General features: G+C 65.0%; 55 protein-coding genes and 1 tRNA gene (2 of these 56 only partly in view). 18 read left to right on the forward strand and 38 right to left on the reverse strand.

Annotation, left to right across the window (positions count from 1 at the left end; genetic code table 11):
• Positions 1 to 114: the 3' end of a 2-isopropylmalate synthase gene (gene leuA, locus HMPREF2886_RS26930; protein ID WP_033974425.1), read on the forward strand. It extends 1,557 nt beyond the left edge of the window; the window shows 114 of its 1,671 coding nt (coding positions 1,558-1,671); its start codon lies off the left edge, out of view; the stop codon is at positions 112 to 114.
• 68 nt (positions 115 to 182) lie between these two features.
• On the opposite strand, the gene HMPREF2886_RS26935 is transcribed toward leuA, so the two are convergent.
• Positions 183 to 515: a DUF5629 family protein gene (locus HMPREF2886_RS26935; protein WP_023105990.1), complete on the reverse strand. Its 333-nt coding sequence runs from the start codon at positions 513 to 515 to the stop codon at positions 183 to 185.
• A gap of 53 nt (positions 516 to 568) precedes the next feature.
• Positions 569 to 1,024 (reverse strand): hypothetical protein, encoded by a 456-nt coding sequence (locus tag HMPREF2886_RS26940; RefSeq protein ID WP_057388914.1) that lies wholly within the window; start codon positions 1,022 to 1,024, stop codon positions 569 to 571.
• A 180-nt stretch (positions 1,025 to 1,204) separates the two neighbouring features.
• Here HMPREF2886_RS26940 and HMPREF2886_RS26945 point away from each other — a divergent pair, with 180 nt between their 5' ends.
• Positions 1,205 to 2,155: an aldo/keto reductase gene (locus tag HMPREF2886_RS26945; RefSeq protein WP_070748716.1), complete on the forward strand. Its 951-nt coding sequence runs from the start codon at positions 1,205 to 1,207 to the stop codon at positions 2,153 to 2,155.
• Between the two features lie 87 nt (positions 2,156 to 2,242).
• Here HMPREF2886_RS26945 and HMPREF2886_RS26950 read toward each other — a convergent pair whose 3' ends face one another.
• The 22 genes from HMPREF2886_RS26950 to trmJ all read right to left on the reverse strand — a co-directional run bounded on the left by HMPREF2886_RS26950 (position 2,243) and on the right by trmJ (position 21,856).
• The gene (locus tag HMPREF2886_RS26950; RefSeq protein WP_033975780.1) at positions 2,243 to 2,830 is read right to left on the reverse strand and encodes a YidB family protein; all 588 of its coding nucleotides are present in this window, start codon (positions 2,828 to 2,830) and stop codon (positions 2,243 to 2,245) included.
• Positions 2,831 to 2,963: 133 nt separating this feature from the next.
• Complete coding sequence (locus tag HMPREF2886_RS26955) at positions 2,964 to 3,758, reverse strand: amidohydrolase (RefSeq protein ID WP_033975782.1); 795 nt, start codon at positions 3,756 to 3,758, stop codon at positions 2,964 to 2,966.
• Positions 3,746 to 4,894 (reverse strand): pyridoxal phosphate-dependent aminotransferase, encoded by a 1,149-nt coding sequence (locus HMPREF2886_RS26960; RefSeq protein WP_033974517.1) that lies wholly within the window; start codon positions 4,892 to 4,894, stop codon positions 3,746 to 3,748. Before HMPREF2886_RS26960 ends, HMPREF2886_RS26955 begins: the two co-directional genes overlap by 13 nt.
• A 308-nt stretch (positions 4,895 to 5,202) precedes the next feature.
• The gene (der, locus tag HMPREF2886_RS26965) at positions 5,203 to 6,684 is read right to left on the reverse strand and encodes a ribosome biogenesis GTPase Der (protein WP_033975783.1); all 1,482 of its coding nucleotides are present in this window, start codon (positions 6,682 to 6,684) and stop codon (positions 5,203 to 5,205) included.
• 77 nt (positions 6,685 to 6,761) lie between these two features.
• Positions 6,762 to 7,904, reverse strand: coding sequence for an outer membrane protein assembly factor BamB (gene bamB, locus HMPREF2886_RS26970; protein WP_003092789.1), 1,143 nt, complete (start codon positions 7,902 to 7,904; stop codon positions 6,762 to 6,764).
• A 1-nt stretch (position 7,905) separates the two neighbouring features.
• Entirely contained in the window at positions 7,906 to 8,550 is a 645-nt protein-coding gene (locus tag HMPREF2886_RS26975) for a YfgM family protein (protein ID WP_003137855.1), read from the reverse strand.
• Between the two features lie 26 nt (positions 8,551 to 8,576).
• Positions 8,577 to 9,866 (reverse strand): histidine--tRNA ligase, encoded by a 1,290-nt coding sequence (hisS, locus tag HMPREF2886_RS26980; protein ID WP_033974301.1) that lies wholly within the window; start codon positions 9,864 to 9,866, stop codon positions 8,577 to 8,579.
• A gap of 18 nt (positions 9,867 to 9,884) precedes the next feature.
• Entirely contained in the window at positions 9,885 to 11,000 is a 1,116-nt protein-coding gene (ispG, locus tag HMPREF2886_RS26985; RefSeq protein ID WP_003092800.1) for a flavodoxin-dependent (E)-4-hydroxy-3-methylbut-2-enyl-diphosphate synthase, read from the reverse strand.
• The gene (locus tag HMPREF2886_RS26990) at positions 10,997 to 12,040 is read right to left on the reverse strand and encodes a RodZ domain-containing protein (protein WP_070748718.1); all 1,044 of its coding nucleotides are present in this window, start codon (positions 12,038 to 12,040) and stop codon (positions 10,997 to 10,999) included. Before HMPREF2886_RS26990 ends, ispG begins: the two co-directional genes overlap by 4 nt.
• Positions 12,037 to 12,795 (reverse strand): type 4a pilus biogenesis protein PilF, encoded by a 759-nt coding sequence (gene pilF / locus HMPREF2886_RS26995; RefSeq protein WP_033975787.1) that lies wholly within the window; start codon positions 12,793 to 12,795, stop codon positions 12,037 to 12,039. The genes HMPREF2886_RS26990 and pilF overlap by 4 nt, the downstream gene beginning before the upstream one ends.
• Before the next feature lie 17 nt (positions 12,796 to 12,812).
• Complete coding sequence (gene rlmN / locus HMPREF2886_RS27000) at positions 12,813 to 13,952, reverse strand: dual-specificity RNA methyltransferase RlmN (RefSeq protein ID WP_033974257.1); 1,140 nt, start codon at positions 13,950 to 13,952, stop codon at positions 12,813 to 12,815.
• Between the two features lie 24 nt (positions 13,953 to 13,976).
• Positions 13,977 to 14,408, reverse strand: a complete 432-nt coding sequence (ndk, locus tag HMPREF2886_RS27005; RefSeq protein WP_003092811.1) for a nucleoside-diphosphate kinase — start codon at positions 14,406 to 14,408, stop codon at positions 13,977 to 13,979.
• Between the two features lie 243 nt (positions 14,409 to 14,651).
• Positions 14,652 to 14,852 (reverse strand): Fe-S cluster assembly protein IscX, encoded by a 201-nt coding sequence (gene iscX, locus HMPREF2886_RS27010; protein WP_003092814.1) that lies wholly within the window; start codon positions 14,850 to 14,852, stop codon positions 14,652 to 14,654.
• 25 nt (positions 14,853 to 14,877) lie between these two features.
• Positions 14,878 to 15,216 carry an ISC system 2Fe-2S type ferredoxin gene (gene fdx, locus HMPREF2886_RS27015; RefSeq protein ID WP_003092818.1) on the reverse strand — a complete coding sequence of 113 codons (339 nt, stop codon included), beginning with the start codon at positions 15,214 to 15,216 and terminating at the stop codon, positions 14,878 to 14,880.
• 6 nt (positions 15,217 to 15,222) lie between these two features.
• On the reverse strand, positions 15,223 to 17,082 hold the full coding sequence (gene hscA, locus HMPREF2886_RS27020) for a Fe-S protein assembly chaperone HscA (RefSeq protein WP_043547787.1): 1,860 nt from the start codon (positions 17,080 to 17,082) through the stop codon (positions 15,223 to 15,225).
• A gap of 42 nt (positions 17,083 to 17,124) precedes the next feature.
• Positions 17,125 to 17,646: a co-chaperone HscB gene (gene hscB, locus HMPREF2886_RS27025; RefSeq protein ID WP_003092824.1), complete on the reverse strand. Its 522-nt coding sequence runs from the start codon at positions 17,644 to 17,646 to the stop codon at positions 17,125 to 17,127.
• 7 nt (positions 17,647 to 17,653) lie between these two features.
• Entirely contained in the window at positions 17,654 to 17,977 is a 324-nt protein-coding gene (gene iscA, locus HMPREF2886_RS27030; protein ID WP_003100617.1) for an iron-sulfur cluster assembly protein IscA, read from the reverse strand.
• A 27-nt stretch (positions 17,978 to 18,004) separates the two neighbouring features.
• Complete coding sequence (iscU, locus tag HMPREF2886_RS27035) at positions 18,005 to 18,391, reverse strand: Fe-S cluster assembly scaffold IscU (protein ID WP_003092829.1); 387 nt, start codon at positions 18,389 to 18,391, stop codon at positions 18,005 to 18,007.
• Positions 18,392 to 18,426: 35 nt separating this feature from the next.
• Positions 18,427 to 19,641 carry an IscS subfamily cysteine desulfurase gene (locus HMPREF2886_RS27040; protein ID WP_003092832.1) on the reverse strand — a complete coding sequence of 405 codons (1,215 nt, stop codon included), beginning with the start codon at positions 19,639 to 19,641 and terminating at the stop codon, positions 18,427 to 18,429.
• Between the two features lie 29 nt (positions 19,642 to 19,670).
• Complete coding sequence (gene iscR / locus HMPREF2886_RS27045) at positions 19,671 to 20,162, reverse strand: Fe-S cluster assembly transcriptional regulator IscR (RefSeq protein ID WP_003092836.1); 492 nt, start codon at positions 20,160 to 20,162, stop codon at positions 19,671 to 19,673.
• Positions 20,163 to 20,306: 144 nt separating this feature from the next.
• Entirely contained in the window at positions 20,307 to 21,083 is a 777-nt protein-coding gene (gene cysE, locus HMPREF2886_RS27050; protein WP_070748720.1) for a serine O-acetyltransferase, read from the reverse strand.
• Positions 21,083 to 21,856, reverse strand: a complete 774-nt coding sequence (trmJ, locus tag HMPREF2886_RS27055) for a tRNA (cytosine(32)/uridine(32)-2'-O)-methyltransferase TrmJ (RefSeq protein WP_070748722.1) — start codon at positions 21,854 to 21,856, stop codon at positions 21,083 to 21,085. The genes cysE and trmJ overlap by 1 nt, the downstream gene beginning before the upstream one ends.
• Positions 21,857 to 22,007: 151 nt before the next feature.
• On the opposite strand from trmJ, the gene suhB reads away from it, so the two are divergent.
• Complete coding sequence (gene suhB / locus HMPREF2886_RS27060) at positions 22,008 to 22,823, forward strand: type III secretion system regulator SuhB (RefSeq protein WP_003092845.1); 816 nt, start codon at positions 22,008 to 22,010, stop codon at positions 22,821 to 22,823.
• A gap of 104 nt (positions 22,824 to 22,927) precedes the next feature.
• Here the strand turns inward: suhB and HMPREF2886_RS27065 are convergent, their stop codons facing one another.
• The 6 genes from HMPREF2886_RS27065 to queA all read right to left on the reverse strand — a co-directional run bounded on the left by HMPREF2886_RS27065 (position 22,928) and on the right by queA (position 29,069).
• Positions 22,928 to 23,476, reverse strand: a complete 549-nt coding sequence (locus HMPREF2886_RS27065) for a glycine zipper 2TM domain-containing protein (RefSeq protein ID WP_003092848.1) — start codon at positions 23,474 to 23,476, stop codon at positions 22,928 to 22,930.
• A gap of 183 nt (positions 23,477 to 23,659) precedes the next feature.
• Positions 23,660 to 24,580, reverse strand: a complete 921-nt coding sequence (secF, locus tag HMPREF2886_RS27070) for a protein translocase subunit SecF (protein ID WP_024915479.1) — start codon at positions 24,578 to 24,580, stop codon at positions 23,660 to 23,662.
• A 10-nt stretch (positions 24,581 to 24,590) separates the two neighbouring features.
• Positions 24,591 to 26,453, reverse strand: coding sequence for a protein translocase subunit SecD (gene secD, locus HMPREF2886_RS27075; RefSeq protein ID WP_033975794.1), 1,863 nt, complete (start codon positions 26,451 to 26,453; stop codon positions 24,591 to 24,593).
• Between the two features lie 59 nt (positions 26,454 to 26,512).
• Entirely contained in the window at positions 26,513 to 26,851 is a 339-nt protein-coding gene (gene yajC / locus HMPREF2886_RS27080) for a preprotein translocase subunit YajC (protein ID WP_003092856.1), read from the reverse strand.
• A 43-nt stretch (positions 26,852 to 26,894) separates the two neighbouring features.
• On the reverse strand, positions 26,895 to 28,013 hold the full coding sequence (gene tgt, locus HMPREF2886_RS27085; RefSeq protein ID WP_003100607.1) for a tRNA guanosine(34) transglycosylase Tgt: 1,119 nt from the start codon (positions 28,011 to 28,013) through the stop codon (positions 26,895 to 26,897).
• 12 nt (positions 28,014 to 28,025) lie between these two features.
• A complete protein-coding gene (gene queA, locus HMPREF2886_RS27090; RefSeq protein ID WP_033975796.1) occupies positions 28,026 to 29,069 on the reverse strand; it encodes a tRNA preQ1(34) S-adenosylmethionine ribosyltransferase-isomerase QueA in 1,044 nt (347 codons plus the stop codon).
• A 102-nt stretch (positions 29,070 to 29,171) separates the two neighbouring features.
• Here queA and HMPREF2886_RS27095 point away from each other — a divergent pair.
• Positions 29,172 to 29,258 (forward strand) — tRNA-Leu (locus HMPREF2886_RS27095).
• Positions 29,259 to 29,582: 324 nt separating this feature from the next.
• Here the strand turns inward: HMPREF2886_RS27095 and HMPREF2886_RS27100 are convergent.
• A complete protein-coding gene (locus tag HMPREF2886_RS27100) occupies positions 29,583 to 31,163 on the reverse strand; it encodes an EAL domain-containing protein (RefSeq protein ID WP_033975798.1) in 1,581 nt (526 codons plus the stop codon).
• A gap of 129 nt (positions 31,164 to 31,292) precedes the next feature.
• Between HMPREF2886_RS27100 and HMPREF2886_RS27105 the strand changes: the two genes are divergently transcribed.
• On the forward strand, positions 31,293 to 31,790 hold the full coding sequence (locus HMPREF2886_RS27105; RefSeq protein WP_003110924.1) for an RDD family protein: 498 nt from the start codon (positions 31,293 to 31,295) through the stop codon (positions 31,788 to 31,790).
• Between the two features lie 139 nt (positions 31,791 to 31,929).
• Here HMPREF2886_RS27105 and lptG read toward each other — a convergent pair whose 3' ends face one another.
• The 4 genes from lptG to HMPREF2886_RS27125 form a co-directional block, all read right to left on the reverse strand.
• The gene (gene lptG, locus HMPREF2886_RS27110) at positions 31,930 to 32,997 is read right to left on the reverse strand and encodes an LPS export ABC transporter permease LptG (protein ID WP_003092863.1); all 1,068 of its coding nucleotides are present in this window, start codon (positions 32,995 to 32,997) and stop codon (positions 31,930 to 31,932) included.
• Entirely contained in the window at positions 32,990 to 34,108 is a 1,119-nt protein-coding gene (lptF, locus tag HMPREF2886_RS27115; protein ID WP_033974166.1) for an LPS export ABC transporter permease LptF, read from the reverse strand. The genes lptG and lptF overlap by 8 nt, the downstream gene beginning before the upstream one ends.
• A gap of 191 nt (positions 34,109 to 34,299) precedes the next feature.
• Complete coding sequence (locus HMPREF2886_RS27120) at positions 34,300 to 35,223, reverse strand: alpha/beta hydrolase (protein ID WP_039027510.1); 924 nt, start codon at positions 35,221 to 35,223, stop codon at positions 34,300 to 34,302.
• A gap of 83 nt (positions 35,224 to 35,306) precedes the next feature.
• A complete protein-coding gene (locus HMPREF2886_RS27125) occupies positions 35,307 to 36,119 on the reverse strand; it encodes an AraC family transcriptional regulator (protein ID WP_033975805.1) in 813 nt (270 codons plus the stop codon).
• A 336-nt stretch (positions 36,120 to 36,455) separates the two neighbouring features.
• Here HMPREF2886_RS27125 and HMPREF2886_RS27130 point away from each other — a divergent pair, with 336 nt between their 5' ends.
• From HMPREF2886_RS27130 to HMPREF2886_RS27145, 4 genes are all read left to right on the forward strand, one after another.
• On the forward strand, positions 36,456 to 37,943 hold the full coding sequence (locus HMPREF2886_RS27130; RefSeq protein WP_057388928.1) for a leucyl aminopeptidase: 1,488 nt from the start codon (positions 36,456 to 36,458) through the stop codon (positions 37,941 to 37,943).
• Positions 37,940 to 38,368: a DNA polymerase III subunit chi gene (gene holC / locus HMPREF2886_RS27135; protein ID WP_033974159.1), complete on the forward strand. Its 429-nt coding sequence runs from the start codon at positions 37,940 to 37,942 to the stop codon at positions 38,366 to 38,368. Before HMPREF2886_RS27130 ends, holC begins: the two co-directional genes overlap by 4 nt.
• Before the next feature lie 11 nt (positions 38,369 to 38,379).
• Positions 38,380 to 38,748 carry a hypothetical protein gene (locus HMPREF2886_RS27140; protein WP_043547775.1) on the forward strand — a complete coding sequence of 123 codons (369 nt, stop codon included), beginning with the start codon at positions 38,380 to 38,382 and terminating at the stop codon, positions 38,746 to 38,748.
• A gap of 120 nt (positions 38,749 to 38,868) precedes the next feature.
• Entirely contained in the window at positions 38,869 to 41,721 is a 2,853-nt protein-coding gene (locus HMPREF2886_RS27145; protein ID WP_033975810.1) for a valine--tRNA ligase, read from the forward strand.
• A gap of 46 nt (positions 41,722 to 41,767) precedes the next feature.
• Here HMPREF2886_RS27145 and HMPREF2886_RS27150 read toward each other — a convergent pair whose 3' ends face one another.
• Genes HMPREF2886_RS27150 through HMPREF2886_RS27155 form a run of 3 tightly spaced genes read right to left on the reverse strand, consistent with a single transcriptional unit; the run spans position 41,768 to position 49,110 of the window.
• The gene (locus tag HMPREF2886_RS27150) at positions 41,768 to 42,118 is read right to left on the reverse strand and encodes a hypothetical protein (RefSeq protein WP_003129589.1); all 351 of its coding nucleotides are present in this window, start codon (positions 42,116 to 42,118) and stop codon (positions 41,768 to 41,770) included.
• Between the two features lie 34 nt (positions 42,119 to 42,152).
• Positions 42,153 to 42,452 (reverse strand): hypothetical protein, encoded by a 300-nt coding sequence (locus HMPREF2886_RS34445; RefSeq protein ID WP_128688647.1) that lies wholly within the window; start codon positions 42,450 to 42,452, stop codon positions 42,153 to 42,155.
• Between the two features lie 7 nt (positions 42,453 to 42,459).
• Positions 42,460 to 49,110, reverse strand: a complete 6,651-nt coding sequence (locus HMPREF2886_RS27155) for an FG-GAP-like repeat-containing protein (protein ID WP_256562584.1) — start codon at positions 49,108 to 49,110, stop codon at positions 42,460 to 42,462.
• Positions 49,111 to 49,621: 511 nt separating this feature from the next.
• On the opposite strand from HMPREF2886_RS27155, the gene HMPREF2886_RS27160 reads away from it, so the two are divergent.
• The 9 genes from HMPREF2886_RS27160 to HMPREF2886_RS27195 form a co-directional block, all read left to right on the forward strand.
• A complete protein-coding gene (locus HMPREF2886_RS27160; RefSeq protein WP_052151814.1) occupies positions 49,622 to 49,849 on the forward strand; it encodes a helix-turn-helix domain-containing protein in 228 nt (75 codons plus the stop codon).
• Between the two features lie 80 nt (positions 49,850 to 49,929).
• Entirely contained in the window at positions 49,930 to 50,202 is a 273-nt protein-coding gene (locus tag HMPREF2886_RS27165; RefSeq protein ID WP_052151810.1) for a hypothetical protein, read from the forward strand.
• A 70-nt stretch (positions 50,203 to 50,272) separates the two neighbouring features.
• Positions 50,273 to 50,410 carry a hypothetical protein gene (locus HMPREF2886_RS35105; protein WP_228478472.1) on the forward strand — a complete coding sequence of 46 codons (138 nt, stop codon included), beginning with the start codon at positions 50,273 to 50,275 and terminating at the stop codon, positions 50,408 to 50,410.
• The gene (locus tag HMPREF2886_RS27170) at positions 50,368 to 50,808 is read left to right on the forward strand and encodes a LysR substrate-binding domain-containing protein (protein ID WP_242490384.1); all 441 of its coding nucleotides are present in this window, start codon (positions 50,368 to 50,370) and stop codon (positions 50,806 to 50,808) included. Before HMPREF2886_RS35105 ends, HMPREF2886_RS27170 begins: the two co-directional genes overlap by 43 nt.
• A 68-nt stretch (positions 50,809 to 50,876) precedes the next feature.
• Complete coding sequence (locus HMPREF2886_RS27175) at positions 50,877 to 51,671, forward strand: alpha/beta fold hydrolase (RefSeq protein WP_052151807.1); 795 nt, start codon at positions 50,877 to 50,879, stop codon at positions 51,669 to 51,671.
• Positions 51,672 to 51,999: 328 nt separating this feature from the next.
• On the forward strand, positions 52,000 to 52,977 hold the full coding sequence (locus HMPREF2886_RS27180; RefSeq protein ID WP_003100588.1) for an ABC transporter substrate-binding protein: 978 nt from the start codon (positions 52,000 to 52,002) through the stop codon (positions 52,975 to 52,977).
• Between the two features lie 83 nt (positions 52,978 to 53,060).
• Positions 53,061 to 53,951, forward strand: coding sequence for an ABC transporter permease (locus HMPREF2886_RS27185; protein WP_003092881.1), 891 nt, complete (start codon positions 53,061 to 53,063; stop codon positions 53,949 to 53,951).
• A 2-nt stretch (positions 53,952 to 53,953) separates the two neighbouring features.
• Complete coding sequence (locus tag HMPREF2886_RS27190) at positions 53,954 to 54,748, forward strand: ABC transporter ATP-binding protein (protein ID WP_003092883.1); 795 nt, start codon at positions 53,954 to 53,956, stop codon at positions 54,746 to 54,748.
• 118 nt (positions 54,749 to 54,866) lie between these two features.
• Positions 54,867 to 55,948, forward strand: partial view of an SLC13 family permease gene (locus HMPREF2886_RS27195; protein WP_003092885.1) — the 5' portion only. 751 nt of this gene lie beyond the right edge of the window; 1,082 of the gene's 1,833 nt are visible here — the first part of the coding sequence; its start codon is at positions 54,867 to 54,869; its stop codon lies beyond the right edge, outside the window.

The raw sequence follows: 55,948 nt of genomic DNA on the forward strand, positions 1-55,948 counted from the left end.
CAGCGCCCGCTGCACGGCATCGGCATCGACGAAAACATCACCACCGCCAGCTTCCGCGCCCTGTTCAGCGCGCTGAACCGCGCGGTGACCCAGGCCGAGGCCAGGGCGGCCTGACCGGCACGGAAAGGAAAAAGGGAGCCAGGCGGCTCCCTTTTTCATGGGCATCTTTCAGGTGAGTCGTTTCATTCATCGTCGCCGCTGGCGCTGACCGCTCCCAGGCAACGGAGCTGGTACGCCCCCTCCCCTGTGGTCACGCGCCAGGACTCGCCATCGGCCTGGGGCTCGGCTTCCATCACCGCGTTGTAGGAAAAACGCCACTCGCGACGGGTGCGTCCATCCAGGCTTTCCACCGCCAGCACCCAGTCTTCGCTGGCGAACGGCTGGTCGGCTTCCGCCGCCAGGTCCGCCTGGTCCAGCAGGTTCTCGTTGAGTTCGAAGCGCCAGGCGTGCAGACCGTCGATCTCGAGCATGTCGGCGGTTTCCAGTTCATCGAGCAGGTAGCGTTGTGTAGTCATGGCCAGTCATCGTGGATAAAGAACCCATGATAAGGCAAAGCGCGGGCTGCCCCTCACACCACCAGCATCACTACCGGGATCGCTACCGACAGGACCACCAGCATGAACAGCAGGCCGATCCCCGCCGCCCGCCAGTTGGAAATGAACGCTCCGCCCGCTGCCTTGTGGCTGTCCAGGGCCGGACCGAAAGCCGATTTGGCGTAGTAGACCATGCCGAATATCTGCGCCACCGTGAAGCCGATCGAGGGGATGTTCTCCGGCAGCACCGCGCCCAGGACCGGCAGCAGGACGAACAGGCCGAGGCCGACCAACCAGGTCTTCCCGACCTCCTGAGCCCGTCCCAGGCGACGGAGATTCACCGCCGCGAGGAAGGCGCCGGCCAGGGGCGTGCCGATGAAGGTACCCAGACCGATCGCGGAAAGCCTGTACAGCGGCTCGCCATGGGTGGCGTCAGGCTCGTCCAGGCGGGCCTCCGGCGGGCGGAACGGATTCTCGGTGTCGCTGTTCATGCGTGTGCTCCCTGCGGATATTTACTGAAGCTTTACCAGGGCCGGCATTGGAAAATCCCGGCAACCGGCAGAGTCTATAGGACGCTGCGCGCCGGCTGAACATTCCGCGCCCGCCGGGAGTCACAGCAAGACGTGCGAACGAAAGCGACCATACAGGACCGCACTCAGGAGGGATGACGCATGACCACACGCAAACTCGGCAACTCCGGCCTGGAGATACCGGCACTGGTATTCGGCGGCAACGTCTTCGGCTGGACTGCCGACGAAAGCACCTCCTTCAGGCTGCTGGACGCCCTGCTCGACGCCGGCCTGAACTGCATCGACACCGCCGACGTATATTCGCGCTGGGTTCCCGGCCACCAGGGCGGCGAGTCGGAAACCCTCATCGGCAAGTGGCTGAAACGCACCGGCAAACGCGACCGCGTGGTGATCGCCAGCAAGGTCGGGATGGACATGGACAATGGCCACAAAGGCCTCTCCGCCGCCTATATCGAGCAGGCCCTGGAGCGCTCGCTACGACGCCTGCAGACCGACTACCTGGACCTCTACCAGTCGCACACCGACGATCCCCACACCGACCTGGAGGAAACCCTTTCCACCTATGGCGAACTGATCAAGAAAGGCAAGGTGCGGGTTATCGGCGCTTCCAATTACGACGCCCGGCGCCTCCTCGAAGCGCGCCAGGTCAGCGCCCGGCTTAACCTGCCGAGCTACCAGAGCCTGCAACCCGAATACAACCTGTACGATCGCGCCGACTACGAGACCAACCTGGAGCCGACGGTGGAAGAACTCGGTATCGGGGTGATCAGCTACTACTCGCTGGCCAGCGGCTTCCTCAGCGGCAAGTACCGCAGCCAGGCCGACACCGCCGGGCGAGCCCGGGGAGAGAAGGTTAAGGGTTATCTCAACGAGCGCGGCGTGGCCATCCTCGCGGCGCTCGACGAAGTGGCCGAGCAGTACAACGCCAACCCGACCCAGGTCGCCCTGGCCTGGCTCATCGCTCGCCCGACGGTGACCGCGCCGATCGCCAGCGCCACCAGCCTGGAACAGCTCGACGACCTGATAGCTGCCACCCACCTGAAGCTCGACGAACAGGCGATCCACCGCCTGGACAGCGCCAGCGCCTATTGACCGACCAACCGTCGAGGGCGGCCTCGCCCCGTTGAGTGGAGCGGATAACCGTATCGCGGCTATCCGCCCCGCATCGACGGGAGAGCCTTAGCTGAAGCGCGCCAGCACCGAACCGATGTCCAGGTCGCCTTGCGGCGCCTGGCCGTCCGGCGTCAGCTTGTTGACCAGCTCCGGCAGCAGGCTGCTCAGGTGTTCGGCCGCCTCGCCCTGGCTGACTCCGGCGGAGTCCGCCAGTTGCTGCAATTGACCGTCGCCGAAGACCCGGGAAATGTCCGCCGCCGACACCGACTGGTTCGGCCCACCGCCGATCCAGGAATTCAGGGCATCGCCCAGGCCCGCGTTCTGGAGCATCTGGAACAACCCGCCCAGTCCGCCCAGGGAGCCGGCCTCCACGCCCGGCGCCGCCTGCCCGGCACCACCCACGGCGCCACCGAGCAGATCGCCGAGGACGCCACCCAGCCCACCGCTCGCGGCCCCGCCGCCGACGCCGCCAAGGATGCTGCCCAGCGAACCGAGCAGACCACCGCCATCGCCCCCGCCCTGTGCCGCACCGCCCTGGCGCGACATCAGCATGGTCACCAGCCCGATCAACAGTGCCACTTTCGGATCGCGAGCACCTCCCTGTCCTTCAGAGCCACCCAGCGCCGAACCGAGAATCGAATCGAGCAGTCCCATTGGTCTTCCTCCTGATCTGATGCCCGCGGCGCGGCGCCGCGGGATACGGGTAACTCCATTCCCGGCACCGCGCCATCATGCGCAGCACCGGGCCATGGCCTCGGACATCGACCGGAAGCGGACGTTCCGGAACTCAAGGATGGATTTCGAAGCGGTCCGCGTCCATGTAGGCCGGGAAGCGCTGGCGATAGGCCGCCAGCGCCGCCGCGTCCAGCCGGACGCGGAACACACCGTCGGCGTCCGCCGCGTTGAACAGGCTGTCGCCCTGGAAATCCAGGGCCTGGCTATCTCCAGCGTAGCGCAAGGCGTTGCCGTCTTCGCCGATACGGTTCACCGCCACCACGTAGCAAAGGTTCTCGATCGCCCGCGCCGGCAGCAGACGGTTCCAGTGCTGTCGACGAGGCGCGGGCCAGTTGGCGGTGTAGAGCAACAGGTCGGTGTCGTGCGGGTCGCGGCTCCACACCGGGAAACGCAGGTCGTAGCAGATCAGCGGGCGCACCCGCCAGCCCTTGAGTTCGAACAGTTCCTGGCGTTCGCCGGGACTGTAGTGCTCATGTTCGCCGGCCATGCGGAACAGATGGCGCTTGTCGTAGTGCAGCATCTCGCCGTCGGGGCGCGCCCAGAGCAGGCGGTTGCGATGGCTGCCGTCGGCGAGCCGGACGATCAGGCTGCCGGTGACCACCGCACCAAGGCGCCGGGCCTGCTCCAGCAGCCAGGCATGGGTCGGCCCCAGTTCGGGCTCGGACTGCTCGGCCGAAGCCATGCTGAAACCCGTGGTGAACATCTCCGGGAGGACCACCAGGTCGGCACCGGCGGCGCTCTCCAGCAGGGCGGCGAAATGCTCGCGGTTGGCCTGGGCGTCATGCCAGGCCAGGGAGGATTGGACCAGGGCGATGTCCAGGTCCGGCAGAACCGTCAGATCGCGCATAGCTTTTCCGCTGCCTGACGCAGCGTCTCCTCGCGTTTGGCGTAACAGAACCGGACCAGCCGCATGGCGTCCGGCGCCTTTTCATAAAACACCGAAACCGGGATCGCCGCCACTCCGTGTTCGCGGGTCAGCCACTCGGCCATGGCCACGTCGTCCAGGTCCGGCCGGATGGCCGAATAGTCCACGCACTGGAAGTAGGTGCCCGGCGCACGGGTGAAACGGAAGCGAGAGTCCAGCAGCAGGTCGCAGAACAGGTCGCGCTTGGCCTGGTAGAAGCCGGGCAATTGCCGCAAGTGCTCCGGATGGCCGGCCATGTAGTCCGCCAATGCCCATTGCAGCGGCGTGACGCCACAGAAGTTGACGTACTGGTGAACCTTGCGCAGCTCCGCGCTGAGCGCCGGCGGCGCGACCACGTAGCCGGTCTTCCAGCCGGTGACGTGGTAGGTCTTGCCGAACGAGCTGACCACGAAGGAGCGCGGATACAACTCGTCGTGGGACAGCACGCTGGTATGGGCGACACCGTCGAACACCAGGTGCTCGTAGACCTCGTCGCTGATCAGGTAGATATCCCGGTCGCGGATCAGCGCGGCCAGGCGGTCCAGTTCCTCGCGGCTGATCAGCGCGCCGCTGGGGTTGTGCGGGGTATTGATGATGACCAGCCGGGTACGCGGCCCGATGGCCTCGGCCATGCGCTGCCAGTCGATGGAGAAGTCCGGCAGCGCCAGCGGCACGTGCACGCAACGCCCGCCGGCGAGTTGCACGGAGGGTTCGTAGCTGTCGTAGGACGGGTCGAGCACCAGCACTTCGTCGCCCGGATGAACCAGCGCCTGGATCGCGCTGAAGATCGCCTCGGTCGCCCCCGGCGTGATGGTCACCTCGCTGTCGGCGCTCACCCGGCGTCCATAGAACTGCTCGATCTTCTTCGCCACCTGCTCGCGCAGGGCCGGCAAGCCGGTCATCGGCGCGTACTGGTTGTGTCCGGCGGCGATATGCCGGCCTACCGCCTCGCGCAACTCCGGCGGACCGTCGAAATCGGGAAAACCCTGGGAGAGGTTGATCGCGCCACACTCGGCGGCCAGTTGCGACATGCGGGTGAAGATGGTGGTGCCGACATTCGGCAGCTTGCTCTGAATCATCGGGACTTCCTGCAGGGACTCGCCGGACGACAGCCCGGCCAGACGGGTGGCAGGGCAGGATAGCCGATCCGGGAGCGACGCTGCAGGGGCACGCCTTAGAAAAAACCGTGGCCGTTTCAGGTCAGAGGGGAATATGCGTCAGGCCATGGCGCAGGACGAATAACCGCCTCGCGATTATTCGTCGCCACGACAGGGAATCGGCGGGTAACGCCGACGGCCAGTTCGTCCCGCGGGCTACACAGCCGCGGCCAATGAAAAAGGCCCGACAGGGATACCTGCCGGGCCTTTCGACGAAGGAAACGCCACACTCAGCGGCGCTTGTCCTTCTTCTTCTTCTCGGCTTTCTTGTGGTGCGACATCAGCCGGCGCTTCTTGTTGACCTGGCGCGTGGTCAGCGAGTTCTTCTTGCCCTCGTAGGGGTTCTCGCCGCCCTTGTACTCGATGCGGATCGGCGTACCGACCAACTTCAATACCCGCCGGTAGGTCTTCTCCAGGTAGCGGGTATAAGCCTTCGGCACCGCGTCCACCTGGTTGCCGTGGATCACGATCAGCGGCGGGTTGGCGCCGCCCAGGTGGGCGTAGCGCAGCTTGATCCGGCGACCGTTGACCATCGGCGGCTGGTGCACCTGCACGGCGTCCTCGAGGATGCTGGTCAGGCGGCTGGTCGGCCAGCGGGTCACCGCCGAGCGGAAGGACTCCTGCACCGACTTGTAGAGATGGCCGACGCCGGTGCCATGCAGGGCCGAAATGAAATGGATGTCGGCGAAGTCGACGAACAGCAGGCGCCGCTCCAGTTCGGTCTTCACGTAGTCACGCTCGGCCGCCTCCATGCCATCCCACTTGTTCAGGGCGATGACCAGGGCACGGCCGGTCTCGAGGACGAAGCCGAGCAGGTTGAGGTCGTGCTCGACCACCCCTTCGCGGGCGTCCATGACGAAGATCACCACGTTGGCGTCCTGGATCGCCTGGAGGGTCTTCACCACCGAGAACTTTTCCACCGCCTCGAAGATCTTGCCGCGGCGCCGCACGCCAGCGGTGTCGATCAGGGTGTACTTCTCCTCGTTGCGCTCGAACGGGATGTAGATGCTGTCGCGGGTGGTGCCGGCCTGGTCGTAGACGATCACCCGCTCTTCGCCGAGCATGCGGTTGACCAGGGTCGACTTGCCTACGTTGGGCCGGCCGATGATAGCGATCTTGATTCCGTCCTTCTCGCTGGGACCGGGAATCCGGGTCGGTTCCTCGCCTTCGGCGACCTCTTCGCTCGCCGGCTCGCCCTCGCCTTCTTCCTCCGCGTTGTCCTTGGGGAAGATCCCCAGGGCTTCCTGCAGCATATGGTTGATGCCACGACCGTGGGCGGCGGCGATCGGCAGCGCATCGCCCAGGCCCAGCGGGCTGAACTCGGCGCGAGCGAGATCGGGATCGATGGTGTCGACCTTGTTGGCGATCAGGAAGCTGCGCTTGTTCCGCTTGCGCAGGTGCTCGGCGATCATCTGGTCGGCGGCGGTCATGCCGGCGCGCGAATCGACCAGGAACAGGACGGCATCCGCCTCCTCGATGGCCTGCAACGATTGCTCGGCCATTTTCGCATCGATGCCTTCCTCATCGCCGGAGATGCCTCCGGTATCGATGACGATATAGGTGCGGCCCTGCCAGCGCGCCTCGCCGTACTGGCGATCGCGGGTCAGGCCTGCGTATTCCGCCACGATGGCGTCGCGCGACTTGGTCAGGCGGTTGAACAGAGTGGACTTGCCGACGTTCGGGCGACCCACCAGGGCAATAACGGGAACCATGCGGCTCTCCACGAGAATTCAGAAAACACAAAGGCCGCTGACGTCGGACGGCAGCGGCCGGACACTTGAAACCCAGTCTAGCGGATGGTGTAGGCGACGAGCTTGCCACCGTTGCCGAACACGTACATCCAGCTCCCGACCACCAGCGGACGAACCCGCACGCCATCGCTGTCGACCCGCTCGCGACCGACGAAGCGACCGTCCACCTGGCTCAGCAGGTGCACGTAGCCTTCCAGGTCGCCGACCACCACGTTGCTGGAGAACACCGCCGGAGCCGACAGTTGGCGACGCGCCAGGGCGTCGTTGTTCCACAGCGAAGAGGCGCCGCGCGAATCCAGGCCTTCCACCGAACCGCTGGCCTGGCTGACGTAGATATTGCCGAAGCCTTCGGCGACACCGACGTAGCTCGACGCTTCGCGCTGCCAGAGCAGGCGGCCGCTGTTCACGTCCAGCGCCGCGGCACGACCCTGGTAGCTGACCACGTAGAGGGTGTCGCCGGACAGCAGGAGGCCGCCGTCGATGTCCACCACGCGATCCAGTTCGGAACGCCCCTGGGGAATCGCTACCCGCTGCTCCCAGATCGGCAGCCCGCGCTGTACGTCGACCGCCACCACCTTGCCGCTGGCCAGGCCAGCCAGGGCCATGTTGCCGGCGATCAGCGGCGCGCCGGTACCGCGCAGGGTCAGCACCGGTACGGTGCTTTCGTAGATCCAGCGCTGGTCGCCGCTGGCCGCATCGAGGCCGATCAGCTTGTCGTCCTGGGTCTGCACCACCACCACGTCGCCGTTGGTGGCCGGCGCCGACAGCACTTCGCTGTTGACTCGCTTGGTCCACTTCTTCTTGCCGGTGGCTTCGTCGAGGGCGATCACGTCACCGCGCAGGGTACCCACCAGCACCAGGCCGTAGCCAACGCCGACACCGCCGGAAACCGGACGCTCCAGGTCCTTCTTCCAGAGCACGTCGCCGGTCTCGCGCTGGATCGCCATCACCCGCCCTTCGGCGGACGCGGCGTAGATGGTGGAACCATCGACGGCCGGTTCGAGCAGGTTGTACAGGTCGCCCTGGCCATCACCGACCGAGCGGCTCCACTGCTTGCTCAACACGACTTCCTCTTTGAAGTCGGTCAGTTCGGCGGGCGGGAGTTCCTTCTTGCTGTTGCTGCTGCAACCCACGACCGCCAGGGCCAGGGCGAGCAGCGCCGCGTGTTTCCATTGCACCATCTCAGGCCTCTCCCTTGGACAGGTCGTCGAGCTTGATCTGCAGGGCATCGCCGGCACCGTCTTCGGGCAGCGACTGCTTGGCTTTCTCGTAGGCCGCGCGCGCCTCGTCGGTGCGCTTGAGCTGCACCAGCAGGTCGCCCTTGAGCTCCTCGCGGGTAGAGACGTAGGCCTTGTCGGCATCGCCATCGAGCAGCTTCAGGCCTTCCTCGACCTTGCCCTGGGCCGCCAGGACCCGGGCCAGGCGCTGCCGCGCCAGTTCGCCGAGGGTGGCGTCGGCCGGCTTGTCCATGACCGCCTTCAGCTCGGCAACGGCGTCATCCAGCTTGCCGCTGTCGACCGCGACCTTGGCTACGAACAGGCTGCCGTACTGGGCATAATGAGTGCCGCCGAACTCGCTCTTCAGCTTGCCGGCCAGCTCCGCCACCTTCGCCGGATCCGGCTGGCCGGCCGGATTCAGCGCGGTTTCGATCAGTTGCTGGTAGACGATCGAGGCGCCCTGCGCCTGGTTGGTCTGGTACTTCTGCCAGGCCTGCCAGCCGAATACCACTGCCAGCGCGAGGATGCCGCCGGTGACCAGGGGCTTGCCGTTGCGCTGCCACCAGTCCTTGATCTGCGCCAGGTCTTCGTCTTCGGTACGCGATGTCACCCCAATCACTCCTATTCTTTATGTTCTCAAGCCTGTGCCAGACAGGCTGCCAGGTGCTCGGGCAGAGCATCCCAGGCAATGCTTTGTTGCTCGCCCTCGTCACGCAGGGGCTTGAAACCTACCACGCGATTGGCCACCTCGTCCTCCCCGAGGATCAGGGCAAAGCGCGCGCCGCTCTTGTCGGCCTTCTTGAACTGGCTCTTGAAGCTACCGGCGCCGGCGTTGACCAGCAGGCGTATGCCGGGAATGGCGCTGCGCAACTGTTCGGCCAGGGTCAGGGCGGCCAGCTCGGCCGGTTCGCCGAAGGCGCAGACATAGAGGTCGGCCGGACGGTTCAGTTCGGCGGGGATCACCCCCAAGGTTTCCAGCAGCAGCACCAGGCGTTCCACGCCCATGGCGAAACCGACACCCGGGGTCGGCTTGCCGCCGAACTGGCTGACCAGTCCGTCGTAGCGGCCACCGCCGCAAACGGTGCCCTGGGCACCAAGCTTGTCGGTGACCCACTCGAAAGCCGTGCGGCAGTAATAGTCCAGGCCGCGCACCAGCTTCTGGTTGATTTCGTAGCGCAGTCCGACAGCATCCAGGCGGGCCTTGAGCCCCTCGAAGTGGGCGATCGATTCTTCGTCGAGATAGTCGTGCAGGGTCGGCGCGCCGACCAGCAACGCCTGGGTGCTCTCCACCTTGCTGTCGAGGATTCGCAGCGGATTGGTGGTCATGCGCCGCTGGCTGTCTTCGTCGAGTTGCTCGAAGCGCTCCTGCAGATAGGCCACCAGGGCCTCGCGATAGCGTGCGCGGGCCTCGCTGGAGCCGAGGGTGTTGAGCTGCAGGGTCACCGCGTCGGCCATTCCGAGCTTCTGCCACAGGCGCCAGGTGAGGATGATCAATTCGGCGTCGATGTCCGGGCCGGGCAGGTTGAAGACTTCCACACCGATCTGGTGGAACTGCCGGTAGCGGCCTTTCTGCGGTTTCTCGTAACGGAACATCGGCCCGGTGTACCAGAGCTTCTGCACCTGGCCACCGCCGCTCAGGCCGTGCTCCAGCACGGCGCGCACGCAACCGGCGGTACCTTCCGGACGCATGGTCAGGGATTCGCCGTTGCGGTCGAGGAAGGTGTACATCTCCTTGTCGACCACGTCGGTGCCTTCGCCGATGCCGCGGGCGAAGAGTTCGGTGAACTCGAGGATGGGCAGGCGGATCTCGCTGTAGCCGTAGCTGTCCAGCAGGCCGGCGAAGGTGCGTTCCAGATAGCGCCAGGCCGGAGTCTGCTCCGGCAGGATGTCGTTCATGCCACGAATGGCTTGCAGGGACTTGCTCACGTAGGGTCCTTAAACGGGTCAGCCGCGGGCGATCAGGCTCGCATCGGCCTCGGCCTTCTCGGCCGCCTTCTGGCGGATCAGCCGTTCCAGCTCGTCCACCAGGTTGTCGTTGGTCAGTTTCTGCGACGGCTTGCCGTCGATATACACCAGGTTCGGAGTGCCGCCGGTGAGGCCGACATGGGCCTCCTTGGCTTCGCCCGGACCGTTGACGACGCAACCGATCACGGCCACGTCCATCGGCACCAGCAGGTCCTCCAGGCGCCCTTCCAGCTCGTTCATGGTCTTCACCACGTCGAAGTTCTGCCTCGAACAGCTCGGGCAGGCGATGAAGTTGATGCCACGGGAGCGCAGGTGCAGGGACTTGAGGATGTCGAAACCGACCTTGATCTCCTCGACCGGATCGGCAGCCAGGGAAATCCGGATGGTGTCGCCGATTCCCTCGGCCAGAAGCATGCCCAGCCCCACCGCCGACTTCACCGTGCCGGAGCGCAGGCCGCCGGCCTCGGTGATGCCCAGGTGCAGGGGCTGCTCGATCTGCCGGGCCAGCAGGCGATAGGCGGCGACGGCCATGAAGACGTCGGAGGCCTTGACGCTGACCTTGAAGTTCTGGAAGTCCAGCTTGTCGAGATGATCGACGTGGCGCATGGCCGATTCGAGCAGGGCTTCCGGGGTCGGTTCGCCGTATTTCTTCTGCAGGTCCTTTTCCAGCGAACCGGCATTGACGCCGATACGGATCGGGATGTTGCGCTCGCGCGCGGCATCGACCACGGCCTTGACCCGGTCCTCGCGACCGATGTTGCCCGGGTTGATGCGCAGGCAGTCCACTCCCAGCTCGGCGACGCGCAGGGCTATGCGATAGTCGAAGTGGATGTCGGCGACCAGCGGCACGTTGACCTGCTGCTTGATCTTGCCGAATGCCTCGGCGGCGTCCATGTCGGGGACGGAAACCCGCACGATGTCCGCGCCGGCATCTTCCAGGCGGCGGATCTGCGCGACGGTGGCAGCGACGTCGCAGGTCTCGGTGTTGGTCATGCTCTGCACGGCGATCGGCGCGTCGCCGCCCACCGGGACGTTGCCGACCCAGATTTTCCGAGACTTGCGGCGAATGATCGGAGAAGCGCTATGAATGCTCATTGTCCTACCTTCAGACGGGCCGTTTCGCCGCGGACGAAGGGGGTCACGTCCACCGGCTGGCCGTTGTAGCTGACCTGGGCGCCGCGGGCGAAACCGAGGCGCAGCTCCAGCGGGGCCTTGCCGGCCAGCTCCAGGCTGTCGCCCTTGCGCTTCAGCGCGCTGACCAGGATCTTGCCGTTGGCGTCGGTGACCTGGGTCCAGCAATCGGCGACGAACTGTACCTTGACCACCCCCTGGCCCTCGCCGGCCACCACGGGCGCGGCGGCAGGTTCGCTCGGCACTGGCGGGGCGGCCGGGCTGGCCGTCGCCGGAACGGCTGGAGCAGTACCGGGAGCGGGAGCCGTGCCGGCAGGCGCGGCGGTAACGGGCTGCTGGGGCGCGGCGGGGGTGCCCTGGGTCGGAGCGGCGGGAGCCTGCGTGCCCTCGCTCGCCACCGGCGGGGCTCCCTCGGCCTGGGCGGCGACTTCCGGAGAAACCTCGGCGGGCGCTTGCTCGCCTTCCTTCTGCGCTTCGATCACCGCCTGGTCTTCAGGTTCGTCCAGGGTATGGATCTCGGTGGTGCCGTCGGCGCTTTCCACTTCGACATGCTCGAGGCTCAGGCCGGCGGTTTCCGGCGTGCGCGCGGAATGCTCCTGCCACCAGAAGTAGCCGAAGCCGATCAGCAGGGCGAGCAGTAACAGACTGACGATACGCAGCACGTTGCGCGACAGGCGCACCGGCTCGGCGACCCGTCCCAGGCTCTGTACGGTGCTGCCGCTGGCATTGGTGCCGGTGAAATGGTCGAAGCTGTTGACCAGCTCGGCCTGGTCGAGGCCCATGAGCTTGGCGTAGGCGCGGATGTAACCGCGCGAGAAGGTGTGTCCCGGCAGCTTGTCGAATGCGCCGTTTTCCAGCTGACGCAGCGAATTCTCGGTCAGGTTCAGTTGCCCGGCCACCTGCGACAGCGACAGGCCCTTCTGCTCGCGCGCCTGGCGCAGGGTTTCCCCGGGATTCTGACGGGAAGCGGTGGCTACGACTTCGGGCTGCGGCGCTTTCATCATTTTTCCGCCTGGAATTCCTGATATTCGGGAGAGCCTGGGTACAGGCGTTTCAACTGCAGGCCATAGCTGGCGGCCGTGTCGCGGTCCTCGAAGACCTTCGCGAGACGAATGCCCAGCAACAGGCTGCGGGCGTTCTGCCCGCCGCCCTGGGCAAAGAGATCATAGTACTGGCGAGCCGGCACGTACTCGCGCTCCTTGTAGAGCAGGTCGGCCATCTCCAGCGCGACGCTGGGCTGGTTACGGTTCAGGCGCAGGGATTTCTCGAAGTACTCCTTGGCCTGGGTCGGTTTCTTCATTTGCAGCGAAACCAGGCCCAGGTTCTCGAAGACCCGCGAGCGCTCGGGATAGAGGGTGTCCTGGCTGGCCTCCAGGAGACGCTGGTAGGCCTCCTCGTAGCGCTTCTGCTCGTAGAGGAAACCGCCGTAGTTGTTCAGTACCCGGGCATTGCGACTATCGCTGGCGAGTGCCTTGCGGTACTCCTCGTCGGCCAGCTTGGGCTCCATCTCGGTCTGGAATACCACCGCCAGCGCGGCATGTGCGTCGGCGCTGGAAGGGTCGATCTCGAGGGCCTTGCGCAGCGGCACCTTGGCCTGCTCGGTGTTCCCCCGCTGGAGATAGCCGAGGCCAAGCTGGATATAGGCGTCGCGCGCCTCGTCACGGCCCTTGTCGGTTTTCAGGGGATTCTGATCTCCGCTCGTCACGCAGCCTGTCAGCCCAACTGCCAACAGGAACACCAGCGCGGCGCGTACAGTCATCGGAACCCTCCTCTCACTCAATTTCGATTCGCCGCCGACTCGGACTCGGCCAGTTGGCGCACGGCAATATAACGTTCGCTCCGGCGGGTACGATCCATGACCTGGCCAACCAGCTGGCCACAGGCCGCGTCGATGTCGTCGCCGCGGGTGGTACGCACGGTCACGTTGAAGCCGCCCTTGTGCAACATGTCTTGGAAACGCCGGATGGCATTGTTGCTCGGGCGCTCGTAGCCGGAGTGCGGGAATGGATTAAACGGAATCAGGTTGATCTTGCAAGGCGTGTCTTTCAGCAATGCGATCATCTGCTCAGCATGCTCGGGCTGATCGTTGACATCCTTGAGCAGGGTGTATTCGACGGTCAGCACGCGCTTCTCGCCGAGCCGGGAAATATACCGGCGGCAGGCATCCAGCAGCATGCCCAGCGGATACTTCTTGTTGATCGGCACCAGTTTGTTGCGCAACTCGTCATTCGGTGCGTGCAGCGACAGGGCCAGGGACACGTCGATCACCTCGCCGAGCTTGTCGATCATCGGCACCACGCCAGAGGTGGACAGGGTCACCTTGCGCTTGGAAATACCGTAGCCGAGGTCGTCCATCATGATGTTCATGGCGGCGACCACGTTGTCGAAGTTCAGCAGCGGCTCGCCCATGCCCATCATCACGACATTGGTGATGGCGCGGTCGATCTTGGCCGGAACGGTACCGAACGACTTGTTGGCGATCCACACCTGGCCGATCACCTCGGCGGCGGTGAGGTCGCTGTTGAAACCCTGCTTGCCGGTGGAGCAGAAACTGCAATCCAGGGCGCAGCCCGCCTGGGAGGACACGCACAGGGTGCCGCGTCCGCCCTGGGGGATGTACACGGTCTCGACACAACTGCCGGACGCCACCCGGACCACCCACTTGCGGGTGCCGTCGGCGGAAATATCCTGGCTGACGATCTCGGGACCGCGTATCTCGGCTGTGGCCTTGAGCTTTTCGCGCAAGGCCTTGCCGACGTTGGTCATGGCGTCGAAATCGTCGACGCCAAAGTGGTGAATCCACTTCATGACCTGGCCGGCCCGGAAACGCTTCTCGCCGATGGACTCGAAGAACTGTTCCAGTTGCGGCTGGGTCAGGCCCAGCAGATTCACCTTGCCGGCGGTGGTCGTTGTCATGGTTTCACCTTCACCCACGCTCGATCAGCGAATGCGCTCGCAGACTTCGGTAGCTGCGAAGAAGTAGGCGATCTCGCGAGCGGCGGAAGCTTCGGAATCGGAACCGTGGACGGCGTTCTCGTCGATGGAGACGGCGAAGTCGGCGCGGATGGTACCGGCGTCGGCTTTCTTCGGATCGGTGGCGCCCATCAGCTCGCGGTTCTTGGCGATGGCGTCCTCGCCTTCCAGGACCTGGACTACAACCGGACCGGAAGTCATGAAGGAAACCAGGTCCTTGAAGAACGGACGCTCTTTGTGCTCGGCATAGAAGCCGCCGGCTTCACGCTCGGACAGCTGAACCATTTTAGCGGCGACGACGCGCAGGCCGGCTTTCTCGAAGCGGGTCAGGATTTCGCCGATCACGTTCTTGGAAACGGCGTCCGGCTTGATGATGGACAGGGTGCGTTGCAGTGCCATTGGTAAAACTCCGAAACAAGGTTGTCTAGCATGGGCGGGCCCGCCAGCGGGGCGGGACGCCGTGATTCGTTCAGGACGCTGACGAAAACGGCCCGAAAGGGCCGGAATCAGCGTGGCTGCGCCTGGCATCGGGCCCGGCGCGCCTAGCCTGGGATGCGCCCGCGGGCGATTTCAGGCCTTACCTAAAATAAAACCCGCGAATTATACGCGGGTTCCCGGCAAATGCGTAGGGCGGGCCTATGGCTAGTCCCGTTCTTCGATCCAGGCGGCCTGGATGGCCTCCAGGACTTTCTCCCCGCTACGCTGAGGATCGTCGGAGAACTCCGGAAGTTCCACCACCCAGCGCCGCAGATCGACGAAGTTGACGTATCGCGGATCGACCTCCGGCTTGCTTTCGTCGAGCTGGATGGCGATTTCCAGCACATCGGTCCATTTCAGGCTCATTGCGCGCTCCTCTCTACCGCCGGGCTCAGTGGCCTTCCGACACCTGGTTGATGGTGTACTTGGGAATCTCGACCACCAGGTCTTCGTCGGCCACCACCGCCTGGCAGGATAGCCGCGAATCGGGTTCCAGGCCCCAGGCCTTGTCCAGCATGTCGTCTTCGAGTTCGTCGGACGGTTCCATGGAGTCGAGGCCTTCGCGGACGATCACGTGGCAGGTCGTGCAGGCGCAGGATTTCTCACAGGCATGCTCGATCTCGATGCCATTGCGCAACGCGGCATCCAGGATGGTTTCGCCGGGCTTCGCCTCGAATACCGCCCCCTCGGGGCAGTGGTCGGCATGGGGCAGAATCACGATCTGCGGCATCTTCGCTTATTCCTCGATTTCGTTGAGCCGGCGGCCGGAGAGCGCGGCCTTGACGGTCGCGTCCATCCGCCGTGCGGCGAAAGCGTCGGTCACCTGGGACAGGCGCTTGATCTGGTTCTCGATGGCCGCGGTGTCGCTACCGCCGGCCAGTTCACGCAAGGTGTCCATCTGCGCCGCGATGGCCAGACGCTCCTCTTCGTCCAGGAGTCGCTCGCCGTCGACGTCCAGCGCCGACTGCACGGCTTCCAGCAGCCGCTGCGCCTCGACCTGCTGTTCGCGCAGGGCGCGGGCAGCCTTGTCGTCGCCGGCATAGTCGAAGGAGTCCTTGAGCATCCGCGCGATCTCGCCGTCGGTCAGCCCATAGGACGGCTTGACCTGGATGCTGGCCTCGACGCCGGAACTCAGTTCGCGTGCGGACACGCCGAGCAAACCGTCGGCGTCGACCTGGAAGGTCACCCGGATTTTCGCCGCGCCCGCCACCATCGGCGGAATGCCGCGCAGCTCGAAGCGCGCCAGCGAACGACAATCCTTCACCAGCTCGCGCTCGCCCTGCAGCACGTGGATCATCATGGCCGTCTGGCCGTCCTTGTAGGTGGTGAACTCCTGGGCGCGCGCCACCGGGATGGTGGTATTGCGCGGAATCACCTTCTCCATCAGCCCGCCCATGGTTTCCAGGCCGAGCGACAGCGGAATGACGTCCAGCAGCAGCAATTCCTCGCCGCGCTTGTTGCCGGCCAGGGCATCGGCCTGGATGGCCGCGCCGATGGCGACCACCTGGTCCGGATCGATATCGGTCAGCGGCTCGCAGCCGAACAACTCGCCAACCGCCGTGCGCACACGGGGCACGCGGGTCGAGCCACCGACCATCACCACCGAACGGATTTCCTCCAGATCGACACCGGAGTCGCGCACCGCTCGGCGGCAGGACTTCAGGCTGCGAGCGACGAACGGCTCGATCAACTCGTCGAGCGTCGCCCGGCTCAGCTCGCCGCTCCAGTCGCCGTAGCCGACCCGGACCGAAGTCTCGTCGGTAAGACGCTCCTTGGCCACGCAGGCGATTTGCAGCAACTGCCGCTGGCTGCCCGGGTCCAGATCGGCAGAAAGGCCAGCCTGCTCGATCACCCAGCCAGCGATGGCATGGTCGAAGTCGTCGCCGCCCAGGGCCGTATCGCCGCCGGTGGCCAGGACTTCGAAGACACCGCGGGTCAGGCGCAGGATGGAAATGTCGAAGGTTCCGCCACCCAGGTCGTAGATGGCCACCAGGCCTTCCGCGCCCTTGTCCAGGCCGTAGGCCACGGCGGCGGCGGTCGGCTCGTTGAGCAGGCGCAGGACGTTCAGTCCGGCCAGGCGCGCGGCATCCTTGGTAGCCTGGCGCTGGGCGTCGTCGAAGTAGGCCGGCACGGTGATCACCGCCCCCACCAGCTCGCCACCGAGCGTGGTTTCGGCGCGCTGGCGCAGCTCGCGCAGGATGTCCGCCGAGACTTCCACAGGACTCTTCAGCCCCTGTACGGTCTCGATGAAGGGCATGTGCGATTCGCCCTGGCGGAAGCGGTAGGGCAATTGCTCGCCCAGTTGCTTGACGTCCTCCAGGCCGCGCCCCATCAGGCGCTTGACCGAAATGATGGTATTGAAGGGATCCTCCGCGGCGGCCGCGCGGGCGCTCTCGCCCACTTCCGCCCGCTCGGCGTGATAACGCACCGCGGAAGGCAGGATCAGGCGTCCCTGCGCATCCGGCAAGGGCTCGGCGACGCCGCTACGCACCGCGGCGACCAGCGAATTGGTGGTACCCAGGTCGATCCCAACCGCCAGGCGACGCTCATGGGGCTTGGGACTCTGACCGGGCTCGGCGATCTGCAGTAGGGCCATGCTCTGTCTTAACTATGGGGTGCGGCCCGGGGGCCACAGGGATTAATCGTCGAGTCGCTCTTCCAGCTGGCGCACTTCCTGCGCGAGCTTGTCGAGGAACTGCATGCGACGGACCAGGCGTTCGGCCTCTTCGCGGCGCTGCGCATCGTCCCAGCACGCGGCGAACTCGCGCTCCAGCTCGGCCTGGGCGGCCTTGAGCCGACGCTTGAAAGTCGCCACGCCGGCCAGGTCGGCGCTGTCCTGCAACTCCTCCAGCTCCTCGCGCAGCTGCATCTGCTGCAGGAGAAACTCCGGATCCTGCACCGTAGCCTCCAAGGGCAACTCGTGACCACTCAGGGTCAACAGGTACAGGGCCCGGCGCGGAGCGCTCTTCAGGGTCTGGTAGGCCTCGTTCAGTTGCGCCGCGCGCTCCAGGGCGAGACGCTGCTCGCGCTCGGGAGCGTCGGCGAAACGGTCGGGATGGACGCTGCGCACCAACTCGCGATAGCGTTGACCGAGCTCGTCGAGATCGACCAGGAAAGCCGGTTGCAGGTCGAACTGGGCGAAATGACAGGGTTTACCCACGCCGGCCTCAGACGTTGAAGCTTTCGCCGCAGCCGCATTCGCCACGAACGTTGGGGTTGTTGAACTTGAAGCCTTCGTTGAGCCCTTCGCGAGTGAAGTCCAGCTCGGTGCCATCGAGATAGACCAGGCTTTTCGGGTCGATGATGACCTTCACGCCATGGCTCTCGAAGACCAGATCCTCGGCCGCCAGTTCATCGACGAATTCGAGGACATAGGCAAGCCCGGAACAGCCAGTGGTGCGCACGCCAAGACGGATACCCTCGCCCTTGCCGCGCCCCTCGAGGGAGCGCTGCACGTGTTTGGCGGCGGCTTCGGTCATGCTGATGGCCATTGCAACTCCTTACTCGTCACGAGCGACTTAGAGCAAACCCTTCTTCTGCTTGTAGTCGCGAACGGCGGCCTTGATGGCGTCTTCGGCGAGAACGGAGCAGTGGATCTTCACCGGCGGCAGGGCCAGCTCTTCGGCGATGGTGGTGTTCTTGATGGTTTCGGCCTCGTCCAGGGTCTTGCCCTTCATCCACTCGGTGGCGAGGGAGCTGGAGGCGATCGCGGAACCGCAACCGTAGGTCTTGAACTTGGCGTCTTCGATCACGCCCTGCTCGTTGACCTTGATCTGCAGGCGCATCACGTCGCCGCAGGCCGGCGCGCCGACCATACCGGTGCCGACGTTGGGATCGGCAGCGTCGAGCTTGCCGACGTTGCGCGGGTTTTCGTAGTGGTCGATGACCTTTTCGCTATATGCCATGGCTAATCCTCACGTTTTTCCGGGGCACGAGGCGCTCAGTGCGCCTGCCATTCGACCTGGGACAGGTCGACGCCCTCTTTGTACATATCCCACAGCGGCGACAGTTCGCGCAGCTTGGAAACGGCCTCGACCACCTTCTTCGCGGCATAGTCGATCTCTTCCTCGGTGGTGAAGCGACCGAAGGTGAAGCGGATGGAGCTATGCGCCAGTTCGTCGTTGCGGCCCAGGGCGCGCAATACGTAGGACGGTTCCAGGGACGCCGAGGTACAGGCCGAACCGGAGGAGACCGCGAGGTCCTTGAGCGCCATGATCAGCGACTCGCCCTCGACGTAGTTGAAGCTGACGTTGAGGTTGTGCGGGACGCGGGAGGTCATGCTGCCGTTGATGTAGAGCTCTTCCAGGCCATCGATCTGCGCGAAGAAGCGGTCGCGGAGCGCCAGCACGCGGGCGTTCTCCTGGGCCATTTCTTCCTTGGCGATGCGGAACGCCTCGCCCATGCCGACGATCTGGTGGGTGGCCAGGGTACCGGAACGCATGCCGCGCTCATGGCCGCCGCCGTGCATCTGACCCTCGATGCGGACGCGCGGCTTGCGCCGGACGTAGAGCGCGCCAATGCCTTTCGGGCCGTAGGTCTTGTGCGCGGAGAAGGACATCAGGTCGACCTTGAGCTTGTCCAGGTCGATCTCGACCTTGCCGGTCGACTGTGCGGCGTCGACGTGGAACAGCACGCCGCGGGAGCGGGTCAGCTCGCCGATGGCGGCGATGTCGTTGACGGTGCCGATCTCGTTGTTCACGTGCATGACCGAGACCAGGATGGTGTCGTCACGCAGCGCCGCCTCGACCAGTGCCGGCGTGATCAGGCCATCTTCGCCCGGCTCCAGGTAGGTCACTTCGAAACCTTCGCGCTCCAGTTGGCGGCAGGTGTCGAGGACCGCCTTGTGCTCGATCTTCGAGGTGATGATGTGCTTGCCCTTGCCCGAGTAGAAGTGCGCGACGCCCTTGATCGCCAGGTTGTCGGACTCGGTGGCGCCGGAGGTCCAGACGATCTCGCGGGGATCGGCGTTGACCAGTTCGGCCACCTGGCGACGGGCGTTCTCCACGGCTTCCTCGGCTTTCCAGCCGAACACGTGGGAACGCGAAGCCGGGTTGCCGAAGTTGCCGTCCATCAGCAGGCATTCGCTCATTTTCTGGGCGACGCGGGGATCGACGGGAGTGGTCGCGGAGTAATCGAGGTAGATCGGCAATTTCATCAGGTAACTCCTACAGGCTGGCGCCCTGCTCAGTCGATGGCGGACGCTTCAATCTTGTCGAGACGAGGCGTCTTGCCTGAGCAACGGCGTTCGTCCTGGCGCAGTGCGACCTCCTGGACCTCCTGGCGGCTGACCAGATCGGCCAGGCTGATGCCGCTGAGGAACTCATGGATCTGCAAACTGAGGTCGCACCACAGGTGGTGGGTCAGACAGGTATCGCCGGAGTGGCAATCGCCCTGCCCCTGGCAGCGGGTCGCGTCGACGGATTCGTTGACCGCGTCGATCACCTGCGCCACGTGGATGCCCGACATATGGCGGGACAGTTGGTAGCCGCCGCCCGGGCCGCGCACGCTGGTCACCAGGTTGCCACGGCGCAACTTGGCGAACAGCTGTTCGAGATAGGACAGGGAAATGCCTTGGCGTTCGGAGATATCGGCCAGCGAGACCGGACCTTGCTGAGCATGCAGCGCCAGGTCGAGCATGGCGGTTACGGCGTAGCGGCCTTTGGTGGTCAGACGCATGGGCTTTTCCCATCGGGATCATTCGGGGTTGACGCGGATTATGCTCTTATCCGAGTAATTAGGTCAACTATAAGACCGATCAAATTACTCGGGATTAGGCAAATTCAGGGCGCTATATACTAGCAGAAAGCCGCCGGCCGCGCATTACGCGGCCGGATTGCCATCCTCGTCCTTGACCCCGGCGAAATCTTCCTCGCGCAATACCGGCAGGTCCTTCGCACAGTAGTCGCTACCCAGGGCGGTGAGCGCCTGGCACATGCCCTCGAGCCGGCCGTCGACGGCTTGCAGATGATCGAGCAACTGACCAATGGCACGCGCCACCGGGTCCGGCATGTCCTGGCTGACCCCATAGGCATCGAAGCCGAGCTTCTCCGCCATCGCCTGGCGCTTGGCCTGCTGCTCGGAGTCCTCGCGCATGATGATGCGACCGGGAATGCCGACCACGGTGGCACCCGGCGGGACTTCCTTGGTCACCACGGCGTTGGAGCCGACCTTGGCGCCATCGCCGACGGTGAACGGGCCGAGCACCTTGGCGCCGGCGCCGACCACTACATTGTTGCCCAGGGTGGGGTGGCGCTTGCCCTTGTTCCAGGTGGTGCCGCCCAGGGTAACGCCCTGATAGAGGGTGACGTCGTCGCCGATCTCGGCGGTTTCGCCGATGACGATGCCCATGCCGTGGTCGATGAAGAAACGCCGGCCGATCCTGGCCCCCGGGTGGATCTCGATGCCGGTCATCCACCGGCCGAAATTGGACACCAGGCGCGCCAGCCACTTCCAGCCGGACGTCCACAAACCGTGGGCCAGCCGATGCAGCCAGACGGCGTGCAGGCCCGGATAACAGGTGAGGACCTCGAGTGCGTTGCGAGCCGCCGGATCACGGTGGAATACGCTTTGGATATCTTCACGCACACGTTCGAACATCAGTCGTCACTCCGCTTGTAGGACAGGCCTCGGGCCACCTTCTGGGTTTCGGTCAGGATCCCGCGCAGGATATTCATTTCCAGCTTGCTGATCGAGCTGCGCCCATACAGGCGCCGCAACCGCGACATCAGGTGGCGCGGCTTCTCCGGATCGAGGAAGCCGATATCGATCAGCGTCCTCTCCAGATGCGCGTAATAGAGTTCCAGCTCGTCGGCCGTCACCAGCTCGGTGTTGAGCATCGAGGTGGACTCGAACTTTTCCATCTTGGTCGGCTTGCCCTGGGCCGCCAGCCACGCCATGCGCACCTCGTAGGTGAGCACCTGGACCGCGGCCGCCAGGTTCAGCGAGCCGAACTCGGGATCGGAGGGGATATGCACATGGAACTGGCAGCGCTGCAATTCTTCGTTGGTCAAACCCGCATATTCGCGTCCGAATACCAGGGCCACCTCGCCATTCGCCTCCAGGTGCTCCAGGCAGGTCGTCGCGCACTCGCGCGGATCCAGCAGCGGCCAGGGAATCCGCCGGTCGCGGGCGCTGGTGCCGAGCACCACGCTGCAGCCGCTCAGGGCCTCTTCCAGGGTGCCCACCACCCTTGCGGCGTCGAGGATGTCGGTGGCGCCGGAAGCCCGCGCCACCGCGTCGCCGTGGGGAAAGCTTTCCGGCTGCACCAGCACCAGTTGCGACAGGCCCATGTTCTTCATGGCACGGGCCGCCCCGCCGATGTTGCCGGGATGACTGGTGTTGACCAACACCACACGAATACGGTCGAGCAACGCCGATGCTCTCCAACGCCAAGTTACTGAAGGGTGTGAAATCCTACAGCAGAGGTCAGCTTTATACCATGCGGCCGACAGGTCGCCCTTCAAACGCCATCGGTTTCTGCTAGAATGGCCGGCTTTCTTTAACGACCCAGGTGACCTCTCCATGCAGCCTATGCTGAATATCGCCCTGCGCGCCGCTCGCAGCGCCGGTGAACTGATTTTCCGCTCCATCGAACGCCTGGATGTCATCTCGGTCAACGAGAAGGATGCCAAGGACTACGTGACCGAAGTCGATCGCGCCGCCGAGCAGACCATCGTCGCCGCGCTGCGCAAGGCCTATCCGACTCACGCGATCATGGGCGAGGAAGGCGGCTTCATCGAAGGCAGCGGCGAGGGCGCCGATTACCTCTGGGTGATCGATCCGCTGGACGGCACCACCAACTTCATCCATGGCGTACCGCACTTCGCCGTGAGCATCGCCTGCAAGTACAAGGGCCGCCTGGAGCACGCCGTGGTCCTCGACCCGGTGCGCCAGGAAGAATTCACCGCCAGCCGCGGCCGCGGCGCCGCCCTCAACGGTCGCCGCCTGCGCGTCAGCGGCCGCAAGAGCCTGGAAGGCGCCCTGCTCGGCACCGGGTTCCCGTTCCGCGACAACCAGATCGACAATCTCGACAACTACCTGAACATGTTCCGCAGCCTGGTCGGCCAGACCGCCGGCATCCGCCGCGCCGGCGCCGCCAGCCTGGACCTGGCCTACGTCGCCGCCGGACGCTACGACGCCTTCTGGGAATTCGGCCTGTCCGAATGGGACATGGCGGCAGGCGCCCTGCTGGTACAGGAAGCCGGCGGCCTGGTGAGCGACTTCACCGGCAGCCATGAATTCCTCGAGAAGGGTCACATCGTCGCCGGCAACACCAAGTGCTTCAAGGCACTGCTGACCACCATCCAACCGCACCTGCCGCCGTCGCTGAAGCGCTGATCCGCCGCTGACGAAGAACCCGGCCTGGAGCCGGGTTCTTCATCTACATGAAAATGCACAAGGGCGCCCGTGGGCGCCCTTGTGCATCATTGCGACAGTCAAGCTCAGCGCAGCGTTTCGCCCTGGCTGAGAATCAGCCGGCCATTCTTGTCGACCGGGATCTGGCTGCCCGGATCGCGCTCCATGCGGATCTGCCCGGCCTTGCCGTCGAGCATGTACTTCACGTCATAGCCAACGACCTTCTCGCTGCTGTCGTGCACGGTGCTGCAGCGGGTTTCGGTGGTGGTGTAGGTGTCACGCTCCTGCATGCCTTCCTGCACCTTGTTGCCGGCGTAGCCGCCGCCGACGGCGCCGGCCACGGTGGCGATCTTCTTGCCGGTACCGCCGCCGATCTGGTTGCCCAGCAAGCCGCCGACCACCGCACCGATGGCGGTACCGGCGATCTGGTGCTGGTCCTTGACCGGACGCTGGCGGGTCACGGCCACGTCCTTGCAGACCTGGCGGGGTGTCTTGATGGTTTCCTTGACCGGCTGGACAGCGACGACCTCGGCGTAGTCGGGACCGCGATCCACCAGGCTATAAGTGGCTACCGCGCCACCTGCGGTCACGCCTACGGCACCCAGAACGGCCCCGACGAGCATCGACTTGTTCACATGTACCTCCTGGCTTTCATCCAATGCGGGCTATGTTCGCCCTTTGCCTTGCCTAGGACTGGACAGAAACGGCCAAGTTCCAGGCTCCCGACAAACGTTTCGCTGGCGCAGATACGAAAACTCCCGCCAAAAGCGGGAGTCCTCGAGTGGCCGGCAGGCGCCGGAGTGCCGAACCAGAGCGCCTCAGGGGCGATCGTCGACGGTGTCCTTGGCCTGCGGCGGGATCAGGTCCTCGCTGGTCAGGTTCAGCCAGATCAACACCACGTTGGCGATGTAGATCGACGAGTAGGTACCCGCCATTACACCGACGAACAGGGCGATGGAGAAACCGAACAGGTTGTCGCCGCCGAAGAACAGCAACGCGGCGATGGCCAGCAGCGTGGAGACCGAGGTGGCGATGGTACGCAACAGAGTCTGGCTGGTGGAGATGTTCAGGTTCTCGATCAGACTGGCCTTGCGCAGTACGCGGAAGTTCTCGCGCACCCGGTCGAAGATCACGATGGTGTCGTTCAGCGAGTAACCGACCACCGCCAGCACCGCGGCGAGGACGGTCAGGTCGAAGGTCACCTGGAAGAACGACAGCACGCCCATCACGATGATCGCATCGTGCACCAGCGAGAGGATCGCGCCGAGGGCGAACTTCCACTGGAAGCGGAAGCCGACGTACAGCAGGATGCCGCCCAGCGCCAGGAGCATGCCGAGGCCGCCCTGGTCGCGCAGTTCTTCACCCACCTGCGGACCAACGTACTCGACCCGCTTCAGGTTCGCCGGGTTGCCGGTATCGGCCTGCTGCAAGGCGGCGGCGACCTTCTTGCCCAGCTCCGGGTCCTCGCTGGGCATGCGCACCAGCACGTCACGGGCATCGCCGAAGCTCTGCACCACGGCGTCCTCGTAGCCGGCGCCGACCAGTTGGCCGCGCACCTTGCCGAGATCGGCCGGTTGCTCGTAGGTCAGCTCGATCAGCGTACCGCCGGTGAAGTCGAGGCCGAAGTTGATGCCCTTGGTGAACCAGCTGCCCAGGGCGATGACGGTCAGGATCAGGGTGACGGCAAACGCGATGTTGCGAATGCCCATGAAGTTGATGGTACCGATCTTGATATTCATCTCAGTCCCCTTAGATCCACAGCTTCTTGAAGTCACGCCCGCCGAAGATCAGGTTGACCATTGCGCGGGTGACCATGATGGCCGTGAACATCGAGGTGATGATGCCGAGCGACATGGTCACGGCAAATCCTTTCACCGGGCCGGTGCCCATGGCGTAGAGGATGCCGCCGACCAGCAGCGAGGTCAGGTTGGCGTCGAGGATCGCGGTGAAGGCACGGTTGAAGCCTTCGTGGATCGCCCTCTGAACCGACATGCCGTTGGCCAGCTCCTCGCGTATCCGCGAGAAGATCAGCACGTTGGCGTCCACCGCCATGCCCATGGTCAGCACGATACCGGCGATGCCCGGCAGGGTCAGGGTCGCGCCGAGGATCGACATCAGCGCCACCAGCATGACCATGTTGAAGGCCAGCGCAACGGTGGCGATCACGCCGAAGAAACGGTAGATGACGATGATGAACAGCGATACGAAGACCATGCCCCAGAGCGACGCATCGATACCCTTGGCGATGTTGTCCGCCCCCAGGCTCGGGCCGATGGTGCGTTCTTCGGCGAAGTACATCGGCGCAGCCAGGCCGCCGGCACGCAGCAGCAGGGCCAGTTCGGAGGACTCGCCCGGGCCGTCGAGGCCGGTGATGCGGAACTGGTTGCCCAGCGGCGACTGGATGGTCGCCAGGCTGATGATCTGCTTCTCTTCCTTGAACGCCGGAACCGCGACCTCCTTCTCGACGCCATCGACCATCTGCTTGGTGTAGCGGGTCACCGGCTTCTGCTCGATGAACACCACCGCCATGCTGCGGCCGACGTTGTTGCGGGTGGCGCGGTTCATCAGCTCGCCGCCATGGCCATCCAGGCGGATGTTCACCTGCGGGCGGCCGTTCTCGTCGAAACTGGCGCTGGCGTCGGTGACCTGGTCGCCGGTGATGATCACCCCGCGCTCCAGCGGCACCGGCGGACGGCGCGGCTCGCGGAACTCGAAGGTCTCGGTGGCGGACTTCAGGGCGTCCGGTTCGGCGGCCAGGCGGAATTCGAGGTTGGCGGTCTTGCCGAGGATCCGCTTGGCTTCCGCGGTGTCCTGCACGCCCGGTAGCTCGACCACGATACGATTGGCGCCCTGGCGCTGCACCAGCGGCTCGGATACACCCAGCTCGTTGACCCGGTTGCGGACGGTGGTGAGGTTCTGCTTGATGGAGTATTCGCGGATTTCCGCCAGCTTGGCCTGGGTCAGGGCGACGCGCAGGACCTGCAGGCCGTTGCGCTCTTCGGGCACGACCTCGAAATCGCGGAAGTCCTTGGCGATCAGGCTGCGCGCCTTGTCCAGGGATTCGCTGTCGGTGAAACCGAGCTGGATCGCGCGATCCTGGATCGGCAGGCTGCGGTAGCGCACGCGCTCCTTGCGCAGCAGGCTCTTCACTTCGCTTTCATAGACCTTCAGGCGGGCATCGACCGCCTTGTCCATGTCCACTTCCAGCAGGAAGTGCACACCGCCGGACAGGTCCAGGCCGAGCTTCATCGGGCTGCCGCCCAGCTTGCGCAGCCACTCGGGAGTGGTCTGGGCCAGGTTCAGCGCCACCACGTAGTCGTCGCCCAGGGTCCGGCGCACCACTTCCTTGGCGGGAAGCTGGTCGTCCTGCTTGACCAGGCGGATCAGGCCGCCCTTCTTCGACAGGCTGTCGGCCTTCACCGCGATACCGGCGTCGGTCAGCGCCTTGGCAGCGCGGTCGACATCGGCCTGGGTGACCTGCAGCGCCGTGCTGGCGCCGCTGATCTGCACCGCCGGGTCGTCCGGGTAGAGGTTGGGTGCGGAATAGATGAACCCGACGGCAAGGACCGCCAGGATCAGCAGATATTTCCACAGAGGATACTTGTTGAGCATGACACCGCCCGTTATGACGCGGGGCGCCTTGCGCGCCCCGTCATGTGTTTAGGTGAAAATCAGATCGCTTTCAGGGTGCCTTTCGGCAGGGTCGCGGCAATCGCGGCCTTCTGGAACTTCAGCTCGACGTTGTCGGAAACCTCGACGACGACGAAATCGTCGGCGACCTTGGTCACCTTGCCGGCGATACCGCCGGAAGTGACGACTTCGTCACCTTTTTGCAGGTTGCCCAGCAGGTTCTTGTGTTCCTTGGCGCGCTTGGCCTGGGGACGCCAGATCATCAGGTAGAAGATGACCAGGAAACCGACCAGGAAGACCCACTCGAAACCGGTGCCGGCCGGGCCAGCGGCTGCCGGAGCGGCTGCGTCGGCGTAGGCAGCGGGAATTAGAAAGCTCATGTAGCACTCCTGTCACAAAGCAATAGAGTTGGATAAAGGAAAGTCAGGCATCCAGCGGCGGCGTGGGAAGGCCGCGCTTGGCATAGAAGGCATCGACAAAGGCGGCCAATGTACCCTGTTGGATTGCCTCGCGCAAACCAGCCATAACCCGCTGATAATGCCGCAAGTTGTGGATGGTATTGAGCATGCTACCGAGCATTTCCCCGCACTTGTCCAAGTGGTGCAGATAGGCGCGGGAAAAATGTTTGCAGGTGTAACAGTCGCAGGTCGGGTCGAGCGTGGAGTCGTCGTGCTTGTGCACCGAGTTGCGGATCTTGATCACCCCGCTGTCGACGAACAGGTGGCCGTTGCGCGCATTGCGGGTCGGCATCACGCAGTCGAACATGTCCACGCCGCGGCGCACGCCTTCCACCAGGTCTTCCGGCTTGCCCACGCCCATCAGGTAGCGCGGCTTGTCGGCCGGCATCTGCGGCGGCAGGAAATCGAGCACGCGGATCATCTCTTCCTTCGGCTCGCCCACCGACAGGCCACCGATGGCCAGGCCGTCGAAGCCGATCTCCTGCAGGCCATCCAGCGAGCGCAGGCGCAGGTCCTCGTGCATACCGCCCTGGACGATGCCGAACAGCGCCGACGGGCTATCGCCATGGGCGATCTTCGAGCGCTTGGCCCAGCGCAGCGACAGCTCCATGGAGCGCTTGGCGACGTCGTGGTCGGCCGGGTAAGGCGTGCATTCGTCGAAGATCATCACGATGTCCGAACCCAGGGCGCGTTGCACCGCCATGGACTCCTCCGGCCCCATGAAGACCTTGGCGCCGTCCACCGGCGAGGCGAAGGTCACGCCCTCCTCCTTGATCTTGCGCATGGCTCCCAGGCTGAACACCTGGAAACCGCCGGAATCGGTGAGGATCGGGCCTTTCCACTGCATGAAGTCGTGCAGGTCGCCGTGGCGCTGGATCACCTCGGTGCCCGGGCGCAACCAGAGATGGAAGGTGTTGCCGAGGATGATCTGCGCGCCGATGTCCTCGATGTCGCGCGGCAACATGCCCTTCACCGTGCCGTAGGTGCCCACCGGCATGAAGGCCGGGGTCTCGACCACGCCGCGGGGGAAGGTCAGGCGGCCGCGACGGGCCTTGCCGTCGGTCGCCAGCAGCTCGAAGTTCATGAAGCTCATGGATCAGTCCTCGGGTCCGCGGGGCGCGGGATTGCGGGTGATGAACATGGCATCACCGTAACTGAAGAAGCGATAGCCCTGCGCCACCGCCGCGGCGTAGGCGGCCATGGTCTCCGGGTAGCCGGCGAAGGCCGAGACCAGCATCAGCAGGGTGGATTCAGGCAGGTGGAAGTTGGTGACCAGGGCATCGACCACATGGAACGGCCGGCCCGGGTAGATGAAGATGTCGGTGTCGCCGCTGAAGGGCTTCAGCTCACCGTCGCGTGCCGCGCTTTCCAGCGAGCGCACGCTGGTGGTGCCGACGGCGACTACCCGGCCGCCGCGGGCCCGGCAGGCGGAAACCGCGTCCACCACGTCCTGGCCGACCTCCAGCCATTCGCGGTGCATCACATGGTCCTCGATACGCTCGACACGCACCGGCTGGAAGGTACCGGCGCCGACATGCAGGGTAACGAAGGCGGTATCCACCCCCTTCGCGCGGATCGCCTCGAGCAGCGCCTCGTCGAAGTGCAACCCGGCAGTCGGGGCCGCCACCGCACCGGCGCGCTGGGCGTAGACGGTCTGGTAGCGCTCGCGGTCGGCCGCATCGTCCGGTCGGTCGATATAGGGCGGCAACGGCATGTGCCCGACCCGCTCCAGCAAAGGCAGCACGGGTTCGGCGAACGCCAGTTCGAACAGGGCGTCGTGGCGTTGCAGCATCTCCGCGCTGCCACCGCCTTCGACGAGGATCCGCGTACCGGGCCTGGGCGCCTTGCTGGCGCGTATGTGGGCAAGCACCCGGTGCTGGTCGAGCACACGTTCGACCAGGACTTCCAGCTTGCCGCCGGACTCCTTCTGGCCGAACAGGCGCGCCGGGATCACCCGGGTATTGTTGAACACCATCAGGTCGCCCGGACGCAGGTAGTCCAGGAGATCGGCGAATTGTCGGTGGGCGAGGGTTCCCGTCGGGCCATCCAGCGCCAACAGGCGGCTTGCGCGGCGTTCAGGCAGGGGATGACGGGCGATCAGGGCCTCGGGCAAGTCGAAATGAAAATCGGCGACACGCATGGGGAGACTCTCGAAAGGCCGCGTAGCTTACCGGAAATGTGTTTTCCCCGCCACGAACCCGATTGACCAACGGTAGGCGCCTCCCTATACTGCGCCGCCATTGCCTCGGTGGCGGAATCGGTAGACGCGGCGGATTCAAAATCCGTTTCTGGCGACAGAGTGAGAGTTCGAGTCTCTCCCGAGGCACCATCCTGACTTCCCAAGCGTTTCCAGGGGAGCCCAGGACAGCAGAGAAACCGGCCTTCGCGCCGGTTTTTTGTTGTCCGCGATCTGGCTGATCCGGCCTGCAAATAAAAAAAGGCAGCGCTGGAGTCGAGACGCTGCCTTTTACCCGAGCTGCTGTCTTCCCAGCTCGGCGAAAAAAAATCTACCACAGCCGACGCCAAAAAGAAGCCCCGCGGATGCGGGCTTCTTGTCGCGCCAGGGGCGGTTTGCATCTGTTCGGTCTGGGGTCTTTTGCTCATCCGTGACGAATAAGCTGGCAGCTTGCCCCTCGCGCGGGACTTTCAGCCGCTAGCCTCGATCCGTCGGCAATGCGACGACGGAAGCCTCCTGCTTTTCCTGCACGGTCAGGCTGGAAAGCAGACTCTCCAGCGGCATCGGCCGGCCGATCAGGTAACCCTGCAGGTAATCCACCCCGCGGGCGGCCAGGTAGTCGCGCTGCTCGGGAGTCTCCACGCCTTCGGCGACGATATCCAGGTCGAGCTTGGCGGACAGCTCGACGATGCTGTCGAGAATATGCCCGGAGAGGGTATCGATGCCGATGCGGGCGACGAAGCTCTGGTCGATCTTCAGGCAGTCCACCTGGAACTTGCGCAGGTAGGCCAGGCTGGAATGTCCGGTGCCGAAATCGTCGATGGCGATCTTCACTCCCAGGGCATGCAGCTCGTCGAACAGGCGGTCGGTGACTTCGCTCGACTCGATCAGCTCGCGCTCGGTCAGCTCCAGGACCAGGGTGATGTGCCCGGGCGGAAACGCCGCCAACAGCTCGCGGCAGTCGTCCACCAGCGCCAGTTCGTGGCAATGGGTGGCGCTGATGTTGAAACCGATGTGGAAGCCCGGCTCCAGCTTCCCGGCATGCCCGCCCAGGTCTTCCGCGACCTGGCGCATCAGCGCGCGCGTCATCGGTACGATCAGTCCCGAGCGCTCGGCGAAGGGTATGAACAGGTCGGGCCGGATCAGTCCCTCGCGCGGATGACGCCAGCGCATGAGCACCTCGACGCCGATCCAGCTTCCGCCCTGGCCGGGACTCAGCGGCTGGTAGTAGGGAATGAACTCGTTGGCCTCCAGGGCCCGGCGCAGTTCGCTGCTGGGCGAGACGACCCGCCTGGATAGCCAGTAGCAAAGAGTGCCGGCCAGCAGCCCGAAGAACAGTAGCAGGCCGAACATCGCCGGGTTCTGCGAGCGGATCGATCGCCACTCCTCACCCTCGGGGAAGCCCGACAGCACACGCAACGGATAACGCTGCGAAGCGAGTTCCTCGGCGGCAACCTCGTAGACAGGCGGCGCATCGCTGTGGGTGCGTCCTTCGGCATCCAGCCAGTTGCGGCCGACCACCAGTACCTGGCGACTATGCCGGTCGACCAGGTCCAGCACATAGCTGAGGTAGCGCCCATCGATCGCCGAGACTACCCCGCGCCGATCGTCCGAATCGCGCAGGACCAGCAGCGCGGCGTCGGGCGTGACCTGGTTGCCGGGCATCAGCCAGAGGCGTCCGTCGACATAGTTCTCGATCCGCACCGGCTCGTCGAAGCCGCCAAACAACGAGGTGCAATAGATCGTATTGTCGCGGGTCAGGTTGACCGAGCGTACGAACGGCATGGTCGCCACCTGCTCGCGCAGAGCCAGTTCCGCCTCGTGGCAGGGGCGCCCCGCCACCGGCATGACCTTGCGCGCGGCGAGCGCGGCGTTGTCGAGCATTCGCTCGAACTGCCGCACCGCATTCCCGGCTGCCTGCTCCGACGTCTCCTGGAGGCTTCGCTCGGCCTGCCAGTAGAGGATGAGCAGCCCCAGGACGATCGGCATCACCCCGACCAGCACGGACAACGACAGCCGGAGCGCCTTTCTCCTGGCTCGCTTCACCGGAATCGGCATAGAAAAGACTCGTAATGATTGGGGTCTGCGCAAAGACTAGAACAGCCGGGGAAAAGCGTTGCCCGGGTGGGCGGCGCAAGCTGCGGATGGACGTATAATCCCCGGCTTTGCCCCGCACGGAACACGCCGATGCCGAAACACATGCTTTCTCCCCAGGGCGACTATGCCCCTGCCGGTCTGGTCCGCCGCCTGGCGGCGATGTTCTACGACTTTCTGCTCTGCGTGGCGCTGATGATGGTGGTCACCCTGGTCTACCAGCAAGGCATCCTTCGACTGATCTACGGCAGCGACCACCTGCGCGAACTGGCCGACCGCGGCGCGCTGATCGGCGACCCGCTGCTCTCGACCCTGCTGGTGTTCGCCCTGTTCGGCTTCTTCGCCAAGTTCTGGACCCACAACGGCCAGACCCTGGGCATGCAGGTCTGGGGCCTGCGCGTGCAGAACCGCGACGGCAGCGCCATCAGCCTGCTCCAGGCGCTGCTGCGCTTCATGATCGCCATCGCCTCCTGGCTGTGCCTCGGCCTCGGCTTCCTCTGGATGCTCTGGGACAAGGACAAGCGTACCTGGCACGACCGCTATTCGGAGAGCCAGGTGGTCAGGCTGCCGAAGAATACTCACAAGAAGTGAGCGAAACAGGTCCGCAGAACGCGCTGTTTCCGCCTTCGTCGCGCCGGCGACCAGGCCGCTGGATCCCCGCCCGACGCGAAAAGGAAATACAAAGGCCACCCGAAGGTGGCCTTTTTTCATACCCGGCCTGGCGGGCCTGTCAGCCCGCCCGGCGGAGCAGCCAGACACCCGCCAGTGCGCAGATCGAGGCGGGGATCACCACCGCCAGCAGCGGTGGGAAGTCGAACACCAGGCTGGAGGGACCGAGCAGGTCCTGGGCGATGCGGAAGACGAAGCCCACCAGCACGCCGGTGAAGATCCGCTGGCCCAGGGTCACCGAGCGCAACGGACCGAAGATGAAGGAAATCGCCATCAGCACCAGCGCTGCGGTCACCAGCGGTTGCAGGACCTTGGTCCAGAACGCCAGCCAGTAGCGGTTGTTGTTCAGGCCCTGGTCGGCGAGATAGTGGATGTACTGCCATAGACCGCTGATAGACAGCGCCTCGGGCTCCATCACCACAGTGTTCAGCAGTTGCGGGCTGAGCTGGGCATCCCAGCGTTCGGTCGGTAGCTTGACCACCTCGGAGCGCTTTTCCCTCGGATGCAGCAAGGTGGTGGTGACCTCTTCCAGTTGCCAGTGATCGGTCTCGAAGCGTGCGCGCTTGGCGAAACTGGCCGATTCCAGGCCACGCTGCTCGTCGAAGCGGTAGCGGGTCACGCCGTACAGCACGCCATTGGGCTGCACCGCGTTGATGTGGATGTACTCGCGCCCCTGGCGATGCCACAGACCGCGCTTGGAGCTTTGCGAATCGCCTCCGCCCTGGGCCAGGGCGCGGCCGCTCTGGGCGATGTTCTCGGTCCAGGGCGCGACGTATTCGCCAACCAGGATGCCGGCCAGCATCAGCACCAGCATCGGTTTCATCACCGCCCAGACGATCCGCGACAGGGATACCCCGGCCGCGCGCATGATGGTCAGTTCGCTGTTGCTGGCCAGGGTGCCGAGGCCGACCAGGCAGCCGATCAGCGCCGCCATCGGCAGCATGTCGTAGGCGCGCCGTGGCGCGGTGAGGAAGATGAAGCGCAGGGCGTCGCCGATGCCGTAGCTGGCGCTGATGTCGTTGAGTTCGTCGATGAAGGCGAACAGCAGCGCCAGGCCGAGGATCACCCCGAGCACCGCGAGGATCGCGACGAAGACGGTGACACCGATGTAACGATCGAGCTTAACCATGCGCCACCTCGCGACCGGCACGGGAGGACGCCAGCTTCAGGCGCAAGGGTTCCCAATAGAACAGAAGAAGACCGATCGCCAGGAATAGCCCGTGGACCCACCACAGGCCGATGGCCATGGGGATCTTGCCTTTGTCCAGCTGGCCACGGACAGCGATCAGCAGGGCCAGGTAGCCCATATAAAGAAGGATGGCCGGCAGCAGCTTGAGGAAGCGCCCCTGGCGTGGGTTGACCCGCGACAGCGGCACCGCCAGCAGGGTCACCACGAACACCAGCAGCGGTGTCGACAGGCGCCACTGCAATTCGGCCTGGTAGCGTGGGTTCTGGCTGCCGAACAGGTCGGCGGTGGGCACCGCGTCACGCTCGCTCACCTCGCTGCTGGCCTCGGGCTTGGGCAGCATCACGCCATAGGTGTCGTACTGGATCGCCCGGTAGTTGGCCTGCCCGGGATTACCGTCGTAGCGGTAGCCGTTGTGCAGGATCAGGTAGCGGCTGCCATCCGCCTGGATGCTCTGGGTGCCCTTCTCCGCCACCAGGATGGAGATGCCGCGTTCCTGGTTGCTGCTGTTGAGGTCCTTCTGCGAGATGAAGATGCCGGCCAGTTCGCCGCGATCCTTCGACAGTTCCTCGGTATAGGTCACCCGGGTTCCGTCGCGCATCGCCTGGAAACGCCCCGGGACCAGGGTGTCGAACTCGGTCAGGGTATCCTGCTTGTTCAGCAGCAGGGCGAACTGGTTGATGCCCTGGGGCGCCAGGAACAGGCTCAGCCAGGCCACCAGGATCGCCACCAGCAGCGCCGGCGCCATGGTGTAGCCGAGCAGGCGCTTCTGGCTCATGCCGGTCGCCGAGAGCACGGTCATCTCGCTTTCCAGGTAGAGCCGCCCGTAGGCCAGCAAGATGCCGAGGAACAGGCCAAGCGGCAGGATCAGCTGCAGGAAGCCGGGAATCCGGAACGCCATGATCAGGAACAGCGAACCGGGGTCGAGCAACCCCTGCGCCGCTTGCGCCAGATACTTGATGAAACGGCCACTCATGATGATCACCAGCAGCACGGCGCTGACGGCGCTCATGGTGACCAGCACTTCACGGGACAAATAACGGAAAACGATCAATCCGGACACTCCTGGGTTGCCAGGCTCTGACGGGGCCCGTCGGCCCCGTCATCACGCGTTTCCGGCCATGGCGGCATGGCGCGGAGAAAATAGCCGGCATTATCCTGCGATTCGGCGGGCCTGTCACTGCGCAGGCCGAACCAAGAGCCCGATAGACCGTCGAGGCGAACGCTCGTTCAGCGCTTGCCGATTTATTCAACGACTGTCGCTGGCTGCTCGCCTCGCTCTCCGAGATGACGGACGAACCAGTCTGCCGCGGCCTGGCTGGTGGCGTCGAAATGCTCGATGTACGGCGTGAAATGGCCGCCGGCGAGCATCAGCAGCCGCTTGGGCGGCAATGCCCGCTGGTAGGCCTCCAGGCAAAGGTCCGTGGGCGTAAGCAGGTCCCGGTCGGCAACGATCATCAGCAGCGGCGTGGGGCTGATCCGCCCAATGTGAATGCCCGGCTCGTTCTCTCGCGCCAGCTCGGCGCTACGCAGGGTCACCCGGTTGCACCAGTTCGGCGCCAGCGCCGCGCTGTCGGTGAAGAACCGGTGGGCGTCCGCGCCGGCCATCGCGCAAGGCTCGTCGGGGCTCGCGGCGACCGCCGGCAACAGCGCCGGCGGCAAGCCCTCGAAACGCCGCTGGCGGTCCGCGTCGAAGCTTGCCAGCAATGCCGGCAACTGCTCGGCGCGGGTCCGGCGCAACGCCGAGGCATGGCCGCTGACGGTCGGCACCTGCGCCACCACGCATTTCACCCGCCGATCCAGTGCGGCCACCTCCAGCACATGTCCGCCGCTGTAGCTGGTTCCCCAGATGCCGATGCGGCTGGCGTCGACCCGGGCCTGGGCACCCAACCAGGTGATCGCGTCGCGATAGCCGCGGCGCTGCATCACCGGATCGATTTCCTGGCGCGGTTCGCCGTCGCTGTCGCCGAAGTTCGGGTGATCGTAGAGGAGCACGACGAAGCCGGCTGCGGCGAATACCTCGGCGTAACGGTCCAGGTACTGCTCCTTCACCCCGGAAAAACCGTGCGTCATGACGATCGCCGGCCGCTCGGCACGCGCCTCCGGCAAATACAGCCAGCCGCGCAGGGCGACACCCTCGGAGCGGAATTCCACGTTCAGTCGTTGCATGCTTGCCTCCCGGGGCAGTCGTCTGGAAACGGGCCCAGCATAGGAGTCCTGCCGCGTCGGCGCCGTCCGCCAACGGACGAAGGCTACGCCGAATCGGACAAGGCGAAGTAGCGGCTCGGCGTGCTCCCGGTCAGGCGTCGGAACATGGCACTGAATGCACTGGGCGTCTGGTAGCCGAGATCCACGGCGATCCGCGCCACCGCTTCGCCGGCCGCCAGGCGTGGCAGCGCGGCGGCCAGGCGCACCTGGTGGCGCCAATGGACGAAGGTCACTCCCAGTTCGGAGAGAAACAGCCGTGCCAGGGTCCGCGAGGACGCCCCCACGCAGCGCGCCCACTCCTCCAGCCCGCGAGGGTCGGCGGGGTTCTCCAGCAGCGCCTGGCAGATTCTTCCCAGGCGTCGGTCCGCGGGGTCGGGCAAGGCCAGGGGCTGTTCCCGCGACCACTCCAGTTCGTCCAGCAGCACCGCCATCAACCGCCCCTCCCGGCCGCGCTCGTCGTACAACAACGGCAGGCCGGCGGCGCGCACGATCAACTCGCGCAACAATGGGCTGACCATCACTCCGCGCGGCCCCCGGGGGAATTCCGGCGGGCAGGACTGCGGCCGGACATAGACGGTGTGCAAGCGGACCTCGCCGCGCGCCAGCATCGCGTGCGCCATCCCCGCCGGCATCCATACCGCGCGCTGCGGCGGGACCAGCCACAGCGTGCGACCGACATGCAGTTCGATCACGCCCGACAGGGCATGGATCAACTGCGCCCGCTCGTGCCGGTGCTCGGCGACCACGAAACCCGCCGGGAAGGTCTTGGCCATGACCCCGAGCGGCCGGCCGACTCGCTGGTAATCGCGCGGATCGGTACTCCTGGCGGGATCCGCGACTGGTTTGCTGGCGGGCACGGTGCGACTCCTGCGGAACGAAACGTTCATTATAGGGACGCGGCATGGCCGCGGGTTCCCATGCGTACACAGTCGTGCCAGACACGCCGCAGTTGTGCGACCATGTGCGGCAACGGCCGGGAGGCACCGCCAACCCGGCTCCGGCGCTGTAGAACCTCGGTTGCCATCCTCGGCATGGAACGACCCCCGCCGCAACGACTAAGCTGTCGCTGCCTGCGTCACCGCCCCGGCGGCGACCGTCAGTCCTCGGGACGAATCGTGCTCGGAACAATCGCTTACCGCTAACGGATGCCGCCCCTTGCGCCATCCCGACTGTCTGTATTGGGGACCTCTTCCATGGAATTCCTTGTTAAAAGCGTACGCCCGGAAACCCTGAAAACCGCCACCCTGGTGCTCGCCGTAGGCGAAGGCCGCAAGCTCGGCGCCAGCGCCAAGGCGGTCGACGACGCCACCGGCGGCGCCATCAGCGCAGTGCTCAAGCGTGGCGACCTGGCCGGCAAGGTCGGCCAGACCCTGCTCCTGCAGAGCCTGCCCAATCTCAAGGCCGAGCGCGTGCTGCTGGTCGGCGCCGGCAAGGAGCGCGAACTGGGCGACCGCCAGTACCGCAAGCTGGCCTCCGCCGTGCTGTCGACCCTCAAGGGCCTGGCCGGCGCCGACGCCGCGCTGGCCCTCGGCGATCTCGCGGTGAAAGGCCGCGATGCCCATGCGAAGGCGCGTCTGCTGGTGGAAACCCTGGCCGATGGCCTGTACGTGTTCGATCGCTACAAGAGCCAGAAAGCCGAGCCGCTGAAACTGAAGAAGCTGACCCTGCTCGCCGACAAGGCCGACAGCGCCGCCGTCGAGCAGGGCAGCAGGGAAGCCCAGGCCATCGCCAATGGCATGGCCCTGACCCGCGACCTCGGCAACCTGCCGCCGAACGTCTGCCATCCGACGTTCCTCGGCGAGCAGGCCAAGGGCCTGGCCAAGGAGTTCAAGGGCCTGAAGGTCGAGGTCCTCGACGAGAAGAAACTGCGCGAGCTGGGAATGGGCTCGTTCCTCGCCGTCGCCCAGGGCAGCGACCAGCCGCCACGGCTGATCGTCCTGCAATACAACGGCGCGAAGAAGGACCAGGCCCCACACGTGCTGGTCGGCAAGGGCATCACCTTCGACACCGGCGGCATCAGCCTCAAGCCGGGCCTGGGCATGGACGAGATGAAGTTCGACATGTGCGGCGCCGCCAGCGTCTTCGGCACCTTCCGCGCGGTGCTCGAACTGCAGTTGCCGATCAACCTGGTCGGCCTGCTCGCCTGCGCCGAGAACATGCCCAGCGGCGGAGCCACCCGTCCGGGCGACATCGTCACCACCATGAGCGGGCAGACCGTCGAGATCCTCAACACCGACGCCGAAGGGCGCCTGGTGCTATGCGACGCACTGACCTATGCCGAGCGCTTCAAGCCGCAGTCGGTGATCGACATCGCCACCCTCACCGGCGCCTGCATCGTCGCCCTGGGCAGCAACACCTCGGGCCTTATGGGCAACAACGAAGCGCTGGTCAGGCAACTGCTCAAGGCCGGCGAGTTCGCCGACGACCGCGCCTGGCAATTGCCGCTGTTCGACGAATACCAGGAACAGCTGGACAGCCCGTTCGCCGACATCGCCAACATCGGCGGGCCGAAGGCCGGCACCATCACCGCCGGCTGCTTCCTCTCGCGCTTCGCCAAGAAATACCACTGGGCGCACCTGGACATCGCCGGCACCGCCTGGATCAGCGGCGGCAAGGACAAAGGCGCCACCGGCCGCCCGGTTCCGCTGTTGACCCAGTACCTGCTGGAACGGGCCAAGTGACCCGGGTCGATTTCTATGTGATCCCCAGCGCCGATCCGTCGGCGCGCCTGCAGGTCGCCTGCCGCCTGGCCGAGAAGGCCTGGCGGCAAGGCATGCGGGTCTACCTGCATTGCGCCGACGAGGCGCAGCGCAGCGAGTTGGACGGCCGCCTGTGGAGCTTTCGCGGCGAGGCCTTCATTCCTCACAGCCTGGCCGAGGAAGACGCCGAGGCGCCCGTCGCCCTGGGCCTGGGCGAAGCCCCGGGGAACCACAGCGACCTGCTGATCAACCTGACCCTCGAGGCCCCCGGCTTCGTCCCGAACTTTTCGCGGGTGGCCGAACTGGTGGTCGAGGAGCCGGCGATCCGCCAGGCGGCACGGGATAAATTCCGCTTCTACCGGGAGCAGGGCTATCCTCTACAGGACCATCGCCTGCCGCGTATCTGAAGTGCACGACCATGGACAGCCACAAACCGACACAACCCCCGGAGCAGTTGCTCGATGATCTGGAGTCGATCCACGACCTGCTCTACGAACGCAACGAGCCGCCCTTGCTGACCGAATCCTTCGAGCCGGACAACATTCCCCTGCTCTCCGACGTCGTCTCCCCCGGTACCGCCCCGCGCGCGCCAGAGCCGCAGGCCGCGGCATCCATCACGGAGAGGCTCGCGCCCGCCGAACAGGAGCGCCTGGACGACGAGTTGCGAGCCTCCGCCGAACTGATCCTGCAGGAAGTCATCGACGACTTCGCCCCGCAGATCGAAGCCGAACTGCGCCGCCGCCTGCAAGCCCGCCTGGGTCGCCTGCTCGGCCAACGCAACGGCTGATCCGGACGCGGCGGGCGTCCGCCGCGGCCCGCGGCCTTACCCCCGGGCCGCCATCCCCGCTATACTCCCGGACTTTCTTCGCATTTTCCCCAGCCATATTCAGCTTTGGTCCCCTTTCGCATGGACAAGACTTACCAGCCGCACGCCATCGAGACTTCCTGGTACGAGACCTGGGAGTCCAACGACTACTTCGCTCCGAGCGGCGAAGGCCAGCCCTATACCATCATGATCCCGCCGCCGAACGTGACCGGCAGCCTGCACATGGGCCATGGCTTCAACAACGCGATCATGGACGCGCTGATCCGCTACCGCCGCATGCAGGGCCGCAACACCCTGTGGCAGCCGGGCACCGATCACGCAGGCATCGCCACCCAGATGGTGGTGGAGCGCCAGCTCGGCGCCCAGGGCGTGAGCCGCCACGACCTCGGCCGGGAGAAGTTCTTGGAGAAGGTCTGGGAATGGAAGGAACAGTCCGGCGGCAACATCACCCGGCAGATTCGTCGCCTGGGTTCCTCGGTGGACTGGTCGCGCGAGCGCTTCACCATGGACGACGGCCTCTCCGAAGCGGTCAAGGAAGCCTTCGTGCGCCTGCATGAAGACGGCCTGATCTACCGCGGCAAGCGCCTGGTGAACTGGGACACCAAGCTGCACACCGCGATTTCCGACCTGGAAGTGGAAAACCACGACGAGAAGGGCCACCTCTGGCACCTGCGCTACCCGCTGGTGAACGGCGCGAAGACCAGCGAAGGCCTGGATTACCTGGTGGTCGCCACCACCCGTCCGGAAACCCTGCTGGGCGACGCCGCGGTCGCGGTGCACCCGGAAGACGAACGCTACGCCAGGCTGATCGGCCAGTTCGCCGAACTGCCGATCGTCGGCCGGCACATCCCGATCATCGCCGACGAGTACGTCGACCGCGAATTCGGCACCGGCTGCGTGAAGATCACCCCGGCCCACGACTTCAACGACTACGAAGTGGGCAAGCGCCACGACCTGCCGCTGATCAACATCTTCGACAAGAACGCCGCGGTGCTGGCCCAGGCCCAGGTGTTCCACCTCGACGGCAGCGTCAATCCGAACCTCGACCCCAGCCTGCCGCAGAGCTACGCCGGCATGGACCGCTTCGCCGCGCGCAAGGCCATCGTCGCCGAGTTCGAGGCCATGGGCTTGCTCGAGAAGGTCGACGACCACGCGCTGAAAGTACCGAAGGGCGACCGCTCCGGCACCGTCATCGAGCCCTGGCTGACCGACCAGTGGTACGTCAGCACCAAGCCGCTGGCCGAAGACGCCATCGCCGCCGTGGAAGACGGCCGTATCCAGTTCGTGCCCAAGCAGTACGAGAACATGTACTTCTCCTGGATGCGCGACATCCAGGACTGGTGCATCAGCCGCCAGCTCTGGTGGGGCCACCGCATCCCGGCCTGGTACGACGAGGCCGGCAACGTCTACGTCGGCCGCGACGAGGTCGAGGTGCGCACCAAGCACAAGCTCGGCAACGAGGTCGAGTTGCGTCAGGACGAAGACGTTCTCGACACCTGGTTCAGCTCCGGCCTGTGGACCTTCTCCACCCTCGGCTGGCCGCAGCAGACCGAGTTCCTCAAGACCTTCCACCCCACCGACGTACTGGTCACCGGCTTCGACATCATCTTCTTCTGGGTCGCGCGGATGATCATGCTCACCATGCACCTGGTGAAGAACCCCGACGGCACCCCGCAGATCCCGTTCAAGACCGTCTATGTCCACGGCCTGGTGCGCGACGGCCAGGGCCAGAAGATGTCCAAGTCCAAGGGCAACGTGCTCGACCCGCTGGACATCGTCGACGGCATCGACCTCGATACCCTGCTGCAAAAGCGCACCAGCGGCATGATGCAGCCGAAGCTGGCGGAGAAGATCGCCAAGCAGACCCGCGCCGAATTCCCCGAAGGCATCGCCAGCTACGGCACCGACGCCCTGCGCTTCACCTTCTGCTCGCTGGCCTCCACCGGCCGCGACATCAAGTTCGACATGGGCCGCGTCGAAGGCTTCCGCAACTTCTGCAACAAGATCTGGAACGCCGCCAACTTCGTCATCGAGAACACCGATGGCCAGGACACCGGGGTCAACGGCGAGCCGGTCGAGCTGTCCTCGGTCGACCGCTGGATCATCTCCCAGTTGCAGCGCACCGAGCAGGAAGTCACCCGCCAGCTCGACGCCTTCCGCTTCGACCTGGCCGCCCAGGCCCTCTATGAGTTCATCTGGGACGAGTACTGCGCCTGGTACCTGGAGCTGGTCAAGCCGGTGCTGTGGGACGAGAACGCCCCCATCGAGCGCCAGCGCGGCACTCGTCGCACCCTGATCCGCGTGCTGGAGACGGCCCTGCGCCTGGCGCACCCGTTCATGCCGTTCATCACCGAGGAAATCTGGCAGCGCATCAAGGGCCAGGCCGGCAAGGAAGGTCCGACCCTGATGCTGCAACCCTGGCCGGTGGCCGACGAAGGCAGGATCGACGCCGCCGCCGAAGGCGACATCGAGTGGGTCAAGGCGCTGATGCTCGGCGTACGGCAGATCCGCGGCGAGATGAACATCTCCATGGCCAAGCGCATCGACATCATCCTCAGGAACGCCTCGCCCAGCGACCACCGCCGCCTGGCCGACAACGAGCCGCTGCTGATGAAACTGGCCAAGCTGGAAAGCATCCGCGTGCTGGAAGCCGGCGAGGAAGCGCCGATGTCCGCCACCGCCCTGGTCGGCGACATGGAAGTATTGGTGCCGATGGCCGGCCTGATCGACAAGAGCGCCGAACTGGGGCGCCTGGACAAGGAGATCCAGCGTCTGGAAGGCGAGGTCAAGCGCGTCGGCGGCAAGCTGTCCAACGAAGGCTTCGTCGCCAAGGCCCCGGCCGACGTGATCGAGAAGGAACGCGCCAAGCTCGCCGAGGCCGAACAGGCCCTGGCCAAGCTGGCCGAGCAACGGCAGAAGATCGCCGCGCTCTAAACACTCTCGCCAAGGTACGGGGCTGCGGCCTCGTACCTTTCTCCCCTCAGGCGCCGCTGTCTATCTGCGCCGAAGTGATCTGGCATACCGCGTTCACCGTGGCGCTGGCCGAATAGGCGATCTCCGGCAGTTTGTTCTGTGTGGCCTGGGCGCTCAGCATCAGCGACAGCATGGCCTTGCCGGCATCGGTATTCATCGGCGGCAGGCGCATCAGGCCAAAGCCGCAATCCGCCGCTCCCGGCTTGCTGACGATGAAGCCCCAGCCTCCACCCGGAGAATTCGCGTCCACCATGAAGCCCACACGCATGATGGTGACGTTGTTGACTTTCTTGTCGATGGCGTGGGCTGAAGCTGATACGAGCACCAGCAACAGAAATATAGCTACCTTCTGCCTCATATAACCTCCCCAGAAACTCTCACCCGAGAGACAGTCAAAATATTTCTTTAACCACCCCCTTTCCTACAACACGGTCCAACTCCCTAATCTCAAAAACATCCCCAATCCTTATTTCGCTACCGAAGAACTCCCAACTAGCAAACTTTATTTTCGCCATAACAGTCTTCCCAGGATAGAGAACCTTATCATCAGGGTAGGTGTGAACCCCGCTAACAAGATACTCCACCTGATGAAATTTATGATGAGGAGAATACCCACTCACAACCCCTTTAACCTTAGGCATAGGAACTTCAACAGACAGTTCGATCAACGCCAACACATCGTATCGCTTCATAAAGCACCTAAAACTCATGATGAATTGATCTTACACTTCTATTGAGCAACTCCATACCCCCCTCTTTAACGGTTACTACCCCGCTCTTGAAAATAAATGGATCAATCTGCCCATGACTTACCTCGAACCCTTTAAGAGCAGACTTATCCACAACAGCCTTAACCACTGCCGAATAGTCAAAGTTAGTATTCGCATAAGTTAAAACCTCATTTAGGTTCATACCAAACTGCTTCATCTCGTTCCCCTCATATCTAAGAGAGAACTTTCCAGAATCCATTATGCTATAAAACTCCTCAGGCCCAACCGCCCTATATAAATATACACTCTCACTCTCTACAACCTTCGTCACCCTACCTGCAAGATTAAAGCTCTTGACTGCAGAAAAACCTGAGGAAAATATAAAACTTCCTATATCAAACAGCCCCGCACCGGCTCGCTGATCCAGACTTTTATATGCAAGAAGGTCATCATACCCAACCCCAGAAATTTTCCGAGACAGGGTATTATTTGCATAGTACTGAAAGCCACCAACCAAAGGGTTCAACCATGATGTCGCTTGGGCAGCTGACATGAATCCCTTGAAAGTTCCCAAGCCAAAATCAAAGCCACTTTCAGGAAGATTTAGCTTCCAAGCATTACCCAGCAACAACCAACTATCATCTATAATTGGCGAGTACCAATATCCTCCCGTTGAAATGTCCTCCAACGCATACCCCGTCGGGTCTACACTGGCGAATGGATTGTTCCAACCATAAGAATACCGGTTGTAGGCCTGTGCATTGGCCGTATCCTGATAGACGATATCGGCGCTGAGGAACCGCCCGATCACCGGGTCATAGACCCGCCCGTTCATATGGACGAGCCCGGACGCCTCCAAGTGCTCGTGGCCGGTGAAGCCACGCCGGGTGGAGGTGGCGGTGGGTTGGTTGCCGTTGTCCTTCCAGTCGGCGCCACGGTGTTCGCCGAACGCGGCGAAAGACTGGCGTTCGCTGACGGCACCGTTGGCGTCGAGCAGGATTTCCACCGAGCCGAGCGCATCGCGCAGCAGGTAGAGCTTTTTGACGGCGCCCCCTTCCTTGCGCAGAATCAGGTAGTCGCCGACGTAGGCGTCCTGCCAACTGCGCCCGCCGTCGTTGACCTCCTCGAAACGCCCCTCGTCCAGGTAGACAGAGGTGCGCTCATCCACCGTCTGCAGGTAGCGCTTGCGCTCGGGATCGTAGGAGAAGCGGCTGAGGCTGGAACCGGCGGAAATTTCCACGGGTTTATCGAACGATGCGTACTTGACTTGTCGCCCCGGCCCGCTGAGCTGGTTGCCGCGAGCGTCATAGCAATACGTCCCGGCGCTGGTGCCGCGCACGGCGTGCGGTCCGGGCTGGGCCACCCCGCCGCGACCAGCGCAGAGCTGCTGCTCGGCGCTCGAATAGCTGCCGTAGCGATAGGCGCCGACACCGCTCTTGCCGGTCAGGTTGCCCAGGGCGTCGTAGGTAAAGTCCTGGACCACCTGTGTGCCATCCAGGGTCCGCGCGCTGCGCAACAGTCGATTGAGGTCATCGTAGCTCAGCACTTCGCTGTAGCCGCGGGCATCGCTGCGCTCCAGCAGGTTGCCGAGGCCATCGTAGCGGTAGCTCAGGCTCTGCAGGACACTGCCGCCCTTGCTCGCCTGGATGCGCGTCAACCAGCCGGTGGCGGGCTGGTAGTCGCGCTGGCTTAGCACACCGTTGCCGTAGCTTTCGCGAACGATCTGGTCGCGGGCGTCGCGAGCCTGGATCTGCCGCAGCGTCGTCCCGGCGCCGTCCTGCTCCCCAGCGGCGAAGCCGTATCCATTGTAGAGATGGCGCAGCACCTGGCCGTTGGCCAGGGTGGTGCTCGCCAGGCGGCTGAAGCCGTCGTAGCCATACGACTCCTGGTAGCTGCGGGTGACACCGTCGACTTCGATATCCCAGCCTCTCGCCTTCAACCGCGCGAGATCGTCGTAGAGCAGCGCCTGGCGATAGCCCGGCCCGGCCACGCCGACCAGCTTGCCCAGGCTTTTCGTTCCCGTGTCGTACTGCCAGCGCGAAATGCTGGCCTGGCCGCCCAGGCGGTCGGTCTGCTCGAGCACCCGGCCGAGCAGGTCGTACTTGCGCTCGGTGCGACTGCCGTCGCTGGCGGTACGCACCAGGGCCTGACCCAGGGCATCGTACTGCACGCTTTCCTGGCCGCTGTTCGGGTCGAAAAGGCCGGTGCGACGGCCCGCCGCGTCGTAGCTCATGCGGATCTCGCTGCGGCTGTCGCCGGCGACCTGGGTCCAGGCCAGGTTGCCGTCGGCGTCGTAGCGGTAGCGAACGGACACCTGGCCGGCGCTGCCCAGGGCATTGGTACTGAGCACCAACTTGCTGCGCGCATCGTATTCGCGGCGCTCGGTCAGGCTCCTTCCGTCGTAGCCGAGGCTATATTGCTTCCAACTGCCACCGGCGGCGCGAGCGCCGTAGCTGTAGCTGATCCGCGCACCGCTGGGCAACTGCCGGGTCAGCGGCCGGTCCTGGGCGTCCCAGGTGGTCTGCAGGACGGTCGCCGCCTCGATGTAAGGCTCGGTAGTCGAACGCTGCCGGCCCAGCGCGTCGTAACTGTTGTCGACATTGATCCAACGACCGTCGAAGGCCTGGCGACGGTCGCGCAGGACCCGACCGAAGCCATCCAGGTACTGCCAGCGTTCCGCCGCGCCCTGCTGGCTGCCCCTGACGGTACGCGTGCGCACGGCTACCTTGGCGCCGCTGGCACAGATCGCCCGGCTGCCGCAAACCAGATAGTCGGTGGCGAGCAGGCTACCGTCGGCGAAGCGGCGCAGGGTTTCCCGGCCGAAGGCGTCGTAGAGATAACTCTCGGCCAGGCCGTTGGCGTCGACCTTGCTGGTCGGTTGGCCGCGGGCCGCCTCGTAGGCGAAGCGCTCGACATGGCCGAGGGCATTGGACCGAGTGCCCGGCCAGGGCCCCTGGTAGGCGCCGAACTGTTCGCTGCGCGCAGCCAGTCCGGCGCCGCTGGTGGTAATCCGGACGATCCGGCCGTTGCCATCGTAGCTGTATTGACGGGTGATCTCCGCGCCCGGTGCGCCACTGAAGGACGTTTCACTGGCCGGCGCCAGGGTTCCCGGTTTCGCGCTGCGCGCCTGCACCCGCGACTTGCTGTCGCCGTCGCCGCTGGTGCTTTCGGTCTCGCGGGTGACGAAGCCGATCAGCCAGAAGGCGCCGTCATTGCTGTACTGGCGTTGCACCACCCGGCTGTGCAAGGCCCCACCGGCCAGGCTGGCGGCGGTTTCCTCGGTTACCTGGGTGGGATTGCCGTAGCTTTCGTCCATCACCACCTTGCGCCGCGTGGCGCTGACCGGCGCGCCCTGGTCGAAGCGTTCCTCGTTGGACTGGGCCGGGTAGACGAAGAAAGACTTGCCGGCGATGGTCGCGGCGGACTTCCACTGGTTCTGCTGACGCGCCACGAGTTTTCCGGCGAGGCTGGTTTCCTCTTTGTCCAGGCGCCCGACGAAGGGGAAGTCCTGGCGCAACACCTTCACCTGGGTGCGCCCGCGTGCCAGGTCGCGAACCTCCATCTGGCGGAAACCGAGGAAGCCGCGGCCGAGCAGGTCCAGTCGCGCCCCCTGATAGAGATACTGGTAGTCGCGCGTGCCGCCGATACCGTCAGCGACCCGCAGGCGGCTGACCACCGGTCTGGGAATATTCAGCGAAACCTGGGGGAAGGCGCTGACCTGCGGCGTATGCACGGCGGGATCGTTGAGCCGGGCGTATTCGATGCCGAGGCTGTTGCCGCTGCCGGCGTCGATCCGACTGAGCAGTTCCGGCGAGCGTCGGTTGTGCAGGAACGCCCGCCAACGGATGCTGCGCCTGAGCGGCTCGACGACCAGGCTGCCGCCGACCAGCACATCCTGGAAACCGTCGCCGTTGACGTCCGCGACGAACATCTCGTAGGGGTCGACCAGCAGGCCTTCCGGGCTGAAGCCGCAGTTGGCGGCGGTCTGGTAGTACAGCCAACTCGCCGACTCGCGCCCGGCGGCATCCGGCGCGGTGTCCATGATCCGCTTCCAGACCGCCAGGGCATCCTGGCAACTCTTGTCCAGTTGCGTCGTCGAGGTTGCCAAACGGCGGCTCAGCGGAACCCCGGAGTCCAGTTCCTCGAAGCCGTTGCCGGTAAAGCGGAGCAGACCGAAAGTGCCCGAAGCGCGGGGGTAGAGGATTTCCTCGCGACCGTCGCCGTCGTAGTCGACGGCCTTGGCCGCATAGTCCTGCAGCGAGGCGCGGAACCGGTAGACCGGCAGCAGTTGGGTCGCCGACAACGCGGTGCCCAGGCGCTGGAATAGTCCGCTCGACAACGGGCCGCCGGTATTCAGCAACAGGTCGACCTTGCCGGAGGCATTGGGCACCAGGTAGTCCATCTGCCCGTCGCCGTTGACGTCGGCAGTCAATGCCCGCGCCAGGTCGATGCCGAGATCGACCATCGCCGCCGACGCCATGCCACTGCCACCGCGCCATATACCCGCCACCAGCTTGCCGGCCTTGCCACCGGCCAGGCGTACGCCGCCTCCGGGATCGTTGCCCCAGAAGGAGAACCAGCCGTAGTCGGTGGTCTTGAAGCCGCTGAGCAGAGTACTCCGGGCGAAGGACGGGCTGGTGCCGGAGCGGTTGAGGTACGCCACCCAGTTGCCATTGATCGGCAGGAACAGGTCGAGCGAGCCGTTCTGGTCCAGATCCGCCACCAGCGGCGCGTAGGTGGCGAAGCCGGTGGAGCCGCCGGCCAGAGAATAGACGATGCCGTTGGGACCGGCGGGCGGGGCGGTCCAGGCATCGCCCAGGGCGACCACGCCGCTGCCGGTGTACAGCATCCACTGCATGTCGGCGTTGACAGAGTTCGGATCCTTTTTCATGCGCAGGAAGAGAATCTCGTCCTTTCCGTCGCCGTTGAAGTCCATGCGCGTCAGGGAAAACAGCGGCGTATTGCCCGTGTCGTACAGCAAGCGCTCGGTCAATCCACTGCCGCCAAGACTCAGCGCCTTCAGCCTGCCCATGGTCGCGCTGATAAGGGCCTGGCGACCGTCACCGTTGAGATCGGCGGGGACGAAGCTGGCCTGGCTGAGCAACACGTAGTCGAACTTGTCCAGTCCGGCGGACTCCGCCGTCCCGGTGTAACCATAAACTCCCGCCAGATAGTCGAAGGCGACCGGACTCAGGCATTCCTTGCCGGCGCTGCCCCAGGCGCAACGCTGTACCTGCTTCAGGCGCACCTTGCTGGCGTCGCCCTGGGTGCGCTCGTAGGCAAGCTCGGTACGAAACAACTGCTGCGCGGCAGGCCCTCGCACGGCGACCGCGGTCAGCACATGGGTGGCACTGGTATAGCCACCGGCGAAATAGCGCGGCACGCTGCGCAAGGCGCCGGCGTATTCGAAGGACACCCGGTTGCCGGAATAGAGGATTTCGCTGGGAATCAGGCTGTTGGCGACCAGGTAGCGGTATTCGATGCCGTTGCCGAAGCGGTCCTTCGCCGAACTGATGCCCCATTGGTAGGGGATCGTCGCGCCCTGGGCCTTGATCGCTGCCGCTCCGCCATAGGTGAGGATCCGGCCATCACGGGTGCGCACCTCGAAGCCGAGTGAGGCGCCACTGCCGCTGGCCTGAATCCGCGCGAAGCTGTCGATCTCGGTGCGATAGACGCTGCCCGGCTTGAAGTACTCGCCGGACAGCAACTGCAGGCGCATCCCGTCCAGGCACAGGCGATCCGAGTCCAGCAGGCCGACCTGGCGGTTCTGCCCATCCTGGGCGATGCTCGCCGGACAGCGCTGGATCGACGACAGTCCGGCCAGGCTCCAGCCCTCGCCCAGCACTCCGTCCCCGCCCCCCCGGACCAGCGCCAGCTCGGGTTGCAGCCCGGCGATCCCCGGCGGCAGTTCGAGCGGGTAACGGTAGTCCACCCCACCGTCGCCCCCCACACCCGCCTGGGGGGCCTGCAGGTTCAACGCGGTGAAGGCTTCCGCGGCCTTGCCCAGCACCACGCCGGGAAGCGGAGTGGGCACGCTCAGGTAGCGGGCCACCAGTTGTCCGCCGGCATCGATGAACAGCGTGCTCTGCCCCTGGGTCGGATGGCTGATGCGAATGCTGGTGCCGCCGTTGCCCAGCCAATCGCCAAGGACGAAACGAGCGCCGGCGTCGAAGCCGATCTCGGTGCCCAGGCCGGTACCGCTGGCCACCTGCAGCACGCCCTGCGCGGAAGGGTTACCGCTGACGATCAGCAGCGAATCGCTGGAATGGTGCGGCTGCAGGATCAGGTCGAGGATGCCGTCGCGATTCAGGTCGCCGATGAAGCTCTGGTAGGGCGCCGCCGTCCAGGCCACCGCGTTCAGGTTCGCCGCCGGCGGATCGTAGAGCGCGCTGTAGCTGGCGCCGTTGCGCAGCAGGACGACATTCTTCAACGCCGGCAGGAGTGGAATCGGCGTAGCCAGCTCGCTGCCCAGCACGACTACCGACGTGACTGCCTTCAGGTAGATGTCCGACTGGCCGTCGCCGTTGTAGTCGCCGCTGTAGACGCGGACGTTCGCCGAACGCCAGCCCGCGGCGGGAGCCTCCCCGGCCATGAGGCAGATCGCCAGGACAGCGATCCAGGTAATCCAGCGCCCCGACATGTTTCCCCCAGAGTCCGCCCCCATGGCAGACGTGCAAAACGGGTGGATGGCGCCCCTCCGCTCTTGCGGGGGAAGCATGCGTCCTTGCAGTTCCAGGGATGTTTATCACAGGGCCATCATCGAGAAACACAACTTTGGTTGGGCGGCAGCGCTTACTGGATCGCATTCGGAACTTTCCGTCACGCGTCTTCCATGCAGGACATATCGCACCGGCGCCAACATTCTTCCTCTCCTCCCGCGACTCGCAGCGCCCACCCAGCGTGCCGACCCTCGCGCCTCCCGCGGAAGCGCTCGGGCTTCGGCGCTCGTTCAGCATTCCAGAACCTCTCGTTCGTGGTTTGGCGGCTTACCGTGCAGGACCTGCGCATAGAATCCGCCGCAACCCATGCACCTTTCATGAACCGGCGTGCATACCGGCGGCAACGGAAAAATCGTTGCTTCGGCCTGAGCGGAAAATGGAATCCGGGATATTCCACGACCGAATCGAGAGCGGTGGAATACCAGCGAAAAGATGAAAGCACCCAATGCCACTCTGGATCAGTGGAGAACCCTGTATGCCGTCATCGAACACGGCAGCCTGGAAAAGGCCGCAGATGCGCTGTATCGCTCGCAGTCGGCGGTCAGCTACACCCTGAGCAGATTGCAGAGCCAGCTTGGCGTTTCGCTGCTGCGCAAATCCGGACGGCGTACCGTGCTCACCGAGGCGGGCTGGCCCTGCTACCCCACGCGCACAAGCTGATCGAACACGCCAACGAAATCGAGGTAGCCGCTAGTCATATTCAGGCGGGCTGGGAACCGCAGGTTCACCTGGCGGTGGATATGGCCTATCCGCGCGCGCAGTTGTTGCAGATCCTGTTCGACTTCCTGGCCGATCGCTTCGTCTACGACCTGCAGCTCCATGAGAGAATGCCGGCATCGGTCGCCAAGGCCCTGAACCTGGGGCAAGCCAGCATCGCCATCAGCAGCCGGGCGATCCCCGGCCGCACCGGCCTCGCCTTCGACAGCATCGAACAGACCGCCGTGGCGCCCCCGCCCATCCATTGCTTCAGCTCGGGCGGCCGCCGGCACGACAGGACCTGGACGCGCACCTGAAACTCTCGGTCATTGAGGAAAACTTCGGTCACGGCAGTCCGCAGCCGGCAGGACCGAACTGGCGGTACGCATGGGTCGCCTGGAGGACTCCTCGCTGGTCGCCCGGATCATCACCGACAACCATCACCTGATCTGCGCCAGCCCGGCTACCTCGAACGCCACGGCGTGCCCCGGCATCCGGAAGACCTGCAACTGCATGACGGCCTGATGTACTACAACCGGGAAGCCAACGGTTTCTGGAAACTGCCGTACAACGGTCGCCAGGAGTCGTTCCGCATGCGCATCCGCACCGATTCCGGCCATCACTTGCTGGAAAGCGCCAAGGCCGGCATCGGCATCGCGATCCTGCCCACCTTTCTCGCCTCCGACGCCCTGCTCGCCGGCGAACTGGTGCCCATCCTGCTGCCCTGCTCGCCCTCCGGCGGACACATCTCGGTGGTCTACCGCAAGACGATCAGGACGCCGCAGAAGATCCTCGCCCTGAGCAGCTTCCTCGAAGAGGAAATCGGCCATTCCGCCCCTGGGACCGGGCCCTGGCGCAGCGAGGGCTACTTTACTGCACCCGGAAGATCGGGAAAGCAGAACCCCCGGTTCCCTTTTCCGTGACTGTTCGCCCCACGGAAAGCCGGAAAGAATTGATCACCCTCCCTTTCCCCGCTACGGAGAGCATTTCGATGCCAAGCGTCTCAAGAGGCGACATAGAACTCGTTTTCGATATCCAGGGCCAAGGCCCCGACCTGCTGCTGATCGCCGGTACCGCTTCGGACCGGAGCCTGTGGGCGCAAGTACGCAGCGAACTGTCGCGGCACTTCCGGACCATCGCCTTCGATAACCGCGATGCCGGGCAAAGCAGCATCTGCAGCGGCGCCTACACCCTTCAGGACCTCGCCGAAGATGCGCGGACCGTGCTGTCGGCGGCGGGCGCTGCGCAAGCGCACGTCATGGGGCACTCGCTGGGCGGCATGATCGCCCAGGAACTGGCCCTGCTGGCCCCCGAGCGGGTCGCCAGCCTGACCCTGGTCGACACCACGTCGCGCCTGGGTACCTACATGCAGGCGGTGATCTCGATGGCGCTGGACTGGTGTCATGCCATCGAGGACCGCGAACTGCTGGTCCGCTCGCTGTATTTCCTCGCCCTCGGCGAAGAGGCGATCCACAACGACGCCCTCGGCCAGATCGCCGCCAGCCTCGCCGACGGCGCGCCGGGGCAGCCGAAGGAAGCCCTGATCCGCCAGTGGGAAGTCGACCTGACCGTCGATACCTATGACCGGCTGGAGCAGATCCGCGTGCCGACCCACGTGGTCTGGGGCGTGCAGGACAAGATCATTCCCGAGGTCCATCAGTTCGAGTTGCTGGACAAGATCGTCGGCTCGAAATACACCCGTCTCAAGCACTCGGGACACTGCCCGATGATCGAGACCCCGGTTGCCTTCACCGAGAAAGTACTGCAGTTCTTCCACGAGCAGTGATCCGAACGGCATCCGCCAGCCAACCACCGCCCGGCACCCGCCAGGCGGTTCGCCCCGACGCCGGGGCGCATCCCCCTCCGCCAGCGTCGGCGCCTCGCCATCCCGCAACGCTCATGGCCGCGCCCAGGCCACGGCACGCCTTTCGCCCGTACCGACGCACGTCGCTTACTCCCGGGCAGCTTGCACACGCGGTAATCCCACCGTAAGAAAAAACATCAAACCTGCTGACGACTTGCGCGAAAAATGCGATGTTTCGGCCACGCTGTACCCGCACCGCCCAATCAGAACAATTCGCTACAGCGCGCCAATACAATCAGGAGATCGCCGCATGATGCAGGCCTATAAGAATAAATGGTTGCCCCTCAGTGCCCTGGCCCTTGGCATGGCCCTGTCCTTCGGCGCCAACGCCGACGAGCAGAAGTCGGTGGCCGTGACCGCCATCGTCGAGCACCCGGCGCTGGACGCCGCTCGCGACGGGGTCAAGGAGGCCCTCCAGGAGGCCGGCTACGAAGACGGCAAGAACCTCAAGTGGCAGTACCAGAGCGCCCAGGGCAACACCGGCACCGCCGCGCAGATCGCCCGCAAGTTCATCGGCGACAAGCCCGACGTGATCGTCGGCATCGCCACCCCGTCGGCCCAGGCGCTGGTGGCCGCGACCAAGAGCATCCCGATCGTCTTCAGCACCGTCACCGATCCGGTCGGCGCGCACCTGACGCCGAGCTGGGAAGCCTCCGGCACCAACGTCACCGGGGTTTCCGACATGCTCGCGCTGGACAAGCAGATCGAGCTGATCAAGAAAGTGGTGCCGGGCGCCAAGCGCATCGGCATGGTCTACAACCCGGGCGAAGCCAACTCCGTGGTGGTGGTCAAGGAGCTGAAGGAACTGCTGCCGAAGATGGGCCTGAGCCTGGTCGAAGCCTCGGCACCGCGTTCGGTGGACGTCAGCTCGGCGGCGCGCAGCCTGGTCGGCAAGGTCGACGCGATCTACACCAACACCGACAACAACGTAGTGTCCGCCTACGAGGCGCTGGTCAAGGTCGGCAACGACGCGAAGATCCCGCTGATCGCCTCCGACACCGACAGCGTCAAGCGCGGCGCCATCGCCGCCCTCGGCATCAACTACAAGGAGATGGGCAAGCAGACCGGCCGCATGGTGGTGCGCATCCTCAAGGGCGAGAAGCCGGGCGAGATCAAGCCGGAGACCAGCGACAACCTGCAGCTGTTCGTCAATCCCGGGGCCGCGCAGAAGCAAGGCGTGACCCTGTCCGACGAACTGCTCAAGTCAGCCGCGGAAGTCATCAAGTAAAAAAAGCGGCCGCCGGTCGCGGGCGTCTCGCCCGTGGCCGGACGGCACGATAATCCTGCCTTCACGCACTCGGTTACGAAGTCATGTCTCTGTTTTCCCTGTTCGGTGCCCTGGAGATCGGCCTGATCTTCAGCCTCGTGGCACTCGGCGTGTTCATCTCCTTCCGCCTGCTGCGCTTCCCCGACCTCACGGTGGACGGCAGCTTCCCGCTCGGCGGCGCGGTCTGCGCGACCCTCATCGCCCTTGGCTGGGACCCGTACAGCGCGACCCTGGCGGCTACCGCCGCCGGCGCACTGGCCGGGCTGGCCACCGGCCTGCTCAACGTCAAGCTGAAGATCATGGACCTGCTCGCCAGCATCCTGATGATGATCGCGCTCTACTCGATCAACCTGCGCATCATGGGCAAGCCCAACGTACCGCTGATCGCCGAGCCGACGTTGTTCACCCTGCTGCAGCCGGAATGGCTCAGCGACTACGTGTTCCGCCCCCTGCTGCTGGTGTTCATCGTGATCGCCGCGAAGCTGCTGCTGGACTGGTTCTTCACCACCCAGAAAGGCCTGGCGATCCGCGCCACCGGCTCCAACCCGCGGATGGCCCGTGCCCAGGGGGTCAACACCGGCGGCATGATCCTGCTCGGCATGGCCATCTCCAATGCGCTGGTGGCGCTGGCCGGCGCGCTGTTCGCGCAGACCCAGGGCGGCGCCGATATCTCCATGGGCATCGGCACCATCGTCATCGGCCTGGCCGCGGTGATCGTCGGCGAGAGCATCCTGCCCTCGCGCCGGCTGATCCTGGCGACCCTCGCGGTGATCCTCGGCGCCATCGTCTACCGCTTCTTCATCGCCCTGGCGCTGAACAGCGATTTCATCGGCCTGCAGGCCCAGGACCTGAACCTGGTCACCGCGGTGCTGGTCACCGTCGCCCTGGTGATCCCGATGATGAAGAAACGCCTGCTCGGCAAGAAGGGAGCCTGACCATGCTCAGCGCGAAGAACCTGAAGATCACCTTCAACCCCGGCACTCCCATCGAGACCCGCGCCCTGCGAGGCCTTTCGCTGGACATCCCGGCCGGCCAGTTCGTCACCGTGATCGGCTCCAACGGCGCCGGCAAGTCTACCTTCCTCAACGCGGTCTCCGGCGACCTGCCGATCGACAGCGGGCAGATCCTGATCGACGACGAAGACGTCACCCGCAAGCCGGTCTGGGCCCGCGCCAACCGCGTCGCGCGAGTGTTCCAGGACCCCATGGCGGGTACCTGCGAGGACCTCACCATCGAGGAGAACATGGCCCTGGCGCAGCGTCGCGGTGCCGGTCGCGGCCTCGGCAGGGCGGTGCAGGCATCGATGCGCGACGGTTTCCGGGAAAGCCTGGCGACCCTCGGCCTCGGCCTGGAGAACCGCCTCGGCGACCGCATCGGCCTGCTCTCCGGCGGCCAGCGCCAGGCCGTCAGCCTGCTGATGGCGGCGCTGCAGCCGTCGCGCATCCTGTTGCTCGACGAACACACCGCGGCGCTCGACCCGCGCACCGCCGACTTCGTCCTGCATCTCACCGCACGGATCGTCGCCGAGAAGAAACTCACCACCATGATGGTCACCCACAGCATGCGCCAGGCGCTGGACGTGGGTGAGCGCACGGTGATGCTGCACCAGGGCCAGGTGGTGCTGGACGTCTCCGGCGAGCAACGCAAGGGTCTCGACGTACCGGACCTGCTGGCGATGTTCGAGAAGGTGCGCGGCGAGAAGCTCGCTGACGACGCCCTCCTCCTCGGCTGACAGCGCCGCTGCGCCTCTTCGCTGCGAAGCGGGGAGGCGCCGCCGACCTGCAGCAGATCAAGGCGCGATCCGCGTCCGTCTGCCACACTCGCAGGCATCCTCCCGCTCAGATGCCCGCATGAACCTCGAACTGCTCTGGGTGGTCGGCCTGCTCGCCACCACCGTCGCCCTCTTCATCCACAACCGCCTGCGCCTGGACGTGATCGCCCTGCTGGTGATCATGGCCTTCAGCGTCAGCGGAACCCTTACCCTCAACGAGGCCCTGGCCGGCTTCAGCGATCCCAGCGTGATACTGATCGCCGCGCTGTTCGTGATCGGCGAAGGCCTGGTGCGTACCGGGGTGGCCTACCAGGTCGGCGACTGGCTGATCGCCCGCGCCGGCAGCAGCGAAGCGCGCCTGCTGGTACTGCTGATGCTGGCGGTGGCCGGGTTGGGCTCGGTGATGAGTTCAACCGGGGTGGTGGCGATCTTCATCCCGGTGGTCCTGAGCATCGCCGCCAAGCTGAAGATCCCTCCGGGCCGGCTGATGATGCCGCTGGCCTTCGCCGGTCTGATCAGCGGCATGATGACCCTGGTCGCCACACCGCCGAACATGGTGGTCAACAGCGAGCTGGCGCGCGAGGGTCATGCCGGCTTCGGCTTCTTCGCCTTCACCCCGATAGGCCTGATGGTGCTCGCCATCGGCGTGGCCTACATGCTGCTCACGCGCAACTGGCTGAACGCCGCCAGCCCGGCGGAAGTCGGCGCGCCGAAGGCACGGCGGACCCTGCGCGACCTGATCCGCGACTATCGCCTGGCCGGCCGCGAACGGCGCCTGCAGGTCCAGCTCGGCTCGCCGTTGATCGGCAGCACCCTGGAAGAACTGCAACTGCGCACCCGCCTGGGCGCCAACGTGGTCGGCCTGGAGCGGGTACGCAAGTTCCACAGCGAGGTGGTCAAGGTCGGCGGCAGCACCGAGCTGAAGGCGGGCGACGTGTTGCTGCTGGACGTCTTCGCCCCTCCGGAGGACATGGACCGGCGCTGCGCCGAGCTGAACCTGGTGCGCCTGCCGTTCCGCGCCAGCTACTTCATCGACCAGTCGCGGGAGGTCGGCATGGCCGAGGTGACCCTGCCGCCGGACTCCACCCTGCTCGGCAAGAGCGTCCTGGAGCTGGGCTTCCGTTCGCAGTACGGGCTCAACGTGGTCGGCCTGCGTCGCGA

This window comes from Pseudomonas sp. HMSC066A08, assembly GCF_001813025.1.
Classification (GTDB): domain Bacteria; phylum Pseudomonadota; class Gammaproteobacteria; order Pseudomonadales; family Pseudomonadaceae; genus Pseudomonas; species Pseudomonas aeruginosa.

Excerpts from the sequence above, each read along its gene's own strand:
- HMPREF2886_RS26990 (WP_070748718.1), bottom strand. The coding sequence starts at position 12,040 with ATGATGAAAGCGCCGCAGCCCGAAGTCGTAGCCACCGCTTCCCGTCAG.
- secD (WP_033975794.1), bottom strand. The coding sequence starts at position 26,453 with ATGCTCAACAAGTATCCTCTGTGGAAATATCTGCTGATCCTGGCGGTC.
- HMPREF2886_RS34445 (WP_128688647.1), bottom strand. The coding sequence starts at position 42,452 with ATGAAGCGATACGATGTGTTGGCGTTGATCGAACTGTCTGTTGAAGTT.
- rlmN (WP_033974257.1), bottom strand. The coding sequence starts at position 13,952 with ATGACAACGACCACCGCCGGCAAGGTGAATCTGCTGGGCCTGACCCAG.
- HMPREF2886_RS26950 (WP_033975780.1), bottom strand. The coding sequence starts at position 2,830 with ATGGGACTGCTCGATTCGATTCTCGGTTCGGCGCTGGGTGGCTCTGAA.
- HMPREF2886_RS27160 (WP_052151814.1), top strand. The coding sequence starts at position 49,622 with ATGAAAGCACCCAATGCCACTCTGGATCAGTGGAGAACCCTGTATGCC.
- HMPREF2886_RS27185 (WP_003092881.1), top strand. The coding sequence starts at position 53,061 with ATGTCTCTGTTTTCCCTGTTCGGTGCCCTGGAGATCGGCCTGATCTTC.
- iscR (WP_003092836.1), bottom strand. The coding sequence starts at position 20,162 with ATGCGTCTGACCACCAAAGGCCGCTACGCCGTAACCGCCATGCTCGAC.
- HMPREF2886_RS27150 (WP_003129589.1), bottom strand. The coding sequence starts at position 42,118 with ATGAGGCAGAAGGTAGCTATATTTCTGTTGCTGGTGCTCGTATCAGCT.
- queA (WP_033975796.1), bottom strand. The coding sequence starts at position 29,069 with ATGCGTGTCGCCGATTTTCATTTCGACTTGCCCGAGGCCCTGATCGCC.
- der (WP_033975783.1), bottom strand. The coding sequence starts at position 6,684 with ATGGTTCCCGTTATTGCCCTGGTGGGTCGCCCGAACGTCGGCAAGTCC.
- HMPREF2886_RS26960 (WP_033974517.1), bottom strand. The coding sequence starts at position 4,894 with ATGATTCAGAGCAAGCTGCCGAATGTCGGCACCACCATCTTCACCCGC.
- HMPREF2886_RS27100 (WP_033975798.1), bottom strand. The coding sequence starts at position 31,163 with ATGCCGATTCCGGTGAAGCGAGCCAGGAGAAAGGCGCTCCGGCTGTCG.
- HMPREF2886_RS26940 (WP_057388914.1), bottom strand. The coding sequence starts at position 1,024 with ATGAACAGCGACACCGAGAATCCGTTCCGCCCGCCGGAGGCCCGCCTG.
- HMPREF2886_RS27120 (WP_039027510.1), bottom strand. The coding sequence starts at position 35,223 with ATGCAACGACTGAACGTGGAATTCCGCTCCGAGGGTGTCGCCCTGCGC.
- lptG (WP_003092863.1), bottom strand. The coding sequence starts at position 32,997 with ATGGTTAAGCTCGATCGTTACATCGGTGTCACCGTCTTCGTCGCGATC.
- HMPREF2886_RS26945 (WP_070748716.1), top strand. The coding sequence starts at position 1,205 with ATGACCACACGCAAACTCGGCAACTCCGGCCTGGAGATACCGGCACTG.
- HMPREF2886_RS27165 (WP_052151810.1), top strand. The coding sequence starts at position 49,930 with ATGGCCTATCCGCGCGCGCAGTTGTTGCAGATCCTGTTCGACTTCCTG.
- HMPREF2886_RS26935 (WP_023105990.1), bottom strand. The coding sequence starts at position 515 with ATGACTACACAACGCTACCTGCTCGATGAACTGGAAACCGCCGACATG.
- iscA (WP_003100617.1), bottom strand. The coding sequence starts at position 17,977 with ATGGCCATCAGCATGACCGAAGCCGCCGCCAAACACGTGCAGCGCTCC.
- cysE (WP_070748720.1), bottom strand. The coding sequence starts at position 21,083 with ATGTTCGAACGTGTGCGTGAAGATATCCAAAGCGTATTCCACCGTGAT.
- HMPREF2886_RS27105 (WP_003110924.1), top strand. The coding sequence starts at position 31,293 with ATGCCGAAACACATGCTTTCTCCCCAGGGCGACTATGCCCCTGCCGGT.
- ispG (WP_003092800.1), bottom strand. The coding sequence starts at position 11,000 with ATGAGCATTCATAGCGCTTCTCCGATCATTCGCCGCAAGTCTCGGAAA.
- HMPREF2886_RS27175 (WP_052151807.1), top strand. The coding sequence starts at position 50,877 with ATGCCAAGCGTCTCAAGAGGCGACATAGAACTCGTTTTCGATATCCAG.
- HMPREF2886_RS27130 (WP_057388928.1), top strand. The coding sequence starts at position 36,456 with ATGGAATTCCTTGTTAAAAGCGTACGCCCGGAAACCCTGAAAACCGCC.
- yajC (WP_003092856.1), bottom strand. The coding sequence starts at position 26,851 with ATGAGCTTTCTAATTCCCGCTGCCTACGCCGACGCAGCCGCTCCGGCA.
- suhB (WP_003092845.1), top strand. The coding sequence starts at position 22,008 with ATGCAGCCTATGCTGAATATCGCCCTGCGCGCCGCTCGCAGCGCCGGT.
- iscU (WP_003092829.1), bottom strand. The coding sequence starts at position 18,391 with ATGGCATATAGCGAAAAGGTCATCGACCACTACGAAAACCCGCGCAAC.
- HMPREF2886_RS27190 (WP_003092883.1), top strand. The coding sequence starts at position 53,954 with ATGCTCAGCGCGAAGAACCTGAAGATCACCTTCAACCCCGGCACTCCC.
- ndk (WP_003092811.1), bottom strand. The coding sequence starts at position 14,408 with ATGGCACTGCAACGCACCCTGTCCATCATCAAGCCGGACGCCGTTTCC.
- HMPREF2886_RS27155 (WP_256562584.1), bottom strand. The coding sequence starts at position 49,110 with ATGTCGGGGCGCTGGATTACCTGGATCGCTGTCCTGGCGATCTGCCTC.
- pilF (WP_033975787.1), bottom strand. The coding sequence starts at position 12,795 with ATGACTGTACGCGCCGCGCTGGTGTTCCTGTTGGCAGTTGGGCTGACA.
- tgt (WP_003100607.1), bottom strand. The coding sequence starts at position 28,013 with ATGAACTTCGAGCTGCTGGCGACCGACGGCAAGGCCCGTCGCGGCCGC.
- fdx (WP_003092818.1), bottom strand. The coding sequence starts at position 15,216 with ATGCCGCAGATCGTGATTCTGCCCCATGCCGACCACTGCCCCGAGGGG.
- iscX (WP_003092814.1), bottom strand. The coding sequence starts at position 14,852 with ATGAGCCTGAAATGGACCGATGTGCTGGAAATCGCCATCCAGCTCGAC.
- HMPREF2886_RS35105 (WP_228478472.1), top strand. The coding sequence starts at position 50,273 with ATGGGTCGCCTGGAGGACTCCTCGCTGGTCGCCCGGATCATCACCGAC.
- hscA (WP_043547787.1), bottom strand. The coding sequence starts at position 17,082 with ATGGCCCTACTGCAGATCGCCGAGCCCGGTCAGAGTCCCAAGCCCCAT.
- secF (WP_024915479.1), bottom strand. The coding sequence starts at position 24,580 with ATGAATATCAAGATCGGTACCATCAACTTCATGGGCATTCGCAACATC.
- HMPREF2886_RS27140 (WP_043547775.1), top strand. The coding sequence starts at position 38,380 with ATGGACAGCCACAAACCGACACAACCCCCGGAGCAGTTGCTCGATGAT.
- HMPREF2886_RS27040 (WP_003092832.1), bottom strand. The coding sequence starts at position 19,641 with ATGAAATTGCCGATCTACCTCGATTACTCCGCGACCACTCCCGTCGAT.
- HMPREF2886_RS27145 (WP_033975810.1), top strand. The coding sequence starts at position 38,869 with ATGGACAAGACTTACCAGCCGCACGCCATCGAGACTTCCTGGTACGAG.
- HMPREF2886_RS27180 (WP_003100588.1), top strand. The coding sequence starts at position 52,000 with ATGATGCAGGCCTATAAGAATAAATGGTTGCCCCTCAGTGCCCTGGCC.
- bamB (WP_003092789.1), bottom strand. The coding sequence starts at position 7,904 with ATGGTGCAATGGAAACACGCGGCGCTGCTCGCCCTGGCCCTGGCGGTC.
- HMPREF2886_RS26955 (WP_033975782.1), bottom strand. The coding sequence starts at position 3,758 with ATGCGCGATCTGACGGTTCTGCCGGACCTGGACATCGCCCTGGTCCAA.